We start from the raw sequence: 50,887 nt of genomic DNA on the forward strand, positions 1-50,887 counted from the left end.
TGGTGCCACCCGCGTCTCCGGCTTCCTCCTGGCCGGTCCCGCTGGCGACATGAGAAACATACGGCGGCACGACACCCCCCGGCATGGGCCCCAAGGCCCAACCCCAGGCCCAACCCACACCTTGGGCCCGCCCGCCGAGTGGGCACCGGCAAGTCACGGACCAGTAACAGGCCCCGAAGAATCAGCACATGCGAAAAGCCCGGCAGATCCTGAGATCTGCCGGGCTTCCGGCCAGCACGTTCAACTCTGGTGGGGCTAACAGGATTTGAACCTGTGGCCTCATCCTTATCAGGGATGCGCTCTAACCAACTGAGCTATAGCCCCGCGCTGCCCCTGAAGATTAGCGCACTCCAGGGCCAGTCCCAAAATCGATAAGGGGGCCGCACCCGCCCTCTCGCTCGGCCTCTTACTCGTCCTCGGCGAGCGTCAGCTCGACGCCGCCCACAAAGCCCGCCGACAGGTTGTAGATGAAGGATCCGAGCGTGGCCAGAGCGGTCGCCAGCACCACGTCGATCACGGCGATCACCGACGTGAAGATGAGCACTCGCGGCAGCGAGAGGAACGACTGCAGGTCGAAGCCGTTGCTCTCGTTCGAGCCCGTCGCCTCGCTGATCGTCCCGCCCACCGTCGAGAAGACCCCCATCGCGTCCATGACCATCCACAGCACCGCCGCGGCGATGACCGTGCACACGCCGAGCGCGATGGAGAGCAGGAAGCTGACCTTCATCACCGACCACGGGTCGGCCTTCGCCACCCGCAGCCGCGCCTTACGCGTACGCGGAGTCGTACGCGCCCCCGTGCGCGGCAGGCGTACGCCCGCCGCCGTGGGCTGTCGGCCACCGGCCGTTTGTGTCTGTCCCGGCTGACCCGCCGCCACGCCCTGCCCCTGTCCTTGACCAAGCGTGACGTGCGGCTGGGCCTGCGACGGCTGTGCGGCCGATCGCTGTTGTCCGCCCTGTGTCCCCCCGCCCGACGGCGTCGGATACGCCTGCGGCGGGTGGTACGGCTGCGCCGCCTGCTGCTGCGGCTGCTCGGATCCGTACGTTTCGTAGGGGGGCTGCTGCCCCCGGGTGTCGGTCACCGTAACCCCCTGGGAGTCCGTGGCAGGGCCACGGGCACCGCTCGCTCCGGAAGCGGCCGATCCGGCGCCCGTGGCTCCACTCACGCTGTCTACTCCTCGTGCTCCGCGACCGAGGGCTGGGTGCCCTCAGCGTCCTCGGCAGGCGCGGCTCCATCGGTCACCGGAGCCTCGTCGGCATCCTCGCCGACAACCCCTTCGACCTCTTCAGCCTCACGACCGGCCTCGGCATTACGAGCGATGCCGACCACGGCATCGCGCTTGCCCAGGTTGATCAGTTGGACACCCATCGTGTCACGGCCCGTCTCCCTGACTTCGTTGACTCGCGTGCGAATCACACCGCCGCCCAGGGTGATGGCGAGGATCTCGTCCGTCTCCTCCACCACCAGCGCACCGACCAGCGACCCGCGGTCCTCCACGATCTTCGCGGCCTTGATACCGAGGCCGCCACGTCCTTGGACGCGATACTCGTCGACGTTGGTTCGCTTCGCGTAGCCGCCGTCAGTAGCAGTGAACACGAACGTACCGGGCCGCACCACATTCATCGACAGCAGTTCGTCCCCTTCGCGGAAGCTCATCCCCTTCACACCCGATGTCGCCCGCCCCATCGGGCGCAGCGAGTCGTCCGTCGCGGTGAACCGGATGGACTGCGCCTTCCGACTGATGAGCAGCAGATCGTCGTCCGCCGACACCAGCTCGGCACCGATCAGCTCGTCGTCCGCGCCCGAGTCCGTCTCACGAAGGTTGATCGCGATCACACCACCGGAACGGGGCGAATCGTAATCCTTCAGTGACGTCTTCTTCACCAGACCGGCCTTGGTGGCCAGAACCAGATACGGCGCCGCCTCGTAGTCCCGTACGGCGAGGATCTGCGCGATCTTCTCGTCCGGCTGGAACGCCAGCAGGTTGGCCACGTGCTGACCGCGCGCGTCGCGGCCGGCGTCGGGCAGCTCGTACGCCTTCGCCCGGTACACCCGGCCCTTGTTCGTGAAGAACAGCAGCCAGTGGTGCGTCGTCGACACGAAGAAGTGGTCGACGATGTCGTCCGACTTGAGCTTCGTACCGCGCACGCCCTTGCCGCCGCGCTTCTGCGAGCGGTAGTCGTCGGTCTTCGTACGCTTCACATAGCCGCCACGCGAGATGGTGACGACGATGTCCTCCTCGGCGATCAGGTCCTCGATGGACATGTCACCGTCGAACGGCACCAGCTTGGAACGCCGGTCGTCACCGAACTTGTCGACGATCACCGCCAGTTCCTCGCTGACGATCTGCCGCTGCCGCTCGGGCGAGGCCAGGATCGCGTTGTACTCGTTGATCTTCGTCTGGAGTTCGTCGTGCTCGGCGACGATCTTCTGCCGCTCCAGCGCCGCAAGCCGGCGCAGCTGCATCTCCAGGATCGCGTTCGCCTGGATCTCGTCGATCGACAGCAGCGTCATCAGGCCGCCGCGGGCGATCTCGACGGTGTCGCTGCGCCGGATCAGCGCGATGACCTCGTCGATGGCGTCCAGCGCCTTGAGGAGACCACGCAGGATGTGCGCGCGCTCCTCGGCCTTGCGCAGCCGGAACTTCGTGCGCCGGACGATGACCTCGATCTGGTGCGTCACCCAGTGGCGGATGAACGCGTCGATCGACAGCGTGCGCGGCACGCCGTCCACCAGCGCCAGCATGTTCGCGCCGAAGTTCGTCTGCAGGTCGGTGTGCTTGTAGAGGTTGTTCAGCACGACCTTGGCGACCGCGTCGCGCTTGAGCACGACCACCAGCCGCTGCCCCGTACGCGAGGACGTCTCGTCACGGACGTCGGCGATGCCGCCGACCTTGCCGTCCTTGACCAGGTCGGCGATCTTCTGCGCGAGGTTGTCGGGGTTGGTCTGGTACGGCAGCTCCGTGACGACCAGGCACTGCCGGTTCTGGATCTCCTCGACCGCGACGACCGCGCGCATCGTGATCGAGCCACGGCCCGTGCGGTACGCCTCCTCGATGCCCCGGCGGCCCACGACCAGCGCGCCGGACGGGAAGTCGGGGCCCTTGATCCGCTCGATCAGCGCGTCCAGCAGCTCCTCGTGCGAGGCCTCCGGGTGCTCCAGGGCCCACTGCGCGCCCGCGGCGACTTCCCGCAGGTTGTGCGGCGGGATGTTGGTGGCCATACCGACGGCGATACCGGCCGAGCCGTTGATCAGCAGGTTCGGGAAGCGCGCCGGCAGGACCGTCGGCTCCTGGTTGCGGCCGTCGTAGTTGTCCGTGAAGTCGACGGTCTCCTCGTCGATGTCCCGGAGCATCTCCATCGACAGCGGCATCAGCTTGCACTCGGTGTACCGCATGGCGGCGGCCGGGTCGTTGCCGGGAGAGCCGAAGTTGCCGTTGGAGTCCACCAGCGGCATCCGCATCGACCACGGCTGCGCGAGACGGACCAGCGCGTCGTAGATCGAGGAGTCGCCGTGCGGGTGGTAGGTGCCCATGACGTCACCGACGACGCGGGCGCACTTGTAGAAGCCCTTCTCGGGCCGGTAGCCGCCGTCGTACATCGCGTACAGCACCCGGCGGTGGACAGGCTTCAGACCGTCCCGTACGTCGGGCAGCGCACGCGACACGATGACGGACATCGCGTAGTCGAGGTACGAGCGCTGCATCTCCGTCTCGAGCCCCACGGGCTCGACACGCATGCCGACGCCTTCCACGGCGGGCACCTCTTCGGGCATCACAGGAGTGTTCTCGTCGGCCATTGCTGGTCAAAATCCTTTCGAAGCGGTCAGCGGGGACCGACTCAGATGTCGAGGAAGCGGACGTCCTTGGCATTGCGCTGGATGAACGAGCGCCGGGCCTCGACGTCCTCACCCATCAGCACCGAGAACAGGTCGTCGGCCTGCGCCGCGTCGTCGAGCGTGACCTGGCCGAGCACACGGTGGTCGACGTCCATCGTCGTGATGCGCAGCTCCTCGGCGTTCATCTCACCGAGGCCCTTGAAGCGCTGGATCGAGTCTTCCTTGATCCGCTTGCCGTTCTGCTTGCCCAGCTCCACCAGGGCGTCGCGCTCCCGGTCCGAGTACGCGTACTCGAAGTCGTCCCGGCCCCACTTGATCTTGTACAGCGGCGGACGCGATAGATACACGTGGCCCGCCTCGACCAGCGGGCGCATGAAGCGGAAGAGGAACGTCAGCAGGAGGGTGTTGATGTGCTGGCCGTCGACGTCGGCGTCCGCCATCAGAATGATCTTGTGATAGCGGAGCTTCTCGATGTCGAAGTCCTCGTGCACACCGGTGCCGAACGCCGAGATCAGCGCCTGCACCTCCGTGTTCTGGAGGATCTTGTCGATCCGCGCCTTCTCGACGTTCAGGATCTTTCCGCGGATCGGCAGAATGGCCTGATACTGCGGGTTGCGACCGGACTTCGCGCTGCCGCCGGCCGAGTCGCCCTCGACGATGAAGATCTCGCACTTGGCCGGGTCGTTCGACTGGCAGTCGCTCAGCTTGCCCGGCAGCGACGCCGACTCCAGCAGGCCCTTGCGACGGGTCAGATCCCGCGCCTTACGGGCCGCGACCCGGGCCGTGGCGGCCTGGATCGACTTACGGATGATGTCGGCCGCCTCATTGGGATGCCGGTCGAACCAGTCCGTCAGGTGCTCGTGCACGATCCTCTGTACGAAGGTCTTCGCCTCCGTGTTGCCGAGCTTGGTCTTCGTCTGGCCCTCGAACTGCGGCTCGCCCAGCTTGACCGAGATGATCGCGGTCAGACCCTCGCGGATGTCCTCGCCCGCCAGGTTGTCGTCCTTCTCGCGCAGGAACTTCTTCTCGCGCGCGTAGCGGTTGACCAGGCCGGTCATCGCCGCGCGGAAGCCCTCCTCGTGCGTACCGCCCTCATGCGTGTGGATCGTGTTCGCGAAGGAGTACACCCCCTCGCTGTACTGCGAGTTCCACTGCATCGCGATCTCCACCGAGAGCAGCCGCTCCTTGTCCTCGGCATCGATGTCGATGACCGTGGGGTGGATCAGCTCGCCCTTGCGGGAGTTCAGGTACTTCACGAAGTCGACGATGCCGCCTTCGTAGTAGTACGTGACGGTGCGCACCGGCTCCTCGCCGGCCGCCTCGGCCGAGTCCGCGCCCGCGACATCGGCGCCGACGACGGCCTTCGCCGAATCGCGCTCGTCGGTCAGCTTCAGGGTCAGGCCCTTGTTGAGGAAGGCCATCTCCTGGAAGCGCCGCGACAGGGTCTCGAAGGAGTACTCCGTCGTCTCGAAGACGTCGGGGTCCGCCCAGAAGGTGACCGTCGTGCCCGTCTCGTCCGTCGCCTCGTTCTGCGCCAGCGGCGCCGTCGGCACCCCGAGCTTGTAGTCCTGTGTCCAGCGGTAGCCGTCGGTCTTGACCTCGACGGCGACCTTCGACGACAGCGCGTTCACGACGGAGACACCCACGCCGTGCAGACCGCCGGAGACGGAGTAGCCGCCGCCGCCGAACTTTCCGCCCGCGTGCAGCACCGTCAGCACGACCTCGACGGCCGGCTTGCCCTCGGACGGGACGATGCCCACGGGGATGCCACGGCCGTTGTCGATCACGCGTACGCCGCCGTCGGCGAGGATCGTGACGTCGATGGTGTCCGCGTGGCCGGCCAGGGCCTCGTCGACGGAGTTGTCGACGACCTCGGTCACCAGGTGATGAAGCCCACGTTCACCGGTCGAGCCGATGTACATACCGGGACGTTTACGGACTGCGTCCAGGCCCTCCAGCACCGTGATGGCACTGGCGTTGTACGAGCCCGTCACCTCACCGTTCTCACCGGTGGCTACGGACGGAGTCTTCTCGTTGGGGTTGCCGGAATCGGCCACGAAGCGCCCTTTCTGGCACAGCACAGGCCGTTCTCCGGACAGGCGGGAGCGGCTGCGTCGTTCGGCTTGCGACAGTGTTTGACAGTCTTGGAAGGCGAGTCCCGCCTGCGAGGCGGGATTCTCCATCAGTCTACCGGTAGCGGCGACCCGAATGGGGGTTTGCCGGTACCTGAGTCCGCATGTGCCGCCCTGAACCAGCGGCTGCCGACTCCCCATATTCGGGAAGGGGCTCCAAGAGGCTCACACGGGCTTTGAGCGCTTCGGGCTGTCAACCTCCGGCTACCGTGAGGGACACCTCACACTCCGCAGCCGTACGACGAGGTCACAGGGCTCCCCGGAAGGGCCCGGGGCGGTGCCGGGGAACGCGTGTGAAGTGGGGCCCGTGGAGAGGCTGTTGGGGTCGTATCGGCGCCTCGGAGGGCAGGTCGACGGGGCTCCGGGCGGCGTGGAGGTCAACGGCGGGGCGACCCGGTCAGCCGTACGGGGAGGAGGGGCGAAACCGGAGGAAACGTGTCGGGCCACGGCGGGCGGGGCTCGGGCCCCGGCGTACGCCTCCGGGAGCCGTACGCGACCGGCGCGAGACACCCGCCCGGGGCCGTACGGTCGCGCTCAGCCGTACGTGTCCCCCGGGCCCTTGCTGCCGGGCGCCCGCAGCGCGCCGAAGCGCCGCGGCGGACCGGCCGGGCCGCGCACCTTGATCACCTTCACCGTGCCGTGCCCCAGGTCCTCGTTCAGCCGGGCCACCAGCCGCGGGGCCAGCAGCCGCAGCTGCGTCGCCCAGGCCGTCGAGTCGCAGATCACCGTGAGGATCCGCTCGTCCTCCTCGTACCGCTCGGGTACGCAGTGCCTGGCCAGATCCTCACCGACGATCTGCGGCCAGCGGCCCATCACACCGCCCACAGCGGCGGGCGTCTCCCAGCCGCGCTCGGTGATCAGGCGGTTGATCGCGGCGCCCAGCGACAGCGGATCGCGGCCGTCGGCCCCCGAGCCCGACCGCAGGCCACCGCCCCGTCTGACGTGCTTCTTCTGCTGGGCCGCGGCGCCACGGGCCCGCGCCTGCTCCTTCGCCGCCCGCAGCGCGACCCGCGCCAGGTCGACGCCCGACGACTCGAGGGGCGCCGCCGCGGCCGCGGGGTCGGGCAGCGCGGCGGGCGCGCCGCCGGTCCTCGCGGACCTGTCCCGCTCGTTCTGCCTGTCCGGGCCGCTCATGCCCGCTCCACCGTGCCGTCGGCCACCGTGAACCGCACCCCGGCCAGAATGTCCGGCACGTCGTCGTCCACCGCCGCCGTGACGAGCACCTGCTCGCCCGGCGCCACCAGCTCCGCCAGCCGCTCCCGGCGCCGCGCGTCCAGTTCGGCGAAGACGTCGTCGAGGACCAGCACCGGCTCGTTGCCCTCGGCGCGCAGCAGGTCGTACGAGGCCAGCCGCAGCGCCAGCGCGTACGACCAGGACTCGCCGTGGCTCGCGTACCCCTTGGCCGGCAACTGGCCCAGCTTCAGCAGCAGTTCGTCCCGGTGCGGACCCACCAGCGTGACTCCCCGCTCGATCTCCTGCTTGCGTGTCCCCGCCAGGGCGGCCATCAACCGGGCGTACAACTCCTCGCGCGAACGCGGCGCCTCCGCGCCCGACCCTTCCGGCTCGGCGGAGGAGGAACGGTACTCCAGCGTCACCGGCCCACCGCCGGGCGCCAGTTGCTCGTACGCCTTGTCCGTCAGTGGCTGCAACGTCTCGATCAGGTCCAGGCGCCGCGCCAGCAACTCCGCGCCCACCTGGGCCAGATGCTGGTCCCACACGTCGAGCGTGGAGAGATCCATCCCGCGCCCGCCGTGCCGCCGCGCCATCGCCGCCGACTTCAGCAGGGTGTTGCGCTGCTTGAGCACCCGGTCGTAGTCCGAGCGCACGCCCGCCATGCGGGGGGAGCGCGCCGTGATCAGCTCGTCGAGGAAGCGGCGGCGCTCACCGGGATCGCCCTTCACCAGCGCCAGATCCTCCGGCGCGAACAGCACCGTGCGTACTATTCCCAGTACGTCACGTGGTCTGACCTGCGAAGACCGGTTGATCCTGGCTCTGTTCGCACGGCCCGGATTGAGTTCGAGCTCGATGAGCTGCGAGCGCTCGCCCTGGGTGACGGCGGCCCGGATCACCGCGCGCTCGGCGCCCATCCGCACCAGCGGGGTGTCCGAGGAGACCCGGTGGCTGCCGAGCGAGGCGAGATAGCCGACGGCCTCGACCAGGTTGGTCTTCCCCTGGCCGTTGGCCCCCACGAACGCGGTGACGCCCGGATCGAGCGGCACCTCGATCCGGGCGTACGAACGGAAGTCGGCCAGCGAGAGATGCGTGACATGCATGGACGTGACCGACCTCCCCTGCGCCCCTCCGCGAGTGCGAAGGGCTACTTCTTGTTCTTGGGACCGGCCGGCTTGGTGGGCTTACCGGGCTTGCCCGGCGTGCTCTCGTCCGCCTGCTCGACCGCGTGGCCACCGAACTGGTTGCGCAGCGCGGCGACCATCTTCATCTGCGGCGAGTCGTCCTGCCGGGACGCGAACCGGGCGAACAGCGAGGCGGTGATCGCGGGCAGCGGCACCGCGTGGTCGATGGCCGCCTCGACGGTCCACCGGCCCTCGCCGGAGTCGTCGGCGTAACCCCGCAGGGCGTCGAGGTGCTCGTCGCCGTCCAGCGCGTTGACCGCCAGGTCCAGCAGCCAGGAACGGATGACCGTACCGTCCTGCCAGGAGCGGAACACCTCGCGGACGTCGGTGACCGAGTCGACCTTCTCCAGCAGCTCCCAGCCCTCGGCGTAGGCCTGCATCATGGCGTACTCGATGCCGTTGTGAACCATCTTCGCGAAGTGGCCGGCGCCGACCTTGCCCGCGTGGACCGAACCCTTGTCGCCCTCGGGCTTGAGCGCGTCGAAGATCGGCTTGACCTTCGCGACGTTGTCCGCGTCGCCGCCGTACATCAGCGCGTAGCCGTTCTGGAGGCCCCAGACACCGCCCGAGACACCGCAGTCGACGAAGCCGACGCCCTTGATGCCGAGCTGCACCGCGTGCTTCTCGTCTTCCGTCCAGCGGGAGTTGCCGCCGTCCACGACCACGTCGCCGGGGGACAGCAGCCCCGCCAGCTCGTCGATCGTCGACTGCGTCGCCGCACCCGACGGGACCATCACCCAGACGACCCGGGGGCCCTTGAGCCTGCCCACAAGCTCTTCGAGGCTGTGGACGTCCGCGACGTCCGCGTTCCGGTCGTATCCGATGACGGTGTGGCCTGCGCGGCGGATGCGCTCGCGCATGTTGCCGCCCATCTTGCCGAGGCCGACGAGACCGAGCTCCATCAGTGGTTCCTTAAGCGTTGAGCCGACAATCGTTCAGGCACGGGGCGGGCGGCGACAGTGCCGCACGGCCCCGGCCCGAGCCTACGCCGGGCCTGGTGGGACGGCCCGAAGGCCCGGCGGGGACGCGATCAGCCCGACAGCCGCACCGGCATGATCAGGTACTTGTACGCGTCGTCGGCCTCGGCATCCAGCGCCGGCTTCCCACTGAGGAGCGCGGGCTTGGTGGAGGTGGTGAAGGAGAGCTGCGCGACGGGCGAGTCGATGGCGCTGAGGCCGTCGAGCAGGAACGTCGGGTTGAAGGCGATCGAGATGTCGTCGCCGTCGAGCTTCGCGTCGACCCGCTCCACAGCCTGTGCGTCGTCGCTGGAACCGGCTTCGAGGATGAGCACACCCTGCTCGAAGCTGAGCCGCACCGGGGTGTTGCGCTCGGCGACCAGCGCCACACGCTTGACGGCCTCGACGAACGGCGCGGTCTCGATCACCGCGACCGAGTTGAACTCCGTCGGGAACAGCGTCCGGTACTTCGGGAGGTCGCCCTCGAGGAGCCGCGTGGTCGTCCGGCGGCCGGCACCCTCGAAGCCGATCAGCCCTTCGCCCGCACCTGAGCCCGAGAGCGCCAGGGTGACCGTGTCGCCGCTCGTGAGGGCCTTGGCGGTGTCCAGCAGCGTCTTGGCGGGCACCAGGGCGACCGCGGAGATGTCGGAGACCTCCGGCTTCCACAGGAAGTCGCGGACGGCGAAGCGGTAGCGGTCGGTCGAGGCCAGGGTGACCGTGTCGCCCTCGATCTCGATCCGTACGCCGGTGAGCACCGGGAGCGTGTCGTCACGGCCCGCCGCGATGGCCACCTGGGCGGCGGCGGAGGCGAAGACCTCACCGGGCACGGTGCCGGTGGCGGTCGGCATCTGCGGCAGTGCCGGGTACTCGTCCACAGGCAGTGTGTGCAGTGTGAACCGCGAGGAGCCGCAGACCACCGTCGCCCGTACACCGTCTGTGGAGATCTCCACCGGCCGGTTGGGGAGGGCGCGGCAGATGTCGGCGAGGAGCCGGCCGGAGACGAGGACGGTGCCGTCCTCCTCGACCTCGGCGTCCACCGAGACCCGGGCCGAGACCTCGTAGTCGAAGCTGGAGAAGCTGAGCGCGCCTTCCTCGGCCTTCAGCAGAAGGCCCGCAAGAACGGGCGCCGGCGGACGGGCCGGGAGGCTTCGGGCCACCCAGGCCACCGCCTCCGCCAGTACATCGCGCTCCACCCGGATCTTCACCGGAACCGCCTCCTGCTGTTGCTGACTCGCCGTGCCGGCCTTCTTCGTCGTCGGCATGAGCTCACTCCGCCATGGGCAGGGTGAGGTTGCCGGGGACCAGTCTGACGTACGGCACCGACACTCGGTGCTGCTCGGGGTCAAGTCACGACTGCCGGGCCGGAGTGCTCCGGCACCGAGTTGTGCACAGCACCCACTTCCAAGCAGATTCCCAGGTAACTCCAGGTGTTAGTAGTAGTAGGGCCTGTGGATTCCGTGGATAACGTTGTTTTCGCAGGTCAAGCCCACTTTTTTGTCCACCGGTCCTGTGGGCGCCGACGGTGGACAACCCCGTCGCTCTGTGGACGGCCGAAAGTTCTGCACATGCGGTGCACAGGACACCCCGACTTCTCCCCAGGGTCGTCCCCAGCTTTTGCGACGTTCCCCACAGGGTCCGAGGCGACCTCGGTGTGACGCCTTTCACTCGACACGGTGAACAGTCGTGTTCTGTTGCCGAACAGTGGACAGCGATGTGGAGAAGCGGGTCGAGCCTGTGGGCAACAGGCCGCTGCCTGTGGGCCGCCGGTGGACAACCGGAGCCCGTGCCTGTGGGCGAAAAAACTGTCCACAGGCTGTGGATGAAAGTTGGCCACAAATCCCCAGGGGTCTGACCTGGCATGATCGACTTCCGGTCGGCCCGCCTGTGGACGCAGTCTGGACAACTTATCCATCCCCAGGGTGTGGACGGGAGATCGGGCCGCTTTCTGTGGAGAAGCCGGCCTCGACACCCCTTATTCGAACAGTGGTTGAGCGCGGGCCGGGCCCCGATGACCGGCCGGACGTGAGCCGGACATGACGAAGGGCGCCCCGGGACGGTGTCCCGAAGCGCCCTGAGGCGTTCTGAAGGCGGTCGCGGAGGCGTCCGCGACCCGGTCAGCCGTTCTTGATGCGGTTGGTCAGTTCGGTGACCTGGTTGTAGATGGAGCGCCGCTCGGCCATCAACGCGCGGATCTTCCGGTCCGCGTGCATCACCGTCGTGTGGTCACGGTTGCCGAACTGCGCGCCGATCTTGGGGAGCGACAGATCGGTCAGCTCACGGCAGAGGTACATCGCGATCTGGCGCGCGGTCACCAGCACCCGGCTGCGGGACGAGCCGCAGAGGTCCTCCACGGTCAGCCCGAAGTAGTCGGCCGTCGCCGCCATGATGGCGCCCGCGGTGATCTCGGGAGCCGAGTCCTCGCCCCCCGGGATGAGGTCCTTGAGCACGATCTCGGTCAGCCCGAGGTCCACCGGCTGCCGGTTGAGCGAGGCGAACGCCGTCACCCGGATCAGCGCGCCCTCCAGCTCGCGGATGTTGCGGGAGATCCGCGAGGCGATGAACTCCAGCACCTCGGGGGGTGCGTTCAGCTGCTCCTGCACGGCCTTCTTACGGAGGATCGCGATCCGCGTCTCCAGCTCCGGCGGCTGCACATCGGTGGTGAGGCCCCACTCGAAGCGGTTGCGCAGCCGGTCCTCCAGCGTGATCAGCTGTTTGGGCGGCCGGTCAGAGGACAGCACGATCTGCTTGTTCGCGTTGTGGAGCGTGTTGAAGGTGTGGAAGAACTCCTCCTGCGTCGACTCCTTGCTCGCCAGGAACTGGATGTCGTCGACGAGCAGGATGTCGACGTCCCGGTAGCGCTTGCGGAAGGTGTCGCCCTTGCCGTCACGGATGGAGTTGATGAACTCGTTGGTGAACTCCTCCGAGCTCACGTACCGCACCCGCGTGCCGGGATAGAGGCTGCGCGCGTAATGGCCGATGGCGTGCAGCAGGTGCGTCTTGCCGAGTCCGGACTCGCCGTAGATGAAGAGAGGGTTGTACGCCTTGGCCGGGGCCTCCGCGACGGCGACGGCCGCCGCGTGCGCGAACCGGTTGGACGCACCGATGACGAAGGTGTCGAAGAGGTACTTGGGGTTGAGACGTGCGTGGTGCTCACCGGGTCCCGGCGGCGGCGATGCCTGCGCGCCGAGCGGCCCGGTCGCCCCGCCCCGGCCGCCGTGCCGCGACTGCTGCGGGTCCAGGTCGTGCCGCTCCGGGCGCTGCTGCTCGTACGGCCGGCCGTCCTGAGACTGCGGCGGCCGGTAGTCGTGCTGGGGCTGCTGCGGGCGCGCGGTCGCGTACGGGTCACGGTCCTGGAAGCCGCCGAGCCGCTGCTGCTGCCAGGACAGGTCCTCCTGCGTCCGGGGCCAGGCGCCGGGGTCGGGGCGCTGCTGCTGGTAGTCGGGGTACGCGGGACGGGCCGTCGGCATGCCGTCGTCGTCGGAGGGGCGGCGGCCGTAGGGGTGGTAGCCGCCGTCCGGGCGCATGTCGTCGTGCCGGGAGTCGTCCGACCGAGGGTCGTCGTGACGGGGATCGCGGGGATCGCGCCCGTCGTCGTGCTGCGGGTTCTGGTAGCGATTCTGCTGGTGCGGCAGCGGCACGGGGTCGCCGGCCGAGTCGTCGACGGTGATGGCGATACGGATCGGCCGGCCGCACTCGCGGCTCAGGGTCTCGCTGATGAGCGGGGCGAGGCGGCCTTCGAGCACCCGCTTGCCCCACTCGTTTGGCACGGCGAGCAGCGCGGTGTCGGCCACCAGTGCGAGTGGCTGGCAGCGCTCGATCCACTGTTTGTCCTTGGGCTCCACGCCCTGCTGGCCCTCCCTGAGGAGCTGCTCCAGCACTCGCGGCCACACTGCGGCAAGATCGGCAGGTACGTCAGCCACAGGGCACGCTCTCTCGCTGGTCCCACGAATATGTGGTTCTCGGGACGGGGTGGGAAGACCGGCGGAAAAGAATCCGGAGTTCAGCCACGGTAGTCAGGCCGACCCACGCGGTTCAAGTTGTTGTCCACAGGCTGTGCATAATGGAACGTGGCAGCTAGCTGGTTTGACCGTATGGCGTAGCCGCGCGTACCGTGACCAGGTCGAGTTGTCGATGGCTGCTGCCGCCTGCCTCCGATGGGCAAGGATCACGATCCGTGGTCGTGAAGCGGTGCACTCGGGCGTAATCGCGAGCTTCTCGTGGGCGCACGGTGACAGCCAGGCGATGTCCCGCCCTCCCAATCATCATCTCTGGAGCCCCCGAGTGAGCAAGCGCACCTTCCAGCCGAACAACCGTCGTCGTGCCAAGACCCACGGCTTCCGGCTCCGTATGCGCACCCGCGCCGGTCGCGCGATTCTCGCGAACCGCCGTGGCAAGGGTCGCGCCAACCTGTCCGCCTGATCGCCAACAGGTTATGACGTGCTGCCTACCGAGAATCGGCTGAGGCGGCGCGAGGATTTCGCGACCGCGGTACGCCGGGGACGACGGGCCGGACGCCCGCTTCTTGTCGTACATCTACGTAGCGGTACTACGGACCCGCACGCGCCTGGGGAGAGCGATCCCCCGACGCGGGCGGGTTTCGTCGTAAGCAAAGCCGTGGGCGGGGCCGTCGTACGGACCCGGGTGAAGCGGAAACTCCGTCACCTCATACGCGATCGGCTGTCCCGGTTGGCCCCCGGTAGCCTGGTTGTCGTACGAGCGCTGCCCGGTGCGGGCGACGCCGACCATGCACAGCTGGCCCGAGACCTGGACGCCGCCCTTGAGCGGCTGCTGGGAGGGGGCGCGCGATGAAGTACCCGCTGCTGGCTCTGATCAAGCTGTACCAGTGGACGATCAGCCCGTTGCTCGGGCCCGTCTGCCGGTACTACCCATCGTGTTCCCACTACGGCTACACGGCCATCGACCGGCATGGCGCGGTCAAGGGAATCGGTCTGACGGCCTGGCGCATTCTGCGGTGCAATCCGTGGTCGCCGGGCGGTGTGGACCACGTTCCACCGCGCAAGCGCCCACGGTGGCATGAACTGCTGCGCAACGCGTGGCGCGGCACCAAGGGCGGGCAATCCGCCGCCGGCGTGCCTTCCGGGGGTTCGGCCTCGGCCCCCGAAACCCCGAGTCCGGCCGCAGAGACCTCGTCCAATGCTCAAGGAGCTTGATTAGTGGACACGATTGCCAGTTTCTTCAGTTTCATCACCACGCCAGTCTCGTGGGTCATCGTCCAGTTCCACACGGTGTACGGGGCGATCTTCGGCCCCGATACGGGCTGGGCCTGGGGACTGTCCATCGTGTCCCTGGTGGTACTCATCCGGATCTGTCTGATCCCGCTGTTCGTCAAGCAGATCAAGTCGACCCGGAACATGCAGGTCCTTCAGCCCAAGATGAAGGCCATCCAGGAGCGCTACAAGAACGACAAGCAGCGTCAGTCCGAAGAGATGATGAAGCTGTACAAGGAGACGGGCACCAACCCGCTCTCCTCGTGCCTTCCCATCCTGGCGCAGTCACCGTTCTTCTTCGCCCTCTACCACGTGCTCTCCAGCATCGCCTCGGGCAAGACGATCGGTGTCATCAACCAGTCGCTGCTCGACAGCGCGCGACAGGCGCACATCTTCGGCGCCCCGCTGGCCGCGAAGTTCACCGACAGCGCCGACAAGGTTGCGTCGCTGGACGCCACGCAGCTCTCCGTACGTGTCGTCACCGCGATCATGATCGTCCTGATGTCGGCGTCGCAGTTCTACACGCAGCGCCAGCTGATGACGAAGAACGTCGACCTGACGGTCAAGACGCCGTACATGCAGCAGCAGAAGATGCTGATGTACATCTTCCCGCTGATCTTCATGGTGATGGGCGTCAACTTCCCCGTCGGTGTCCTCGTCTACTGGCTGACCACCAACGTGTGGACCATGGGCCAGCAGATGTACGTGATCAACCAGAACCCGACTCCGGGCAGCAAGGCCCAGGACCAGTACCTCCAGCGGCTGCTCAAGAGCATCTCCACGCACAACGAGGTCCGCTCGAAGCGCAGGCGCAACATCGTCTCGGCGATCGTGGCCAAGGGGCCCGACCGCAACGACAATGAGCGTAAGTTCGTCAACAGCCTCTCCAAGACCGGTCTTGTCGCGCAGCCCGACGGCACGGTGATCAAGGGTGAGGCCCTGCCCGAGGGCGAGTCGCACGCGGCCAAGCGGCAGCAGCCCAAGCGGCAGCCCAAGTCGAAGCGACAGACCGGCGGCGGCCAGCAGCCCGCGCCGAAGACTTCGGGAACGAAGCCTTCCGACGACGCCACCGATGAGGCGCCCAAGACGTCGCTGCAGAAGAACGACGAGCCACAGGACAGCCAGCCCAAGCCGCCGCGCAAGACCGGCAACGGTGCCGCACGGGCCAAGTCCGGGCCGCGCAAGGGCCAGCAGCGGCCCAAGCACCCGACCAAGAAGTAAGCGCAGCGCCCCGAAGCCCGTAGCCAGCCCGTAGTAAGAAGGAGTCCATCCGTGTCGGAAGGCACCATCTCCGCCGCCGCCGAGGGTAGTGACACCCTCACCCGTCTTGAGCAGGAAGGCGAGATCGCGGCCGACTATCTCGAAGGTCTGCTCGACATCGCCGACCTCGACGGTGACATCGACATGGACGTCGAGGCCGACCGGGCCGCGGTTTCGATCATCAGCGATGTGAGTGGCCGTGATCTGCAGAAGCTCGTCGGGCGGGACGGCGAGGTGCTCGAAGCGCTCCAGGAGCTGACGCGGCTCGCGGTGCACCGGGAGACCGGCGACCGCAGCCGGCTGATGCTGGACATCGGGGGCTTCCGGGCGAAGAAGCGCACGGAGCTCGCCGAGCTGGGCGCCAAGACGGCCGACGAGGTGAAGAGCACCGGTGAGCCGGTGAAGCTGAACCCCATGACGCCCTTCGAGCGCAAGGTCGTGCACGACGCCGTCGCGGCGGCCGGACTGCGGAGTGAGTCCGAGGGCGAGGAGCCGCAGCGCTTCGTCGTCGTGCTCCCTGCCTGAGCGGTCTCTCGGTTCTCGGCCCCGTCTGTCCACAGGCGGGGCCGAACTTTGTCAGCCACACAGTGACTGTGAGCCACATCTTGGTGGTTCCGTACGGAAGGACGGTTCCCGTGACGGAGGCAGCAGAGCTTCCCCCTGCGCCGGACGAGGCGAGGACGGTGTTCGGGGACTCCTTCCCGGCGGCCGTCCGGTACGCGGAGCTCCTCGCGGACGCGGGAGTCACCCGCGGTCTCATCGGGCCGCGTGAGGTGCCGCGGCTCTGGGAGCGGCACCTGATGAACTGCGCGGTGCTCTCCGAGGTCGTGCCCGAGGGCGTGAGCGTCTGTGACGTCGGCTCGGGCGCGGGGCTTCCGGGCATCCCGCTGGCGCTGGTGCGGCCGGATCTGCGGATCACGCTGCTGGAGCCGCTGCTCCGGCGCACGAACTTCCTCCAGGAAGTGGTCGAGCTCCTGGGCCTGGACCATGTGACGGTGGTGCGGGGGCGCGCCGAGGAAGTACTCGGGACGCTCCAGCCCGTCCATGTGGTGACGGCACGCGCCGTGGCACCGCTGGACCGGCTGGCCGGCTGGGGCGTGCCGCTGCTGCGCCCGTACGGAGAGATGCTGGCGCTCAAGGGGGACACGGCCGAGGAGGAGCTGAAGGGTGCCCGGTCGGCACTGAGCAAGCTCGGTGTGATCGATTCCTCGGTGCTCCGGGTCGGCGAGGGTCTGGTCGACCCGCCGGCCACCGTGGTGCGCGCGGAGGTCGGGGAGAGTCCCGGCGGGGTGCGGTTCGCCACGAAGCGCGCCAGGGCCGCCCGCGCGGACCGGGTACGCCGACGCCGGTGACGCCCCCGCCGATGGAGTCCGGTGGCCTCTGTCGGCGATCTCTGCCGGTGCTGCTCCCATGGAAAGCAGCCCGGACCATCCACTGCGGAGTGTCGTGACGGTCTAGCCCTGCGGCGAGTGCATCGTGTTTCACGTGAAACGTCGTTCCCTGCTGCAGGGCATTATCGGCCGAGGTCGCGCCGCTTCCACACCGCGGGGCAAGAAACCCCTCGTAAGGGGTACCGGGTTGGCCACAGATATGGATTCATCCACAGAACCACGGGCCTCGCTGGTTCCCGACCCCGAAAGCATGGCAGGCTCTCCTCATTGCGAGCCTGAAGTCGAGGAGAGTGAATCCTTGCGGTCCGACGCCAACATCGCGGGACCGATGACCGATCCGGTCCCCGGTCCCCGTTCCGAGTCGTCGGGCGGCGATGTTTCACGTGAAACATCACCGCCCCCGATGGATGACACCCCCATCGGCCGCGCTGCCCAGCTGGCCGTGGAGGCCCTGGGGCGCGCCGGTGAGGGCTTGCCACGCCCCGAGCGGACGCGGGTCATGGTCATCGCCAACCAGAAGGGCGGCGTCGGCAAGACCACGACCACGGTCAATCTCGCCGCCTCGCTCGCGCTGCACGGCGCGCGCGTCCTCGTCGTCGACCTCGATCCCCAGGGCAACGCCTCCACGGCGCTCGGGATCGATCACCACGCCGAAGTCCCCTCGATCTACGACGTCCTGGTGGAGAGCAAGCCGCTCTCCGACGTGGTCCAGCCCGTGGTGGACGTCGAAGGTCTCTTCTGCGCACCCGCCACCATCGACCTCGCCGGTGCGGAGATCGAGCTGGTGTCGCTGGTCGCGCGGGAGAGCCGGCTTCAGCGGGCGATCGAGGCGTACGAGCAGCCGCTGGACTACATCTTGATCGACTGCCCGCCGTCGCTCGGCCTGTTGACCGTCAACGCGCTGGTCGCCGGCGCCGAGGTACTGATCCCCATCCAGTGCGAGTACTACGCGCTCGAAGGGCTGGGGCAGCTGATCCGGAACGTGGACCTGGTGCGGGCGCATCTGAACCCCACGCTGCACGTGTCCACGATTCTGCTCACCATGTACGACGGCAGGACACGGCTCGCCTCCCAGGTGGCCGACGAGGTCCGCAGCCACTTCGGTGAGGAGGTGCTGCGGACGAGCATCCCTCGATCGGTCAGGATCTCGGAGGCGCCGAGCTACGGGCAGACGGTACTGACCTATGATCCGGGTTCCAGCGGCTCCCTGTCGTACCTCGAAGCCGCTCGTGAAATCGCCCTGCGTGGGGTCGGCATGAGCTACGACGTCAAGCATGCCCACGCGATCGGCAACAGTCAGCAGAGCATTTCGAAGGGGACGCAGTGAGCGACCGACGTAGAGGTTTGGGGCGTGGGCTCAATGCGCTGATCCCCGCGGCTCCGCAGGAGAAGCAGACAGCCTCTTCCGGGGAGGCCAACTCCTCCGGACAGGGACCGGTCCTGACGGCGGAGCGCGGTGTCGCGGCTGCCAAGGTGGCGACGCTGCCGCAGACGCCCGCACCGGCGACGGCGGAGATCCCCGCCCAGGACACGCCGGTCCCGGCCGAGGTGACCGCGCCGGAAGGCGTGTACTTCGCCGAAGTGCCGATGGACTACATCACGCCGAACCCACGGCAGCCCCGTGAGGTGTTCGACGAGGACGCGCTCGCCGAGCTGGTCACCTCCATCAAGGAGGTGGGACTGCTCCAGCCCATCGTCGTACGGCAGTTGGGGCCGGAGCGCTTCGAGCTCATCATGGGCGAGCGGCGCTGGCGGGCCTGCCGGGAAGCCGGTCTGGAGCGCATCCCGGCGATCGTCCGCGCCACCGAGGACGAGAAGCTGCTGCTGGACGCCCTGCTGGAGAACCTCCACCGGGCGCAGCTGAACCCGCTGGAAGAGGCCGCGGCCTACGACCAGTTGCTCAAGGACTTCCACTGCACCCACGACCAGCTGGCCGACCGGATCGGGCGCTCGCGTCCGCAGGTCTCCAACACGCTGCGGCTGCTGCGGCTCTCGCTTCCCGTACAGCGCAGGGTCGCCGCCGGGGTGCTGTCTGCCGGGCACGCCAGGGCGCTGCTCTCGGTGGACGACTCGGACGAGCAGGACCGGCTGGCCCACCGCATCGTCGCCGAGGGGCTGTCCGTGCGCGCCGTCGAGGAGATCGTGACCCTGATGGGTTCACGGCCCAAGAGCACAGCTCGATCGAAGGGCCTGCGGGCCGGAGCCCTGCCGTCGCCCGCGCTGAACGATCTGGCCTCCCGGCTGTCGGACCGCTTCGAGACCCGGGTGAAGGTCGACCTCGGTCAGAAGAAGGGGAAGATCACCGTCGAGTTCGCCTCGCTGGTCGACCTGGAGCGCATCCTCGGCACTCTCGCCCCCGGCGAGGGCCGCGTCCTGGACAGGGGACCCGCCGACGAGGACGGTGACGACGCAGAGGGCGTGGACGGCCCCGACCGGTCGAACGGCCTGGAGCCCGACGAGAGCTGACGCTCCGCACACCGCCATAAGGGCGGGCCTTGTCCGGTACGAACCGGAACACGGCCCGCCCTTTGCCGTCCTCCGGTGTGCGCGGCACCTCTGGGTGGATACGATGCGTTCTGGTATGGCGCATCCACCTTGATCCACCTCAGAGGAAGGGCGGGGCCATGCAATCGGTGAGCCGCAGCCAACTGATGTCAGCTGGACTGGGCCTGGGGGTCGTCGGCGGTTTCGTCGGCAGCCTGCTTCGGGAGCGCAGCGCACTGACCGCGGCTCGTGGCGCGGCAGGCGCAGGAAGTGAGGAACTGCCTCGATGGGGCGACGGCTCGTACCGCTCACGCTGGACAACCTTCCCGACCTCCCCCGACGATGCGGGGAGTGCGTCTTCTGGGAGCTTGATCCGGTCAGGGGAAAAGCGGCGGTAGGAGCCGGCAGGGCCCGGCAGGAGAAGGAAGCCTGGATCTCGGCCGTCCTGCTGGAGTGGGGGTCGTGCGGCCGGCTGGTCTACGTGGACGACGTGCCCGTCGGCTTCGTTCTGTACGCGCCTCCGGCGTACGTGCCCCGCGCCACGGCGTTTCCGACGAGTCCGGTCTCTCCGGACGCCGTACAGCTGATAACCGGCTGGATCATGCCGGGCTATCGGGGGCAGGGGCTCGGCCGGGTGATGGTGCAGACGGTCGCGAAGGATCTGCTGCGGCGTGAGTTCAAGGCGATCGAGGCGTTCGGGGACGCGCGCTGGAAGGAGCCGGCCTGTGTGCTGCCGGCGGACCATCTGCTGGCTGTGGGGTTCAAGACCGTACGCACGCATCCCGCGTACCCGCGGCTGAGGCTCGATCTGCGGACGACGCTCTCCTGGAAGGAAGACGTCGAGCACGCCCTGGACAGGCTGCTGGGCGCGGTGCAGAAGGATCCGGCGCTCAGGCCGCTCTGATGGCGCGGAGTCTTGGCGTTGCGGAGTCGCGGAAGAGACAAGAACGGGCCCGTCCCCCTCTGCCAGGGGGACGGGCCCGTTTCACGTGAAACATCGTGCGTGGTGCGTGGTGCTTAGGTGGTTGCTTCCTTGCTCACCGGTGCACTGTCACCGATGAAGGTCTCCAGGTCGCGCACGATGGCGGCCTTGGGCTTGGCGCCGACGATGGTCTTGGCGACCTCGCCGTTCTGGTAGACGTTCAGCGTCGGGATGGACATGACGCCGTACTTGGCTGCGGTGGCCGGGTTCTCGTCGATGTTGAGCTTGACGACCTTGATCTTGTCGCCGTGCTCGGCCGCGATGGCTTCGAGCGACGGTGCGATCTGGCGGCACGGTCCGCACCAGGCGGCCCAGAAGTCCACCAGTACGGGCTTGTCGCTCTTGAGGACGTCCTCGTCGAACGAGTCGTCGGTCACATGCTTCAGGTCGCCGGCCACGGCGGCCTCCTAACTTCGTGGGGTGTGGATACGCGGTACTGCTGGTCAGACGGAGGCGGTCTTCTCCGGCTCGGCACTCTTCTCCGGCTCGGCGGCGTTCTCGCCGTCGGCCAGCGCGGAGAGGAAGCGCTCGGCGTCGAGGGCCGCGGAGCATCCGGTGCCCGCGGCGGTGATCGCCTGACGGTAGGTGTGGTCGACGACGTCTCCGGCGGCGAAGACACCCGTGAGGTTGGTGCGCGTCGAGGGCGCGTCCACCGTGAGGTAACCCTCGCCGTCGAGGTCGAGCTGGCCCTTGAAGAGCTCGGTACGCGGGTCGTGGCCCACGGCGATGAACAGCCCGGTCACCGGCAGCTCGGACGTCTCACCGGTCTTGGTGTTGCGCAGGGTCAGACCGGAGAGCTTCTGCTCACCATGGATCTCCTCGACCGCGCTGTCCCAGGCGAACCGGATCTTCGGGTCGGCGAAGGCCCGGTCCTGCATGGCCTTGGAGGCCCGCAGGCTGTCACGGCGGTGGACGATCGTGACCGACTTGGCGAACCGGGAGAGGAAGGTCGCCTCCTCCATCGCCGTGTCGCCGCCGCCGACCACCGCGATGTCCTGGTCCTTGAAGAAGAAGCCGTCACATGTGGCACACCAGGAGACGCCGCGTCCGGAGAGGGCGTCCTCGCGGGGCAGTCCGAGCTTCCGGTGCTGCGAGCCGGTCGTGACGATCACGGCCTTCGCCCGGTGCACGATGCCCGCCGTGTCGGTGACCGTCTTGATCTCCCCGGTGAGGTCGACCGAGATGACGTCGTCCGGGACCAGCTCGGCACCGAAGCGCTCCGCCTGCGCCCGCATGTTGTCCATCAGGTCGGGGCCCATGATGCCGTCGCGGAAGCCGGGGAAGTTCTCCACATCGGTGGTGTTCATCAGCGCGCCACCTGCGGTGACGGCACCCTCGAACACGAGGGGACGCAGCGACGCGCGTGCGGTGTAGAGCGCAGCCGTGTAGCCGGCCGGCCCGGAGCCGATGATGATCACATTACGGACGTCGCTCACGGGTTACTTCCTCGTCTCTGCAGACTGCCTGCTACTGCCAACGGGGCGGTTCAGGACTCTCACCCCACCCAACGGATCCTACGGGCCTCGCATTCCCGCGAGGTCCCGGCGGCGCCGGGCAGTCTGTCAGCGGCGGGAATAGGTCTGCGAGAGCAGGAGTTCGCCCTTGACGGGCGGGATGTTGTCGACGCACGCCGCATCGATGACGTACGCCTCCACCAAGCTGCCGTCCGTGGGATCCGACAGGACGAGGAGGAAGGCATCAGTGCCCTCGTATGTGCCCCTCTCGGCGGCGAGCGGCGTGTCCGTACGGCCGGTCCCCTGCTGGATGCAGGGCGGCACCTGCTGCGTCAGCCTGGGGGAGGCGGAGGCGCTGGGCGCGTCCTTGGTGGATTCCTGGCCCTCGCCCACGCGCGGCTTGCCGGTGGCGGTGGCGGTGGCGGTGGCGGGCTTGAGCAGGGAGTGGACCTTCTCCTGCATTCCGGTGCCGGAGAACGCGACACTGGCGCCGTCGGCCTGGTTCGCTCCCGCGTCGGACTTGTAGGAGGACGCGGAGTCTCCCCCGGAGAGCGACGACGTCTGGAACAGCAGAACGCTCACGCCGATCGCCGCCGTTCCGAAGACGGCACCGAGGATCGCACCGCGACGGCGGCGCTGCTGCCGGGTGCGGCCGGGGCCGGTGGCCGCCCGTGGGCGGCCCGCAGGGCGGTCCGACCGGTCTGCCCGAGGAGCGTCGGCGGCGGGGACGGTCTCGGACTCCCGCTCGAACGTGTCCGGTGCGTCGTCGGTGGCCTCGGCGGCGCGCGATGTTTCACGTGAAACATCGGCGGTCGTCTCCACCGCGAGCGGATCCGGTGCGGTCGCGTTCAGCAGGGCCTCGGCGGCCAGGGCGGCGTCGACCCGGGCGGCCACGTCGGCGGGCATACGCGGCGGGCCGGGCAGCGATCCCAGCAGTCCGCGGATCTCCTCCAGCGACTCGTGGACCTCGGCGCACAGCGAGCAGCCGTCGAGGTGTTCGCGCAGCTCGACGCTCCGCGCGGGGGAGAGCAGGCCCTCCGTGAGGTCGGAGATCTCCGAGACGTCCGGGTGCTCGGTCGTGCCGGTCGTGGTTGTCACGCGCGCCCACCTCCTCCCTTCACGGCGGCAGGACCCTGTGGTCCCGCGTCTGGTCCGGTGACTGGCCCTGTGTCCGGTCCTCTGTTCGGTGGTCCCGGCTCCGATGGGACGGATGTCCCCGGCGTCCGGTTCCTTTGTGCTCCCAGACCGCCTCTCTCACCGGTGCCGCCGGTGCTCTCCCGCAGATGGGTGAGCATCGGCAGGAGTCTGGCCCGGCCGCGCGCGCAGCGGCTCTTTATGGTCCCGACGGGTACGTCGAGAACCTGCGCGGCCTCCGCCACGGGGTACCCCTGCATGTCGACCAGGACCAGCGCGGCCCGCTGGTCGGCGGGCAGCTTGGCGAGGGCGACGAGAAGCTGGCGATGGAGGTCCTGGCGCTCGGCGGGAGCCTCGGCCGACTCGTGAGGTTCGAGAAGCTGGTCCAGGCGCTCCGTGTCGTCCACGGGTGACGTCTTGCGGGAGGCGGCCTTCCTCGCGCGGTCGAGACAGGCGTTGACGGTGATGCGGTGCAGCCAGGTCGTGACGGCGGACTGGCCGCGGAAGGTGTGGGCGGCGCGGAAGGCGGACACCAGCGCGTCCTGCACGGCGTCGGCGGCTTCCTCGCGGTCTCCCAGCGTGCGCAGCGCCACGGCCCAGAGGCGGTCGCGGTGGCGTCGTACGAGCTCACCGAAGGCGTCAGGATCCCCCTCGACGTGACGTGCCAGGAGATCCTGGTCGTTCACGCCGGCGAGTGTGGCGTCTTCCAACGGTGAGCCCCCTCCCCCTGGTCCGCAGGGTCAGCCTATGACCTTGATCTCCGAGATTCCGCCCCGGAACTCGTTCGCGGATGTGTCCGGAGCGAGTTCCGTGATGTGGATCAGTACGTACCTGGTTCTGACGGGCTTGTCCAGGGCCGCCTTCACATTGCTGCCGGTCTGCCCCAGTTCGGTGATGCGCTGGGAGAAGTCCGAGAGGCCCGACGGCGACGAGGCGTTCTCGCCGGCGGCGAGAACCTGGACCTTCTGGCCGCCGCGGTACATGGCGACATCGACGCCGTACACATCCTGCACGCTGCCGAGATCGACGACTATCCCGCTGCCGCCCCGGCGGCTGGGCAGATTGCCGTAGTTCGCGTAGCCGGTGTACTTCGGGGTGATCCAGGCGGTGCCGGTGTTGCCGTCCGTGGCCAGGTGGACGTCCTGCTCCTTGACGCCGGAACCGTCGGGCGCGAACACCGCGGTGTCGGCGATCTTCAGATTCTTCGGGGTCCGGGGCGGGGGCTTCTGCTGGTCACCGTCCGCCGACTGGGACTGATTCGTCTCGTCGGTGTTCTTGCGGTTGAGCATGTGGTCGGCGACCTGCCAGCTGGCGAGCCCCAGCACGGCGATGAGGAGCGCGGAGACCGTCCACTTAAGTGCCTTGCCGGTACGGCTCTGAAGGGGCGGTGGCGGGACGGGCGCGGGCCGGGGGACGGGCTGACCGATGGGCCGGGTGGCGGGGCGCGCGTACGAGCCCTGCTGGTAGGTGGTGCGCTGGTACTCGGGCGGCGCGGCGAACGTGGGCTCCGGGGGCCGTACACGAGGCATCTCGGCGACGGCCTTGGCCAGTTCGTCGGGAGTGGTGCAGGGCGGGTCCTGGCGCGAGGCGGTGGCGCCCTCGTTGACCAGGGCGCGCATGGCGAGCTCGGACAGACCGCGGTGGACCCCGGCCCGCACCTGGTCGGGAGCGATCAGACCGACGCCCTTGGGCAGCCCCGCGAGGCCGTAGGCGTCCGTCTCATACGGCCAGCGGTGCGTCAGCGCCGCGTACAGGAGCGCGCCGATCGCCTCGGTGTCGGTGCGCTGGGGGCGTTCCGCGCTGATGCCGCGCAGGGCGGCGTTCACGGCGAGGCCGCGGATCCGGTACTGGCCGGTGGAGCTGCGCAGGACGGCCCCGGGCGTCAGCTTCAGATGGGCCAGGCCTTCGCGGTGCGCGGCGGCCAGCGCCTGCGACACCTGGCTGACGAGCTGGTAGGCGTCGTGGGCCTCCATCGGGCCGGCGGCGAGGATCGCGGTGAGTTCCGTCGCGTCGGGCAGCCACTCGTGGACGACGTAGACGAGGTCGTTCTCCTCGACGGCGTCGAGGACCTGGACGAAGCGCGGGTCCCCGAGGAGGGCGGAGGAACGGGCCGCCGCCAGCACGGAGCGGGCCCGTGGGTGGTCGGCGGGCAGGAGGTGCACGCCGACGGCGCGGCGCAGCTTCTCGTCGACCGCGCGCCAGCTGCTGAACCCGTCCAGACGGGTGACGCACTCTTCGAGGCGGTAGCGTCTGGCGAGCTTGTGGCCGCTGTGGAGTTCGGGTGCCGCCACGGTCGGCCGGGTCTCCTGGCGCTTCTCGCCGCCCGTCTCCGCCGATTCCTCGGCCCCGCCCGTCTCCGGCTTCTCCCCCGTCGACTCCGCCGATTTCTCGGCTCCTGGCTCCCCGGCCTTGTCGTCCTCGGCGTTCTGGGCCTTCGCCACCCCGTCGGTGGTGGCCTTGTCCGCCTGGGCGGCCGGCGGTTCGTCACCGCTGTTGTCGGCCACCTCGACGGCAGCCGTGCTCCGTTCCGCCACCGTCGCTCCTGCCTCCCCATCCGTTGCGCACTGTCCAACAGCCACGCCAATTGTGCCCACAGTTGGACGCTATGCACGACACACGGCGGCCGACGATGGTTGTGCTCGGGCGCCGCGCGCTAGCGCCCGAGACGGCCCCTGACCATTCCGACCAAGGCGTTCATCTCTTCGATACGCAGTTTTCGTGCGACGACGAAGAAGCCGCCCAACAGGACGATCCCGCCGATCGCCAGCGCTGCGAACGAGCCCAGCACTTCACTGCCGAGCTTTTCGAGCACCAGGTAGGCGACGGCGCCGGCGGCGATCGTGCCGGGGACGGACGCCAGGCAGAGCCGGGCGTACGTACGCAGCACGTGAGAGCCGTCCAGATCGCCCCCCAGCCGCTTCTTGAGCCTGCGCCAGGCGATACCCACGCCGACGGCGTAGGCGAGCCCGTACGAGGCGGCCATGCCCACGACGGCCCAGCGCGAGGGAAGGACGACGAAGCAGACGGCGGAGGCGGCGGCGTTCACAACGGCCACGATGACCGTGTTGTAGAAGGGAGTCCGGGTGTCCTCGTACGCGTAGAAGGCACGCAGCACCACGTACTGCACGGAGAACGGGATCAGACCGAGGCCGAAGGCCATCAGCATGTAGCCCATGGAGCGCGCCGACTCGATGCCGGAGGAGCCGAAGATCAGTGTGCACATCGGGATGCCGAGGGCGACGAAGCTGAAGGCGACGGGGACGATCGCGACGGCCGAGTTGCGCAGGCCCTGCGAGATGTCGTCGCGTACGGCTCCGGTGTCGCCGTCGTGCGCCGAGCGGGAGAGCCGGGGCAGCAGGGCCGCCATGACCGAGACGGTGATGATGGCCTGTGGCATGCCCCAGATCAGCTGGGCGTTGGAGTAGGCGATGTAACCCGCGCCCTGGGTGCCCGAGTCGACGCCCGCAGCCGTGGAGAGCTGCGAGACGACCAGCACACCGGCCTGGTTGGCGAGGACGAACAGCACGGTCCACTTGGCGAGCTTGGCGGCCTTGCCGAGGCCGTGGCCGCGCCAGTCGAATCGCAGCCGGATCCGGAAGCCCGTCTCACGGAGGTAGGGGATCATCGCGAGGGCCTGGACGGTGAGGCCGAGCACCACGCCGACACCGAGCAGGCGCTCCGCCTCGGGCGGGATGGACGCGACCGTCATCCCGGAGTCCTCGGCGGCGCCGTACACCCAGATGAACATGACGAGGGTGGCGATGATGATGATGTTGTTGAGGACCGGCGTCCACATCATCGCGCCGAACCGGCCGCGGGCGTTGAGGATCTGCCCCATCACCACGTGCACGCCCATGAAGAAGATGGTGATCAGGCAGTAGCGCACGAAGGTGACCGCGACATCGTTGGCCGCCGGGTTGTCGGCGATGCTCACCGACATGAGGCGCACCAGCAGCGGGGCGGCGAACACCGAGAGCGCGGTCAGTGTGCCGAGGATGACGATGACCAGTGTCAGCAGGCGGTTCGCGTACGCCTCGCCGCCGTCCTCGTCGTCCTTCATCGCGCGGATGAGCTGCGGGACGAAGACGGAGTTGAGGCCGCCGCCGATGGTCAGGATGTAGATCATCGTCGGCAGGGTGATGGCCAGCTGGAAGGTGTCGCCGAGCGTGGCGGCACCGAGCGCGGCCACGATCAGGGCGGAGCGTACGAAGCCGGTGAGCCGGGAGACGAGCGTGCCCGCCGCCATCACCGCGCTGGACTTCAGCAGACTCGAAGCACGTCCGCCGGCCTTCTTCGCGGGCGGCGCGGGGGCCGCCTCGGGTTCGGGGGCGGCCGTCGGCCGGCCCATCCCCTGCTGGTCGCGGAAGAGATGCGCGAAGGCGTCGGGCTCCTGCTCGTCGGTGCGTGCCCGGGTGACGAGCTCGTCGACGCCCATGAACTGCGTGGTCCGCGCGTCGTCCCCGAACGGCAGGTGGCGGGACGGACCGTCGGGCTCCGGCGGCGGGGGCTGGGCCCAGACACGCGGATCGGGGGAGTGCTGCTGCACCGGCGGCTGCTGGTAGAGCGGCATCGTCTCCGGATAGGTGCCGGGAGGCGGCGGCGGATGCGCGGCGCGGTCGTAGAGCGCCTCGGACACCGGGTCCTGCGCCGAGAGGTCCTGCGCGCGGTAGGGATCGTGCCGGTAGGCGTCCTGGACGTACGGATCCTGGGCGTACGCGTCCTGCGCGTACTGGTCCGGGCTGTACGGGGCCTGGGCGTACGGCGCTTGGGTGTAGGGCCCCGGGGCGTACGGCCCCTGGTTGTACGGGTCCCTTGCGGGGTCGGGCACGGGGGCGTTGGGGTCGGCTGCGGGAGGCTGCGGCGGAACATGCCCTGCCGGATCGCCGCCAGCACGCTGCCCGCGGTCACCGTCGTACGGCGCGTTCATGGTTACCCCACCTCATCGTCCCCGGCCGGCCGGCCACGACATCGCTCAACGGTCCACTTTCTCACCCTTGCCCGACGGGTCCCCGCTTTCCGGACGGGTGTCCGGGGTCGGGTCACTCGGCTGCCCGGGTTCGGCGCCGTCGACGTCTCCGGGAATCTCCTCCGCCGAGGGCGGAGCGACGGGCGCCGGGGCCGTCTTCGCGTCGTCGACAGCGGCAGCGTCGTCGGCAGGGCCGCCGTCGTGCGCGTCGCCGTTCTCGGCGACCTCGCCCTCGTCCTCGCCGGCGTCCTCGTCAGTGCCACCGGCCTCTGCGGCGGCGTCCGCGGCGGTCTTGTCCTCGGCCGCCTTCGCCGCCACCGCCCGCTTGCGCTGGCTGTACATCTTGACCCCGGCCAGGACGAGGAGCAGCACACCGCCGGCGATGACGAGCATCACGGTCGGAGTGAGCTCGGAGACCCTGACCTGGAATGTCATGGGGTTGCCGTACGGCCGCCCGTCGGCGGTGTACAGCTGGGCCGTGAGCCCCACGGGCCCGTTGGCGTTGGCCGTGCCGGTGAACTTCACCACCTGGGTGTGCCCGCCGTCGATCTTGATCTCCTGCTGGGTGACGGCGCTGCCGTCGTCCAGCTTCAGACGAGTCTTGTTCGTGGACTGGAGACGCAGGACGAGGTGGTCGACGTCTTGCAGCAGCTGGTTCTGGACCGTCACCGGGATGGTCGCGCTGCGTCCGGACAGGGTCAGTTCCGACTTCTGGATGAGCTGGACCTCGCTGGAGAGGCTCATCAGATAGCGGTTCACCGAGGCGCGGTACTCCCTGGCGCCCTGCACGTCGCCCCGCCAGGACGTCGAGACAGCCCGGTTGACGGCGTTGGCGAAGGGCGTCGCGACCCGGTCGGGAAGGGTCAGGATGGCCTTGAACTTCCCGAGCCGTTCGTCGATCCCCTTGATCTCCTCGAACGCGGACGGGGGGAGCTCCTGGTCATGGAGCTTGTCCGGATACCGCGAGGCGCCGGGCACCTTGGTCGTGGCGTTCGTGTCCGGCTTGGCCGCGGCGGCGGCGACCAGGTCGGACGACTGGGTCCAGCGCTGCCCGTCCAGCCCCTGGAGGGCGCGGGCCATGGACTGCGCCTGCCCGGCCGACGGCGTCCGCTGCGGGGCGACGACGATGTTGCGCTGCTTGGAGGAGTCCTGGAGGGTCACGGCCAGCGACTGGGCGAGGAACTTCTGGACCGCGAGCGTGGAACTGCCCGCCGTGCTCACATCGCTCTCGAACGCCGTGGACAGCCGGGTGTCGCTGACCACGGCCGTCGTACCGCCGCCGATGGGCCGCGCCGCGCTCGCCGTGTACGGCAGGTTGTCCTGGATGCTGTCGCTGCGCGAGATCACCTTGTCGGCGCCCGCGGAGGTCGCGACATCGACGATCGCCGGATCGACGGCGCCGTTCACCGGCCACGCGAAGTCGGTGGCGGGCTGCACATGGAGGGTGGACTCCACGGTCAGCGCGGCCACCTCGCTGGAGCCCTGGAGATGGCCCAGGGTGCCGGAGACGTTCTCACCGCCGTGGGCCAGGGACGCCAGGTCGGGGTCGCCGAAGGGCAGAGCGACGATGTTGGGGTTGTCCTGGACGGCCTTCTCCAGGGAGTTGAGCCACGTCCTGGCGACGAGCTGGTTCTTGCCCGTGACCGTGGAGTTCCCGTCCCGTACGCGGTACGGCTCGGTCATCGCCACGACGGTGGCGAGGAGGTCCGGGTCGACGACCCAGGTGACGGGAAGCTGGCTGCCGAGGGAGACGAGCTGCTCCAGCCGGCCGCCGGGGGCCAGCTCCTCGGCCAGGTCGTCGTTCTCGAAGACCGGGGTCTGCTGATCGTCCGAACCCGTCTCGGCGGAGATGTGGGAGGTGGAGATCAGCGGCCAGAGATAGGTGAACTTGGTCTTGGTGTCCACAGCTTCCGGCTGCCACGGCAGGAACGTCCGCCGGACGCCGAGCGTGTGGTCGTACGGCTCGGCCGCCGTCCGGCCCGTGAGCGTCACGCCGAGTTGGTAGACACCGTCCGCCCCCAGGCCGAGCTTGTTCACCGGCACGGACAGGGCGAAGTCGTAGCTGATGCCCGAGGCGAGCTTGTCGAACTCCACCTTGTATTTGCCGCCCACCGGCAGTGGGTCGTACGTGGTGTCGCTGGAACGCTCGACCGCGTCGTCGATGGCGGTCCTGCCGTTGAGCCGCGGGCCCACCCGGAGATCGACCTGAGCGTCGGTGACCGGCTTCTTGCTCTTGTTGGTCACCGTGCCGGAGATCGTGAGGGTGTCGCCCTTCGTCGGCGCGCTGGGCGCCAGGGTGTCGAGTGCGACAGAGACGGTGCTCGACCCGGACGGCTCGGCGGCGGCGCTCGCCGGGGACGCCGTGGCGGCCTCTGTGGTGGCCGCGGAGACGGTCGGACCGGCCGCGGCCGCCTGCGGCGCCGCGAGGCCCCCCAGCAGCCCGGCCAGGAGCGGCACCCCTGTGGCCACGGCGGCGGTGCGCCCGAGCCGTCGGCGGGCAGGAGAGTGCTTCATCCCCTGGATGTCTGCCGCCTCGGCCACGCGCCCGCCCGTCCCTCGTCGTCGTCAATGGTCGTCGTCGATTGTGCGTCCACGCATGGTAACGATGTGCGCTGTGACGAAGTGCCGGGGACCGACCCCTCATGATCGGAAGAATCTCATGGGTGAGCGGAAACCCGTGCACCGGAAACTCGGGCGCCGGGGTCGGCCGGGGCACGTACCCTTTTCTGTTGTGCCGAACGCCAACGAAGAGACTCCCCTTGCACTGAGTCAGGTGCAGCGCCGCGCGGTCAGCGAACTGCTGCGGGTGTCCCCTGTCGCCGACGATCTCGCCCGCCGATTCCAGGAGGCAGGTTTCACACTCGCCCTGGTCGGGGGCTCGGTGAGGGACGCCCTCCTCGGTCGCCTCGGCAACGACCTCGACTTCACGACCGACGCCAGGCCCGACGACGTACTGAAGATCGTCCGGCCCTGGGCGGACTCGGTCTGGGAGGTCGGGATCGCGTTCGGCACGGTCGGTGTCCAGAAGGAGGGCGGGGTCGGCGACGACCGGCAGGATTTCCAGATCGAGGTCACGACCTACCGCTCCGAGGCCTACGACCGCACGTCGCGCAAGCCCGAGGTGTCGTACGGGGACTCCATCGAGGACGATCTCGTGCGCCGGGACTTCACCGTCAACGCGATGGCCGTCGCGCTGCCGCAGAAGGAGTTCATCGATCCGTACGGCGGTCTGGGGGACCTCGCGGCCGGAGTGCTGCGTACGCCCGGCACCCCCGAGGCGTCCTTCTCCGACGATCCGCTGCGCATGCTCAGGGCCGCGCGCTTCGCCGCGCAGCTCGACTTCGAGGTCGCCCCGGACGTCGTCGCCGCGATGAAGGCCATGGCCGAGCGCATCGAGATCGTCTCGGCGGAGCGCGTGCGGGAGGAGCTGAACAAGCTGATCCTCTCCGCCCACCCGCGCAAGGGTCTGGCGCTGCTCGTCGACACCGGCCTTGCGGAGCGCGTACTGCCCGAGCTCCCGGCGCTGCGGCTGGAGAGCGACGAGCACCACCGGCACAAGGACGTGTACGAGCACTCGCTGACCGTCCTGGAGCAGGCCATCGCCCTGGAGGAGAACGGGCCGGACCTGGTGCTGCGGCTGGCCGCGCTGCTCCATGACATCGGTAAGCCCCGGACACGGCGCTTCGAGAAGGACGGTGGGGTCTCGTTCCATCACCACGAGGTGGTGGGGGCGAAGCTGACCAAGAAGCGGATGACCGCGCTCAAGTACTCGAACGAACTGGTGAGGGACGTCACGCGGCTGGTGGAGCTGCATCTGCGCTTCCACGGTTACGGGACGGGTGAGTGGACCGACTCGGCGGTGCGGCGGTATGTGCGCGACGCCGGTCCGCTGCTGGAGCGGCTCCACAAACTGACCCGCTCGGACTGCACCACCCGCAACAAGCGCAAGGCGACCGCGCTCTCGCGTGCCTACGACGGCCTTGAGGAGCGGATCGCGCAGTTGCAGGAGCAGGAGGAGCTGGACTCCATCCGGCCCGACCTGGACGGCAACCAGATCATGGAGACGCTGGGTGTCGGTCCGGGGCCGGAGATCGGCGCCGCGTACAAGTTCCTGCTGGAGCTGCGGCTGGAGAACGGGCCGATGGAACGTGACGACGCGGTGAGCGCGCTGAAGGAATGGTGGGCCCAGCAGAGCTGAGTCCAGGTCGGACCGTGGCCGCCGGTCGATGTTTCACGTGAAACATCGACCGGCGGTGGCGGAGTGGGGGGCGATGTTTCACGTGAAACATCGCCCCTTCGCGCGTGCTCCGGGCGCTACTCCTACTTCTTCGCGGGCTTCTTCCAGCGGAACAGTCCTGTCGCGACCGTCGCGTAGACCACCGCTACGCCCAGCACGAGGGGCGCCGAGCGACCGTCCGGCGGCAGCACCAGTGCGGCGACTCCCGCGGCGCCGACGAAAGCGACGTTGAACAGCACGTCGTAGAGGGAGAAGATCCGGCCCCGGTACGCGTCGTCCACCGACGTCTGCACCACCGTGTCCGTCGAGATCTTCGCGCCCTGGGTGATGAGGCCGAGGACGAACGCGGCGACGAGCATCGGGACGGGAGCGAACGGCAGTCCCAGCGCCGGTTCCAGTACGGCCGCCGAAGCGGCACACGTCACCATCCAGCCGAACGGGCCGAGGCGCCCGACCGTCGCCGGCGTGATGACGGCGGCGACGAAGAAGCCCGCTCCCGAGACACCGAGCGCCACCCCCAGCAGAGCGAGCCCATCCTCCTCGGAACGCGACCAGGCGTAGCGGCAGAGCATCAGCACCATCACGGTCAGCGCGCCGTAGCAGAAGCGCATCAGTGTCATCGCGATCAGCGCGCCCGCCGCGTCGCGCCGCTCGGCCAAATGGCGCAGCCCGGCGCCGAGACCGCGTGCGGTGGACGCGAGGGCGACCCTCAACCGCGGCTGCACCAGCCCCGGATCCGGGCCGAGGAGATCACGTGCCATGGTGACGGAGGCCAGCGCCGAGCACAGATACAGCGCGGCGCCCAACAGCACGACGGCGGCGTCGGAGTTGGAGAACAGCAGCCGAACCAGGAAGGCGAGGCCGCCGCCCGTGGTCGCGGCGAGCGTGCCGGCCGTCGGGGAGAGGGAGTTGGCGACGACCAGGCGCTCGTTCTCGACGACGCGGGGCAGCGCGGCCGAGAGCCCGGCGAGTACGAACCGGTTGACGGCCGTCACGGCCAGCGCGGAGGCGTAGAAGAGCCAGTCCGGCAGCGAGGTCAGGATCAGCACGGCGGTGCAGGCGGCCAGCAGGGCCCGCAGCAGATTCCCGTACAGGATGATCTGGCGCCGCCGCCAGCGGTCGAGCAGCACCCCGGCGAACGGGCCGATGAGCGAGTAGGGCAGCAGCAGCACGGCCATGGCCGACGCGATGGCGCCGGGGGTGGTCTGCTTCTCGGGGGAGAACACGACGTGCGCGGCCAGCGCGACCTGGAAGACTCCGTCGGCCGCCTGAGACAGCAGACGCACGGTCAGCAGACGGCGGAAGTCGCGCAGACGCAGGAGCACGCGCAGATCGCGTACGACAGACATGTGGATCAGAGTCACACACGACACGTGCGTCACACGCGAAGGGTCCCCGGGCGCTCTGCCCGGGGACCCTTCGGCGATGCGTGTACGGGGGAGAACCGCGCTCCCCCGCGGGATTTAGCGCTCGACGTCGCCGTTGATGAACTTCTCGACGTTCTCGCGGGCCTCGTCGTCGAAGTACTGCACCGGCGGGGACTTCATGAAGTACGAGGACGCGGAGAGGATCGGGCCACCGATGCCACGGTCCTTGGCGATCTTCGCGGCGCGCACGGCGTCGATGATGACACCCGCGGAGTTCGGGGAGTCCCAGACCTCCAGCTTGTACTCCAGGTTCAGCGGAACGTCACCGAAGGCGCGGCCCTCGAGGCGGACGTACGCCCACTTGCGGTCGTCCAGCCACGCCACGTAGTCCGACGGGCCGATGTGGACGTTGTCGGCACCCATGTCACGGTCGCGGATCTGCGAGGTGACCGCCTGCGTCTTGGAGATCTTCTTGGACTCCAGGCGCTCGCGCTCCAGCATGTTCTTGAAGTCCATGTTGCCGCCGACGTTCAGCTGCATCGTGCGGTCCAGGATGACACCGCGGTCCTCGAACAGCTTCGCCATCACGCGGTGCGTGATGGTGGCGCCGACCTGGGACTTGATGTCGTCACCGACGATCGGGACACCGGCCTCGGTGAACTTGTCCGCCCACTCCTTCGTGCCGGCGATGAAGACCGGGAGGGCGTTGACGAAGGCGACCTTGGCGTCGATGGCGCACTGCGCGTAGAACTTCGCGGCGGCCTCGGAACCGACGGGCAGGTAGCAGACCAGGACGTCGACCTGCTTGTCCTTGAGGGTCTGGACGATGTCGGCCGGCGTCTCGTCCGACTCCTCGATCGTCTCGCGGTAGTACTTGCCCAGACCGTCGTAGGTGTGGCCGCGCTGGACGGTCACGCCCGAGTTCGGGACGTCGCAGATCTTGATGGTGTTGTTCTCGCTGGCACCGATGGCGTCCGCGAGGTCGAGACCGACCTTCTTGGCGTCGACATCGAAGGCGGCGACGAACTCCACGTCCCGCACGTGGTACTCGCCGAACTGAACGTGCATCAGGCCGGGCACCTTGCCGGCCGGATCGGCGTCCTTGTAGAACTCGACGCCCTGCACCAGCGAGGCGGCACAGTTGCCCACGCCGACAATGGCTACGCGAACGGAACCCATCCTGGTTGCTCCCTGTGTGTGATCTCAATGTTGCGATGAAGCCCCGCGCTGATGCGGAACCTCATGGGGTGGTGTCCTCGGACGGATCCGGCGGGCCGGGGGCCGGCGGAGGCGAACCTCCGGAAGTCCCCCGGAGCCGGGGCAGGCCGCCCTCGTCTCCCGTTGTGCTGTTGGTCGTACTGCTCGTGTCGCTCGTCGTGCTGTCCGACGTGCTGTTCTGCCGAGGAGCGGGGCTGTCCGGGCCGGATCGTCGCTGATCCCGTCCCGCTCGCTCGCTCTCGATGAGCTCGTTGAGCCAGCGCACTTCGCGCTCCACGGATTCCATGCCGTGGCGCTGAAGTTCGAGCGTGTAGTCGTCGAGGCGTTCCCGGGTACGGGCCAGGGAAGCGCTCATCTTCTCCAGGCGCTCCTCCAGCCGGCTGCGACGGCCTTCCAGCACGCGCATCCGCACCTCGCGCTCCGTCTGTCCGAAGAAGGCGAAGCGAGCGGCGAAGTGCTCGTCCTCCCAGGCGTCCGGGCCCGTCTGCGACAGCAGCTCCTCGAAGTGCTCCTTGCCCTCCGCCGTGAGGCGGTAGACGATTTTGGCGCGGCGGCCCGCGAGTGACGCGGCGAGCGCCTCCTCGGGCGCACTGCCCGGTTCCTCGATCAACCACCCGCTGGCGACCAGCGTCTTGAGGCAGGGATACAGCGTCCCGTAGCTGAAGGCCCGGAAGATCCCCAGCGAGGTGTTGAGCCGCTTCCGCAGCTCGTAGCCGTGCATCGGAGACTCGCGCAGCAGACCCAGGACGGCGAACTCAAGGATGCCCGAGCGTCTGCTCACTGGTCGCCTCCTCCGTCGTCCCGGCCACTTATGCCGCCCCGATGTATCGACTCGATACATCGGGACGATAGAACACGGAGGCTCATGGGACAAGAGGGGCCATCGTGAACGGCGTCACATCACAATTCACAGCATGTAACTTGCCTGGTTTGGGATGAAGTTCAGTTCTGGGAGGGGTTTGACCCTGCGTAGTCTGTGCGGCATGCAGACCACCGGGAACCGCGTGACGTGTGAGAGCGTCGTCGTTCTGGATGCATGGCGGATGAGCCCTACGGCGGGTACATCCGTATTCATTTCGGGGGGACCGGAACTCAACTGCCGCTTCCAGGCGTACGCGCCTGCCCGAGGAGTAGTCGTTCGATGAGCGAGCACCGTCGCAAACAGCCACAGCCGCAGGGTGGTCAGGGGGGCGGACGAGCTGCGGCCAGGCGTGCCGCACAGCGGCCTGCCGGCCGCAGCGCGGACCCCTCCCGTGGAGCCCCCACGGCCTCCCACTCCGAATCCCAGGATCCGGAGCCTTCTTACGGAGGCCGGGCCGAAGCACGTAAAGCCTCACAGCGGGGCCGTCGACGTGCCGCCGAGGGCGGCGGCGCCGGCGCCGGATCGGGAGGCCGTGGCGGGGGACGCCGTGGCGGTCCCGGTGGACCCGGAGGTCCCGGCCCCGGTCGAGGGCGTGGAGGGCGGCCGAGCAGGAAGCGGATCATCGACTACCCGCGCTACGACAAGTACGGGTGGCAGCGCTGGATGCCGTCCTGGAAGCTCGTGACCGGCCTCTGTATCGCCTTCTTCGGCAGTCTGATGGCCGCTGCCACCGTCGCGTACGCCCTCGTCGGCATCCCCGACCAGAATCAGGCGTCCACGGCCCAGAACAACGTCTACCTCTGGGACGACGGAACGCCGATGGTCTCCACCGGCGGTGAGGTCAACCGCCAGATCGTCAAGATCGAGCAGATCCCCAAGGCGATGCAGAACGCCGTGATCTCGGCGGAGAACAAGACGTTCAGGGATGACAGCGGCGTCGACCCCATGGGCATCGGCCGGGCCGTGTTCAACATGGCCAAGGGCGGCCAGACGCAGGGTGGCTCGACCATCACCCAGCAGTTCGTCAAGAACGCCATGCTCAACCAGGAGCAGACTTACTCGCGTAAGGTCAAGGAGCTGTTCATCTCCATCCGTGTCGGCGCGGAGATGGACAAGAGCGACATCATGGAGGGGTACCTCAACACCTCCTACTACGGACGCGGCGCCTACGGCATCCAGGCGGCAGCCCGTACGTACTACGGCGTGGACGCCAAGAAACTCAACGCGAGTCAGTGCGCCTTCCTGGCGACGCTCCTGAAGGGTGCGACGTACTACGACCCGAACGGCGCCGAGTCCATCGACAAGAACGCCAGCCCCGAGGCCAACCTCCAGCGGGCACAGAAGCGCTGGGCCTGGATTCTCAACGAGATGGTGAAGGACGGCCATCTCAGCGCGGCTGAGCAGGCGAAGTTCAAGGAATTCCCGATGCCCGACCTGCCGAAGAAGAACGCGCAGCTCGGCGGCCAGGTCGGCTATCTCGTGGACCTGGCCAAGGCCTACTTCATCAACAACAACAAAGACGGCATCACGGCCGACGAGCTGGCCAAGGGCGGCTTCGAGATCAAGACGACCTTCAACAGGACGAAGGTCAACGCGCTCAACAAGGCCGTCACGGACATCTACGAAGAGAACATCGACCCCGAGAAGCGGCCGGACAAGGACACCCATGTCCAGTTCGGCGGCGCCTCGGTGGAGCCGGAGACCGGCAAGATCGTCGCCATCTACGGCGGGGCGGACGCCACCAAGCACTTCACCAACAACGCGGACCAGACGGGTGCCCAGGTCGGATCGACCTTCAAGCCGTACGTCCTGGCGGCGGCGATGCGTGACGGCGTACGCGACCCCGACCTCGGGCCGGAGCAGGACGAGGACACACGGACGAAGGTCTCGCCGGACAAGAGTCAGTACAACGGCGAGAACGAGCTGAAGATCAAGGAATACGACGGCAAGGTCTGGTCGAACGAGGAAGGCAAGGAGTGGCTCCAGCGCAACGACGGTGACGAGAGCTACGACGACATCAATCTGCGTGAGGCCATGAAGGTCTCGGCCAACTCCCCCTTCGTCCAGCTCGGCATGGACGTCGGCATTCCGCAGGTCAGGCAGGCCGCCGTCGACGCGGGACTGCTGGAGGACAGCCTTCCGGGCGGCGACAACCCGTCGTTCTCCATCGGTATCTCCGACCCCAGCGCGATCCGCATGGCGGGTTCGTACGCCACCTTCGCCGACAACGGCACCCAGCGCGAGCCCTACTCCGTCCAGGAGGTCAAGCGAGAGGGCGTCAAGGTCTTCGAGTACGACAAGAAGGCCGAGGCCAAGTTCGACGCCGACATCGCGCACAACGTGACGGACGTCCTGAAGTCCGTGGTCATGGAGAAGGGCGGCACGGGCACCTCGGCGCAGCTGCCGGACGGCCGCGAGGTGGCCGGCAAGACGGGCACCACCGACGGCAACAAGTCGGCCTGGTTCGTGGGCTACACCCCGCAGCTCTCGACCGCCATCGACATGTACCGGCTGGACGACAACGCGGAGAACAAGAACCGCAAGTTCCTGGAGATGTTCGGCACCGGCGGCCAGAAAGAGATCCACGGTGCGTCGTTCCCGGCCGACATCTGGCGGGAGTACATGACGGTGGCGATGAAGGGCAAGCCGGCCCTGAAGTTCCCCGATCCCGAGCCGATCGGCGAGGCCGTCTACGGCGGCGGCCTGAAGAGCGAGGAGCCGTCCCCGTCCGATTCTCCTTCGGAGTCCCCGTCCGAGTCTCCGTCCGAGTCTCCTTCGGAGTCCCCGTCGGAGTCTCCGTCCGAGTCTCCGTCCGAGTCCTGTGACCGGCGGAACGGCTGTGAGGACGGCGGTGGTACCGGTGATCCGGGTGGTCCGGGCGGTGAGGACCCCGGCGGCGTCATCGGAGGCCCGGGCACGACGTCCAGTCCGCCGCCGGAGACCGGAGATCCGGAGGGTGGCGACGGTGGTGGCATCTTCGGTGGTCCGGGAGGCTGAGGAGAGCCGGGGCCGGCGAGCAGCCTGAGAGCGACGCGAAGGCCGTCGCACCAGGGCCGTACACACAGCGTGTACGGCCCGGTGCGGCGGCCTTCGCCGTGCCCGCGGTGACGTACGGCAGGATGGGCGGCATGCCGAGCACAGAAGACTCCACGGTGCCCAGGGACCGGCCGGTCGTACCGCCCACCCGGCGGGACAGGATCGCCGCGTCCGGCAGCGAGCTGATCGGCGGTCCCATCGGCCGCTGGGCCTGGTACGGCACCAGCAGGCTCACCCCGGTACGGGTGATCGCGCTGGTGGCGATCGGGATGTTCGCGCTCGGCATGGTGCAGAAGATGCCCTGCTACGAGTGGGCGTGGTTCCGGGGCGCCAGCTCCCAGTACACGCACGCCTGCTACTCCGACATCCCGCACCTCTTCCTCGGGCGTGGATTCGCCGACGACCTCGTGCCGTACTTCGACCGGCTCAGCGGCGACATGCAGTACCTGGAGTACCCCGTCCTGACGGGTCTGTTCATGGAGGTCGCCTCCTGGCTCACCCCCGGTGGCGGCTCCATCCAGTACCGCGAACAGATGTACTGGATGGTCAACGCGGGGATGCTGATGATCTGCGCGGCGGTCATCGCCGTCTGCGTCGCCCGCACCCACCGCCACCGCCCCTGGGACGCCCTGCTCCTCGCCCTGGCGCCCGCTTTCGCCCTCACCGCCACCATCAACTGGGATCTGCTGGCCGTCGCGCTCCTGGCGGCCGGGATGCTGATGTGGTCACGCGGCCGGCCGCTGGCCTTCGGCATCCTCATCGGCCTCGCGACGGCGGCCAAGCTCTATCCCGTACTGCTGCTGGGGCCCCTGCTGCTGCTGTGCTGGCGCGCCGGGCGGCTGCGGGAATTCGGGGTCGCGCTGGGCAGTACGGCCTCCTCGTGGCTGCTGGTGAACCTGCCGGTGATGCTGCTCGCGCCGGAGGGGTGGAAGAAGTTCTACACCTTCAGCCAGGAGCGGCAGGTCGACTTCGGATCGTTCTGGCTGATCATCACGCAGCGCACCGGGCAGTCCCTGGACGTCGAGACCGTCAACACGTGGTCGATGGTGCTGATGGTGCTGGCGTGCGCGGGCATCGCGGCGCTCGCCCTGACGGCGCCGAGACGGCCCCGGTTCGCGCAGCTGGCCTTCCTGGTCGTGGCCGCCTTCATCCTGACCAACAAGGTCTACTCGCCGCAGTACGTGCTCTGGCTGATCCCGCTCGCCGCGCTGGCCCGGCCGCGGTGGCGCGACTTCCTGATCTGGCAGGCCTGCGAGGTCATGTACTTCCTGGGCATCTGGATGTATCTCGCGTACACGACGAGCGGGGACGCCCACAAGGGACTGCCGACCGAGGGCTACCAACTGGCCATCGCGCTGCACCTGCTGGGGACGCTGTACCTGTGCGCCGTCATCGTGCGGGACATCCTGCTGCCGGAGCGCGACGGCGTACGGCGTGACGGTTCGGACGATCCGTCGGGCGGGGTGCTGGACGGGGCGCGGGACGTGTTCGTGCTGGGCCGGGCCGCCCGGCCGAGGGAGCACACGGCGCACACGGTGGAGGCGTCGCAGCGCGTGTCGTGGGGGATGAGGCCGCCCGGGGCCGCGTGAGGCGCCGACCGGGGTCCGGAAACGCGTGAAGGGCCGGACGGGCCGACGGCCCGTCCGGCCCTCTGCGTGATGATTCGGCGGTTGCCGGCGGATCTCCCTGGGCCTGGGTCGTGTCTGACAAATGGCGCCGTCCGCCCGCGGGCCAGGCGAGACTTTGAAGACCCGACCTAGCGGTCCACCAGCCGGTCGAACTGGGTCGTCGTGTGGCGCAGGTGGGCCACCAGCTCGTCGCCCACCTTGGGCTCCTGCGCGTCGGCCGGTACGAACAGGATCGACACCTGCATGTGCGGCGGCTCGGCGAACCAGCGCTGCTTGCCCGACCACACGAACGGCGAGAGGTTGCGGTTGACCGTGGCCAGGCCCGCACGCGCCACGCCCTTGGCGCGCGGCATCACGCCGTGCAGCGCCTTGGGGGCTTCGAGCCCGACTCCGTGCGACGTGCCGCCCGCGACGACCACCAGCCAGCCCTCGGAGGCGGTCTTCTGCTGGCGGTAGCCGAACCGGTCGCCCTTGACGACGCGCGTCACATCCAGCACGGCGCCCCGGTACTCGGTCGCGTCGTGGTCGCCGAGCCACAGTCGCGTGCCGATGCGGGCGCGGAACCGGGTCTGCGGGAACTGCCGCTGGAGGCTGGCCAGTTCCTCGGCGCGCAGGTGGCTGACGAACATGGTGTGCAGCGGGAGCCGGGCCGCGCGCAGCCGGTCCATCCAGCCGATGACCTCCTCGACCGCGTCGGACCCGTCCGTACGGTCGAGCGGCAGGTGCAGGGCGAAGCCTTCGAGGCGTACGTCCTCGATGGCCGCGTGCAGCTGGCCGAGCTCCTCCTCGCGGACGCCGTGGCGCTTCATGGAGCTCATGCACTCGATGACGACACGGGCGCCGACCAGGGCGAAGACACCGTCGACCGAGGAGACGGAGCGGATGACGCGGTCGGGCAGCGGTACGGGCTCCTCGCCGCGGCGGAAGGGCGTCAGGACCAGCAGGTCGCCGCTGAACCAGTCCTTGATACGCGCGGCTTCGTAGATCGTGCCGACGGCGAGGATGTCGGACTCGAAGCGGGAGGTCTCCTCGGAGAGCCGCTCGTGGCCGAAGCCGTAGCCATTGCCCTTGCAGACCGGGACGAGGCCCGGGAACTGGTCAATGACCGACTTCTGGTGCGCCCGCCAGCGCGCGGTGTCGACGTAGAGGGAGAGCGCCATGCCGGTCCGGAACCTTTCTCGTGGCTGCGGTGTATGAAGGATATGAACGTTCTTGAGGGTCTTGGGGGCCTTACACAATTATTGGGTGCGCCGGCGGGGTTTTCCGATGTCTCGCACCGCAGCCTGCTGACCACCGGCACTCCGCTGTCCACAGGTTCGGGGTCAGCGGCGAGACATGTACATGTCGAGAGCCTTGTGGAGGAGCTTGTTGAGCGGGAAGTCCCACTCACCCACGTACTCGACGGCCTCGCCACCCGTGCCGACCTTGAACTGGATGAGACCGAACAGGTGGTCCGTCTCGTCGAGCGAGTCGGAGATGCCGCGCAGGTCGTAGACGGTCGCGCCCATCGCATACGCGTCACGGAGCATCCGCCACTGCATCGCGTTCGACGGCCGGACCTCCCGCTTGTGGTTGGCCGACGCCCCGTACGAGTACCAGACGTGGCCGCCCACGATGAGCATCGTCGCGGCGGCGACGTTCTCCCCCTCGTGCCGGGCGAAGTACAGCCGCATGCGGTTGGGGTCCTCGGAGTTGAGGACGGTCCACATCCGCTGGAAGTACGAGAGCGGGCGCGGCCGGAAGTGGTCGCGCTCGGCGGTGATCTCGTACAGCCGCTGCCACTCCTCCAGGTCGTTGTAGCCGGCCTGGACGACCTCGACGCCCGCCTTCTCCGCCTTCTTGATGTTGCGCCGCCACAGCTGGTTGAAGCCCTTGAGGACGTCGTCCAGGGACCGGTTGGCCAGCGGCACCTGGAAGACGTAGCGCGGCTGTACGTCTCCGAAGCCGGCCCCGCCGTCCTCGCCCTGCTGCCAGCCCATCTTCCGCAGCCGGTCGGCCACTTCGAAGGCACGCGGCTCGATGTGGGTGGCCTCGACGTCGCGCAGGCGCTTGACGTCCTGGTCCTGGATCCCCGACTTGATGGCCGTCGAGTCCCAGCGGCGGATCACCACGGGCGGGCCCATCTTCACGGAGAACGCGCCCTGGTTCTTCAGATGCGCCAGCATCGGCTGGAGCCAGTCGCTCAGGTTCGGGGCGTACCAGTTGATGACCGGGCCCTCGGGCAGATACGCCAGATACCGCTTGATCTTGGGCAGTTGGCGGTAGAGCACCAGCCCGGCGCCGACCAACTGGCCGTCCCTGTCGAACCAGCCCAGGCTCTCCGAGCGCCACTCCGTCTTCACGTCCGCCCACGCGGGGACCTGGCAGTGGCTGGCCGCGGGCAGGCTCTGGATGTACGCCAGATGCTGCTCGCGACTGATGGTGCTCAGCGTCAGGGTCATGCGGGGCGCTCCTCGCAGATGTGTCCCCATGGAGTAGGGGGGCTCCGGCTCTCGCGCCGAAGCCTACTTGCCGATGGAGCGCCCCGGCTGGCCACGGGGCGGAGCGGGCCGTGCGGCCCGTGTCAGCCCAGCACACCGCCGAACAGTCCGCCGTGCGCCATCCCGAGGTAGAAGCCCACCGCGGAGGAGCCGAGGCCCAGGATCAATGCGAACCGCTCGTGGGTCGTCACCGAGACGAACTGGCCGTACAGACCGGTGAGAATGCCGATGAGCCCCGTCCAGGAGCTGAGCAGATGCAGGTTGTAGAACATCGAGGAGATGAAGGCGGTGACACCCAGCACCGCCGTCGCCCAGAGCAGGATGTGCTGGAGCGGATGGGGCCGGTGGTCGGTGGCGAAGAGAGAACCGGTCGTCTTCGGTTGCATTGCCTGTGCCATGGGGCACCTCCTGGCGCCTTGCCGGAAGGCGGCGCACCGTAGCGCCGCCCACACCCGATGTGTCCAGAGTGCGTCCGTACCCGGCCGGATTTCAACCGGAAGCCGGTCAAGAGGTAGTCTGTACGGTCTGCACCGGTGTCTGCCCAGGCCAGAAGGCGATCATCGCTCGTCGAGCGGGATTGTCGGTGGTGGCCGATACCGTTGCTCACGCATCACGACCCTCCTGCCACGGAACGACCGTGGCCGCTGAGTCCAAAGGAGGTGGGTTCCACATGCGTCACTACGAGGTGATGGTCATCCTCGACCCCGATCTCGAGGAGCGAGCAGTCTCCCCGCTGATCGAGAACTTCCTCTCCGTCGTCCGTGAGGGCGACGGAAAGGTGGAGAAGGTCGACACCTGGGGCCGTCGTCGTCTCTCTTACGAGATCAAGAAGAAGCCCGAGGGCATCTACTCGGTCATCGATCTGCAGGCTGAGCCCGCGATCGTCAAGGAGCTCGACCGACAGATGAACCTGAACGAGTCGGTCCTCCGGACCAAGGTCCTCCGTCCCGAGACCCACTGAGCTTCTAGCTCAGCGGTCATCGGGTCCGAGTAGCAGCCAGCAGCAGAAGCAATCCCCGCCGAGAGGTTCACCCAATGGCAGGCGAGACCGTCATCACGGTCGTCGGCAATCTCGTCGACGACCCCGAGCTGCGCTTCACCCCGTCCGGTGCGGCGGTCGCGAAGTTCCGTGTCGCGTCCACTCCCCGCATCTTCGACAAGCAGACCAATGAGTGGAAGGACGGCGATGGCCTGTTCCTCACCTGCTCGGTCTGGCGTCAGGCGGCGGAGAATGTCGCCGAGTCGCTTCAGCGGGGCATGCGCGTCGTCGTGCAGGGCCGCCTGAAGCAGCGGTCGTACGAGGACCGCGAGGGCGTCAAGCGCACGGTCTACGAGCTGGACGTCGAGGAAGTCGGCCCCAGCCTGAAGACCGCCACGGCCAAGGTCACCAAGACCACCGGTCGCGGTGCTCAGGGCGGTTACGGCGGCGGCGGTGGCGGCGGTCAGCAGCAGGGCGGCGGCAACTGGGGCGGCGGTCCCGGTGGTGGTCAGCAGGGCGGCGGCGGAGCATCCTCCGACGATCCCTGGGCGACCAGCGCGCCGGCCGGCGGTGCCCCGCAGCAGCCGCAGGGCGGCGGGGGTAACGGAGGCGGCTGGGGCGGAAGCTCCGGCGGTTCCGGCGGCTCCGGCGGCGGCTACTCGGACGAGCCGCCCTTCTAGGGCAGCTCGCTCCCACTTTCTTGATCACACAGGAGAAACACCATGGCGAAGCCGCCTGTGCGCAAGCCTAAGAAGAAGGTCTGCGCATTCTGCAAGGACAAGACCCAGTACGTGGACTACAAGGACACGAACATGCTGCGGAAGTTCATTTCCGACCGTGGCAAGATCCGTGCCCGCCGCGTCACCGGCAACTGCACTCAGCACCAGCGTGATGTCGCCACGGCAGTCAAGAACAGCCGTGAGATGGCGCTGCTGCCCTACACGTCCACCGCGCGATAAGGGGAGGGTGACTTAATCATGAAGATCATCCTCACTCACGAGGTCACCGGCCTCGGCACCGCCGGCGACGTCGTCGACGTCAAGGACGGGTACGCCCGTAACTACCTGGTCCCGCGTGGTTTCGCGATCCGCTGGACCAAGGGTGGCGAGAAGGACGTCGAGCAGATTCGTCGCGCTCGCAAGATCCACGAGATCGCCACCATCGAGCAGGCCAACGAGATCAAGGCCCGCCTCGAAGGTGTGAAGGTGCGTCTGGCCGTTCGCTCCGGCGACGCCGGCCGTCTCTTCGGCTCCGTCACCCCGGCAGACCTCGCTTCGGCGATCAAGTCCGCCGGTGGTCCGGAGGTCGACAAGCGTCGTATCGAGCTCGGTTCGCCGATCAAGACCCTGGGCTCGCACCAGGTGTCCGTGCGTCTGCACCCCGAGGTCGCCGCGAAGTTCGGCGTCGAGGTCGTGCCCGCCTAGGGTTCTGACCGCATTGGTCCACCGGGTCCGCCCGGTGGCCGGCAGACAGTGAGAGGGCCGCACCCCAGCCGGGGGTGCGGCCCTCCTGTTTCACGTGAAACGTGAAGTGTCCCCCGCCCGCACTCTCCCCGCCCGGCCCCGGCCTCGGTCAGCGGGTGGCGCCCGTGACCAGCCAGTGGCCGGACCGGGTACGGAGCCACAGCGTCACCATACGGACCGCCATCATCAGCGTCATGGCCCACCACAGCGCGGTGAGCCCGCCCCCGAACACCGGCACCAGCAGGGCGACCGGGGCGAAGACGGCCAGCGTGACAACCATCGCCTTTGCCAGATAGGGGCCGTCGCCCGCGCCCATCAGCACACCGTCGAGGACGAAGACGATGCCCGCGATCGGCTGGGTCACCGCCACCACCAGTAGCGCCGGCAGCAAGGTGTCCTGGACCACCTGATCGCCGGTGAACAGCGGGATGAACAAGGGGCGCGCCAGCACGATGAGCACTCCGAGTCCGACGCCGGAGACCACGCCCCACTGGACCATGCGACGGCAGACGTCCTGGGCGCCCCGGGGATCGTTCGCCCCCAGATACCGGCCGATGATCGCCTGTCCGGCGATGGCGATGGCGTCGAGCGCGAAGGCCATCAGACTCCACAGCGACAGGATGATCTGGTGTGCGGCGACGTCGGCGTCACCGAGGCGGGCGGCGACGGCGGTGGCGATCATCAGGACGGCGCGCAGGGAGAGCGTACGGACGAGAAGGGGGACGCCCGCGTGGGCGCTCGCCCGTATGCCGGCGGCGTCGGGCCGCAGCGAGGCGCCGTGGCGGCGGGCTCCTCGTACGACCACTACCAGATAGGCGGCGGCCATCCCGAACTGGGCGATGACGGTGCCCCAGGCGGAACCGGCGATGCCGAGTCCGGCGCCGTAGACGAGCACCACGTTGAGGACGGCGTTGGCGCCGAAGCCGCCGATGGCGACGTACAGCGGGGTCCGGGTGTCCTGGAGACCGCGCAGGACACCGGTCGCCGCCAGGACGACCAGCATGGCCGGGATGCCGAGGCTGGAGATCCGCAGATAGGTGATCGCGTACGGGGCGGCGGTGTCCGAGGCGCCGAAGACGCCGACGAGCCAGGGCGCCAGGGGGAGGGTGACGGCGATGACGACGGCGCCCAGCAGCAGGGCGAGCCAGATCCCGTCCATGCCCTGCCGGATGGCCGCCTGAAGATCACCCGCGCCGACGCGGCGGGCGACCGCCGCCGTGGTGGCGTAGGCGAGGAAGACGAAGATGCTCACGGCCGTGGTCAGGAGAGCCGCCGCGATCGCGAGACCGGCGAGCTGCGGAGTACCGAGATGGCCGACGATCGCGCTGTCGACCATCAGGAAAAGGGGCTCGGCGACGAGGGCGCCGAAAGCGGGTACGGCGAGCGCCACGATCTCGCGATCGTGACGCCGGCGGCCGGCCTTGGACCGGCTGTCGACTCCGTCGCCGGGTCCGGACCCGGCAGCCGTGGGGGCCTGTGTCATGCGCTCAATCTAATCTTCCACAGGTAAGAGATGCAATGCAGCAGCGATCCTTACCGACCGGCAAGATTCGGGCGCTGCTGTGCGCCGTTTGCTCGGATCTTGGACCAGCTTGAAAAGTTTTTCTCCCCCACAGCCGGTGGACGGGGAAAGGCCAGGTCAGGGTGGGTGTGGCGGGATGGGCGCGAGGTTGTCCACAGTGCTGTCCCCCGGTCCGTGCACAGGTACGCCGGAGTTCTCCACAGCATATGGCCCTTCGTCCACATGGCCTGTGGATAACCAGATTGGCGGACGGTCCCCGCGGGCCTACCGTGGACCGACGTCCGACGCGCCGGAACCGGAGTCAGGCCACTCGATTTGTCAGTGTCGTGCCGTAGAAAGAGCGGCACGGCGAGGGTCCGCTTGGCGGACGGGAGGAGGTGGCCGGATGAGCATTCCCGAGCCATTGGACGACCCCTGGACCGAGGCCGGTCCGAGCGATCGTCTGCCGGTCTCCCGCCAGCGCCGGGGTGAGGGAAGAGGCCGCGAGGAGCAGCACGAGCGCGGCAGGGACAACGCCTCGTGGGACGGCGGATCACCCGGTTTCGAGCGGGTGCCCCCGCAGGATCTGGACGCCGAACAGTCCGTGCTCGGCGGCATGCTGCTCTCCAAGGACGCCATCGCCGACGTCGTGGAGATCATCAAGGGCCACGACTTCTACCGCCCCGCGCACGAGACGGTCTTCCAGGCGATCCTCGACCTGTACGCGAAGGGCGAGCCGGCCGACCCCATCACGGTGGCCGCCGAGCTGACCAAGCGCGGTGAGATCACCCGGGTCGGCGGGGCGTCGTATCTGCACACGCTGGTCCAGTCGGTGCCGACGGCGGCGAACGCCTCGTACTACGCGGAGATCGTGCACGAGCGCGCCGTGCTGCGCCGTCTCGTCGAGGCCGGCACCAAGATCACGCAGATGGGATACGCGGCGGACGGCGACGTCGACGAGATCGTCAACTCCGCCCAGGCCGAGATCTACGCGGTCACCGAGCAGCGCACCAGCGAGGACTATCTGCCCCTCGGCGACATCATGGAGGGCGCGCTCGACGAGATCGAGGCGATCGGGTCCCGCAGCGGTGAGATGACGGGCGTGCCGACGGGGTTCACGGACTTCGACTCGCTCACGAACGGGCTGCACCCCGGCCAGATGATCGTCATCGCGGCCCGTCCCGCCATGGGTAAGGCCCTCGCCCTGGACACGCCGCTGCCCACCCCCACCGGCTGGACCACCATGGGAGAAGTGCGGCCGGGCGACCTCCTCCTCGACGCGACGGGCCGGCCGACACGGGTGGTGGCCGCGACCGACATCATGCGTGACCGCCCCTGTTACGAGGTCACCTTCGATGACGGTTCGAGCGTCGTCGCCGATGCCGAGCACCAGTGGCTCACGGACACCCGCGAGCAGCGGACGTCCGCCTCGGTCAAGACCACCAAGGAGATCGCCGAAACGGTCCGGTGTGTCACGTCCGACCGTCGCGCGAACCACTCCGTACGGACCACCGCGCCGCTCGACCTGCCCGCGCGCGATCTTCCGGTCCCTCCGTACACGCTGGGCGCCTGGCTCGGCGACGGAGCCAGCGACGCGGCGAGTCTCACCACGGCGGACCCCGAGCTGTCCGGGTATCTCGAAGAGGACGCGAGCGAAATCCGCCCGGCCGGGAACGGCGACACGGACACGAGGCGGCACGACAGCCTCCTCGTCGGCCTGCGCGACCTGGGAGTCCTGGGGGACAAGCACATCCCCCAGGAGTACCTGCGGGCCTCCCTCTCGCAGCGCCGGGCGCTTCTGGCCGGTCTTCTCGACACCGACGGCACCGTGCACAGCACCGGGTCGGTGCGGTTCGCCGTCACGAGTCGCGCCCTCGCCGAGGGCTTCCGTGAGCTGGTGCTGAGCCTCGGGTACCGGTGCGGGGTGTCGACCGAGCGCGTCGAGGGACGGTCGGAAGGGAACTCCACGCGCTACACGATCAGTTTCACGACCGCCGACGAGGTGTTCCGGCTGAGCCGGAAGCAGCGGGCGCGGCGGGACCGGAGCCGTCCGGAGACTCCGGAGCCGGAGCAGCGTTTCATCACGGACGTCCAGGAGGTCGACAGCGTCCCGGTCCGCTGCGTCCAGGTGGACAACCCCGCGCACCTGTATCTCGCGACCCGTTCCATGATCCCCACCCACAACAGCACCCTCGCGCTGGACTTCGCGCGTGCGGCCTCCATCAAGAACAACCTGCCCAGTGTCATCTTCTCCCTGGAGATGGGGCGCAACGAGATCGCGATGCGCCTGCTCTCGGCGGAGGCGCGGGTGGCGCTGCACCACATGCGTTCCGGCACGATGACGGACGAGGACTGGACGCGGCTGGCCCGCCGGATGCCGGACGTCTCACAGGCACCGCTGTACATCGACGACTCGCCGAACCTGTCGATGATGGAGATCCGCGCCAAGTGCCGTCGGCTCAAGCAGCGCAACGGACTGAAGCTGGTGGTCATCGACTACCTCCAGCTGATGCAGTCCGGTGGCTCCAAGCGCGCGGAGAGCCGCCAGCAGGAGGTCTCGGACATGTCGCGAAACCTCAAGCTGCTGGCGAAGGAGCTGGAGCTGCCGGTGATCGCGCTCTCCCAGCTGAACCGTGGCCCCGAGCAGCGCACGGACAAGAAACCGATGGTCTCCGACCTGCGTGAGTCGGGCTCCATCGAGCAGGACGCGGACATGGTGGTGCTGCTGCACCGTGAGGACGCGTACGAGAAGGAGTCACCACGCGCGGGCGAGGCGGACCTGATCGTGGCGAAGCACCGTAACGGCCCGACGGCGACGATCACGGTGGCCTTCCAGGGCCACTACTCGCGCTTCGTGGACATGGCGCAGACCTGAGCCGTCGCGGTGCCGGGTCTCAGCCTCTGTCGAGCCACTCCCGGAAGGTGGGGCCGGCGAGCTTGGCATGAGGGCCGGGCAGGAGACCGCCGCCGGCCGCGACAGCCGCGTCGGGGTCGTCGGAGTGGGAAACCGCCGTGAGCCGCTGAGGCCGGGAGGTGCCGGCCGAAGGTGTCGCCGCCGCCCCGCCCCGTCGCGTCTGGAAAGGGAACTCAGCGCACCATGAAGAAGATCGAAGTCACCGGCCGATCGGCCGACGGCCCCCGGAGCGGGCGCTAGTAGCTGCCGCCTCCGCCTCCGCCGCTTCCGCAGCTGAAGCCGCCGGATTCCGAGGACGAGTACGTGTCGGATCCCGCGCCCGAGTCCGAGTCCGAACCGTAGTCGGAGGCGTGGTCGTGGTCCGGGTCGGTGGCCTTGCCCATGCGTATCAGTGAGCGTCCCAGGCCGGCGGGGATCGACGTACCCGCGACGATGCGGCGCAGCCGTCGGTCCTGGTGGGCGGGTGGGCCGTCGAAGACGTACGCGGGGAACCCGGCCTCCTGCCTCGCCGCGTCCAGACTGCTCACACCCGCCCGAGTGAGCCGGTGACGTGCGCGGGTGAGCAGGCCGAGGGTGACCAGTTCGCGCCTGATCTCCGCGACCTCCGGGCCGCCGCGTACGGCCGTCGCGACGACCGCCAGGCTCCTCCCCCGTGGGCAGCTCGCGAGGACCGCCCGTTCGACCGGGTGTTCCGCGAGCCCGTCGCCGTCGCCGTCCTCGACCGCGCGCACGCGGGGGCCGGCTATCGTGACGGCCCCCCGGTCCCGCAGCGCGAAGAGCGCGGCTTCCAGGACGCGTTGAGGTCCACCGGCCAGATAGGCCACTTCGTACGCTTCGAGTCGTCGTTCGGCCGCTGAAGCGCGCCGCCAGATCATGGTCCGCACAGGAGCCCCCGTCCCTGATGTCGCCTTTCGCCAGTATGGCTGCGATGCCCGGAACGGGCCCTGGGGCGACGTCAGTTCAGAGCAAGACTTGAGGTACGGGGAGAACGTGACGTCGGACCGCTCAGGGCCCGCGCGTTCCA

General features: G+C 68.7%; 40 protein-coding genes and 1 tRNA gene. 17 read left to right on the forward strand and 24 right to left on the reverse strand.

What is annotated here, in order from left to right; genetic code table 11:
• Window positions 1–247: 247 nt before the first annotated feature.
• The 9 genes from P3L51_RS11320 to dnaA form a co-directional block, all read right to left on the reverse strand.
• Window positions 248–324: transfer RNA gene (locus P3L51_RS11320), tRNA-Ile, on the reverse strand.
• Window positions 325–406: 82 nt separating this feature from the next.
• On the reverse strand, window positions 407–1,081 hold the full coding sequence (locus P3L51_RS11325) for a DUF3566 domain-containing protein (protein WP_354605003.1): 675 nt from the start codon (window positions 1,079–1,081) through the stop codon (window positions 407–409).
• An 89-nt stretch (window positions 1,082–1,170) separates the two neighbouring features.
• Window positions 1,171–3,798 (reverse strand): DNA gyrase subunit A, encoded by a 2,628-nt coding sequence (gene gyrA, locus P3L51_RS11330; RefSeq protein WP_354605004.1) that lies wholly within the window; start codon window positions 3,796–3,798, stop codon window positions 1,171–1,173.
• Between the two features lie 41 nt (window positions 3,799–3,839).
• Window positions 3,840–5,918 (reverse strand): DNA topoisomerase (ATP-hydrolyzing) subunit B, encoded by a 2,079-nt coding sequence (gene gyrB / locus P3L51_RS11335; protein ID WP_354605005.1) that lies wholly within the window; start codon window positions 5,916–5,918, stop codon window positions 3,840–3,842.
• Between the two features lie 585 nt (window positions 5,919–6,503).
• Complete coding sequence (locus P3L51_RS11340) at window positions 6,504–7,103, reverse strand: DciA family protein (RefSeq protein ID WP_354605006.1); 600 nt, start codon at window positions 7,101–7,103, stop codon at window positions 6,504–6,506.
• Complete coding sequence (gene recF, locus P3L51_RS11345; protein ID WP_354605007.1) at window positions 7,100–8,242, reverse strand: DNA replication/repair protein RecF; 1,143 nt, start codon at window positions 8,240–8,242, stop codon at window positions 7,100–7,102. Before recF ends, P3L51_RS11340 begins: the two co-directional genes overlap by 4 nt.
• 44 nt (window positions 8,243–8,286) lie before the next feature.
• On the reverse strand, window positions 8,287–9,225 hold the full coding sequence (gnd, locus tag P3L51_RS11350) for a phosphogluconate dehydrogenase (NAD(+)-dependent, decarboxylating) (protein ID WP_354605008.1): 939 nt from the start codon (window positions 9,223–9,225) through the stop codon (window positions 8,287–8,289).
• Between the two features lie 128 nt (window positions 9,226–9,353).
• Entirely contained in the window at window positions 9,354–10,484 is a 1,131-nt protein-coding gene (dnaN, locus tag P3L51_RS11355) for a DNA polymerase III subunit beta (RefSeq protein WP_078079617.1), read from the reverse strand.
• 909 nt (window positions 10,485–11,393) lie between these two features.
• A complete protein-coding gene (dnaA, locus tag P3L51_RS11360) occupies window positions 11,394–13,199 on the reverse strand; it encodes a chromosomal replication initiator protein DnaA (protein ID WP_354605009.1) in 1,806 nt (601 codons plus the stop codon).
• A gap of 361 nt (window positions 13,200–13,560) precedes the next feature.
• Here dnaA and rpmH point away from each other — a divergent pair, with 361 nt between their 5' ends.
• From rpmH to P3L51_RS11405, 9 genes are all read left to right on the forward strand, one after another.
• Window positions 13,561–13,698 (forward strand): 50S ribosomal protein L34, encoded by a 138-nt coding sequence (gene rpmH / locus P3L51_RS11365; RefSeq protein ID WP_014047156.1) that lies wholly within the window; start codon window positions 13,561–13,563, stop codon window positions 13,696–13,698.
• Between the two features lie 18 nt (window positions 13,699–13,716).
• Entirely contained in the window at window positions 13,717–14,088 is a 372-nt protein-coding gene (gene rnpA, locus P3L51_RS11370; protein WP_354605010.1) for a ribonuclease P protein component, read from the forward strand.
• Window positions 14,085–14,450, forward strand: coding sequence for a membrane protein insertion efficiency factor YidD (gene yidD, locus P3L51_RS11375; protein ID WP_354605011.1), 366 nt, complete (start codon window positions 14,085–14,087; stop codon window positions 14,448–14,450). Before rnpA ends, yidD begins: the two co-directional genes overlap by 4 nt.
• A gap of 3 nt (window positions 14,451–14,453) precedes the next feature.
• Window positions 14,454–15,728, forward strand: a complete 1,275-nt coding sequence (gene yidC / locus P3L51_RS11380) for a membrane protein insertase YidC (RefSeq protein ID WP_354605012.1) — start codon at window positions 14,454–14,456, stop codon at window positions 15,726–15,728.
• 51 nt (window positions 15,729–15,779) lie between these two features.
• On the forward strand, window positions 15,780–16,292 hold the full coding sequence (locus tag P3L51_RS11385; RefSeq protein WP_023540257.1) for a Jag family protein: 513 nt from the start codon (window positions 15,780–15,782) through the stop codon (window positions 16,290–16,292).
• Between the two features lie 110 nt (window positions 16,293–16,402).
• On the forward strand, window positions 16,403–17,119 hold the full coding sequence (gene rsmG, locus P3L51_RS11390; RefSeq protein ID WP_354605013.1) for a 16S rRNA (guanine(527)-N(7))-methyltransferase RsmG: 717 nt from the start codon (window positions 16,403–16,405) through the stop codon (window positions 17,117–17,119).
• Between the two features lie 289 nt (window positions 17,120–17,408).
• A complete protein-coding gene (locus tag P3L51_RS11395) occupies window positions 17,409–18,485 on the forward strand; it encodes a ParA family protein (protein WP_354605014.1) in 1,077 nt (358 codons plus the stop codon).
• Window positions 18,482–19,624 (forward strand): ParB/RepB/Spo0J family partition protein, encoded by a 1,143-nt coding sequence (locus P3L51_RS11400; RefSeq protein ID WP_354605015.1) that lies wholly within the window; start codon window positions 18,482–18,484, stop codon window positions 19,622–19,624. The genes P3L51_RS11395 and P3L51_RS11400 overlap by 4 nt, the downstream gene beginning before the upstream one ends.
• A gap of 304 nt (window positions 19,625–19,928) precedes the next feature.
• Window positions 19,929–20,546, forward strand: a complete 618-nt coding sequence (locus P3L51_RS11405; protein WP_354605016.1) for a GNAT family N-acetyltransferase — start codon at window positions 19,929–19,931, stop codon at window positions 20,544–20,546.
• Window positions 20,547–20,659: 113 nt separating this feature from the next.
• On the opposite strand, the gene trxA is transcribed toward P3L51_RS11405, so the two are convergent.
• The 7 genes from trxA to P3L51_RS11440 all read right to left on the reverse strand — a co-directional run bounded on the left by trxA (window position 20,660) and on the right by P3L51_RS11440 (window position 30,719).
• Complete coding sequence (gene trxA, locus P3L51_RS11410) at window positions 20,660–21,022, reverse strand: thioredoxin (protein ID WP_354605017.1); 363 nt, start codon at window positions 21,020–21,022, stop codon at window positions 20,660–20,662.
• 45 nt (window positions 21,023–21,067) lie between these two features.
• Window positions 21,068–22,060: a thioredoxin-disulfide reductase gene (gene trxB / locus P3L51_RS11415; protein WP_354605018.1), complete on the reverse strand. Its 993-nt coding sequence runs from the start codon at window positions 22,058–22,060 to the stop codon at window positions 21,068–21,070.
• Window positions 22,061–22,186: 126 nt separating this feature from the next.
• On the reverse strand, window positions 22,187–23,176 hold the full coding sequence (locus P3L51_RS11420; protein ID WP_354605019.1) for an RsmA family anti-sigma factor: 990 nt from the start codon (window positions 23,174–23,176) through the stop codon (window positions 22,187–22,189).
• On the reverse strand, window positions 23,173–23,922 hold the full coding sequence (gene sigM / locus P3L51_RS11425; RefSeq protein WP_354605020.1) for an RNA polymerase sigma factor SigM: 750 nt from the start codon (window positions 23,920–23,922) through the stop codon (window positions 23,173–23,175). The genes P3L51_RS11420 and sigM overlap by 4 nt, the downstream gene beginning before the upstream one ends.
• 30 nt (window positions 23,923–23,952) lie before the next feature.
• Entirely contained in the window at window positions 23,953–25,746 is a 1,794-nt protein-coding gene (locus tag P3L51_RS11430; RefSeq protein ID WP_354605021.1) for a protein kinase family protein, read from the reverse strand.
• A gap of 119 nt (window positions 25,747–25,865) precedes the next feature.
• On the reverse strand, window positions 25,866–28,139 hold the full coding sequence (murJ, locus tag P3L51_RS11435) for a murein biosynthesis integral membrane protein MurJ (RefSeq protein WP_354605022.1): 2,274 nt from the start codon (window positions 28,137–28,139) through the stop codon (window positions 25,866–25,868).
• Between the two features lie 45 nt (window positions 28,140–28,184).
• On the reverse strand, window positions 28,185–30,719 hold the full coding sequence (locus P3L51_RS11440) for a DUF6049 family protein (protein ID WP_354605023.1): 2,535 nt from the start codon (window positions 30,717–30,719) through the stop codon (window positions 28,185–28,187).
• A gap of 190 nt (window positions 30,720–30,909) precedes the next feature.
• Between P3L51_RS11440 and P3L51_RS11445 the strand changes: the two genes are divergently transcribed.
• On the forward strand, window positions 30,910–32,376 hold the full coding sequence (locus tag P3L51_RS11445; RefSeq protein WP_354605024.1) for a CCA tRNA nucleotidyltransferase: 1,467 nt from the start codon (window positions 30,910–30,912) through the stop codon (window positions 32,374–32,376).
• A gap of 122 nt (window positions 32,377–32,498) precedes the next feature.
• Here the strand turns inward: P3L51_RS11445 and P3L51_RS11450 are convergent, their stop codons facing one another.
• The 3 genes from P3L51_RS11450 to P3L51_RS11460 all read right to left on the reverse strand — a co-directional run bounded on the left by P3L51_RS11450 (window position 32,499) and on the right by P3L51_RS11460 (window position 35,781).
• On the reverse strand, window positions 32,499–33,764 hold the full coding sequence (locus P3L51_RS11450) for an MFS transporter (protein WP_354605025.1): 1,266 nt from the start codon (window positions 33,762–33,764) through the stop codon (window positions 32,499–32,501).
• Between the two features lie 114 nt (window positions 33,765–33,878).
• Window positions 33,879–34,961, reverse strand: a complete 1,083-nt coding sequence (locus P3L51_RS11455) for an inositol-3-phosphate synthase (RefSeq protein WP_354605026.1) — start codon at window positions 34,959–34,961, stop codon at window positions 33,879–33,881.
• 61 nt (window positions 34,962–35,022) lie between these two features.
• Complete coding sequence (locus tag P3L51_RS11460) at window positions 35,023–35,781, reverse strand: PadR family transcriptional regulator (protein ID WP_354605027.1); 759 nt, start codon at window positions 35,779–35,781, stop codon at window positions 35,023–35,025.
• A gap of 360 nt (window positions 35,782–36,141) precedes the next feature.
• Between P3L51_RS11460 and P3L51_RS11465 the strand changes: the two genes are divergently transcribed.
• Together P3L51_RS11465 and P3L51_RS11470 are read left to right on the forward strand one after the other, a co-directional pair.
• The gene (locus tag P3L51_RS11465) at window positions 36,142–38,859 is read left to right on the forward strand and encodes a transglycosylase domain-containing protein (protein ID WP_354605028.1); all 2,718 of its coding nucleotides are present in this window, start codon (window positions 36,142–36,144) and stop codon (window positions 38,857–38,859) included.
• A gap of 131 nt (window positions 38,860–38,990) precedes the next feature.
• Window positions 38,991–40,487, forward strand: coding sequence for a glycosyltransferase family 87 protein (locus P3L51_RS11470; RefSeq protein ID WP_354605029.1), 1,497 nt, complete (start codon window positions 38,991–38,993; stop codon window positions 40,485–40,487).
• Between the two features lie 167 nt (window positions 40,488–40,654).
• On the opposite strand, the gene P3L51_RS11475 is transcribed toward P3L51_RS11470, so the two are convergent.
• From P3L51_RS11475 to P3L51_RS11485, 3 genes are all read right to left on the reverse strand, one after another.
• Window positions 40,655–41,686: an alanine racemase gene (locus tag P3L51_RS11475; RefSeq protein WP_354605030.1), complete on the reverse strand. Its 1,032-nt coding sequence runs from the start codon at window positions 41,684–41,686 to the stop codon at window positions 40,655–40,657.
• Between the two features lie 162 nt (window positions 41,687–41,848).
• Complete coding sequence (locus P3L51_RS11480) at window positions 41,849–42,967, reverse strand: lipid II:glycine glycyltransferase FemX (protein ID WP_354605031.1); 1,119 nt, start codon at window positions 42,965–42,967, stop codon at window positions 41,849–41,851.
• A gap of 122 nt (window positions 42,968–43,089) precedes the next feature.
• Window positions 43,090–43,404 (reverse strand): hypothetical protein, encoded by a 315-nt coding sequence (locus P3L51_RS11485; protein ID WP_354605032.1) that lies wholly within the window; start codon window positions 43,402–43,404, stop codon window positions 43,090–43,092.
• 272 nt (window positions 43,405–43,676) lie between these two features.
• On the opposite strand from P3L51_RS11485, the gene rpsF reads away from it, so the two are divergent.
• The 4 genes from rpsF (at window position 43,677) to rplI (ending at window position 45,409) form a co-directional block, all read left to right on the forward strand.
• The gene (gene rpsF, locus P3L51_RS11490; protein ID WP_023540278.1) at window positions 43,677–43,967 is read left to right on the forward strand and encodes a 30S ribosomal protein S6; all 291 of its coding nucleotides are present in this window, start codon (window positions 43,677–43,679) and stop codon (window positions 43,965–43,967) included.
• Window positions 43,968–44,041: 74 nt separating this feature from the next.
• Window positions 44,042–44,665: a single-stranded DNA-binding protein gene (locus P3L51_RS11495; protein WP_354605033.1), complete on the forward strand. Its 624-nt coding sequence runs from the start codon at window positions 44,042–44,044 to the stop codon at window positions 44,663–44,665.
• Between the two features lie 42 nt (window positions 44,666–44,707).
• Window positions 44,708–44,944: a 30S ribosomal protein S18 gene (gene rpsR / locus P3L51_RS11500; protein ID WP_003967857.1), complete on the forward strand. Its 237-nt coding sequence runs from the start codon at window positions 44,708–44,710 to the stop codon at window positions 44,942–44,944.
• A gap of 18 nt (window positions 44,945–44,962) precedes the next feature.
• The gene (rplI, locus tag P3L51_RS11505; RefSeq protein WP_023540280.1) at window positions 44,963–45,409 is read left to right on the forward strand and encodes a 50S ribosomal protein L9; all 447 of its coding nucleotides are present in this window, start codon (window positions 44,963–44,965) and stop codon (window positions 45,407–45,409) included.
• A gap of 148 nt (window positions 45,410–45,557) precedes the next feature.
• On the opposite strand, the gene P3L51_RS11510 is transcribed toward rplI, so the two are convergent.
• The gene (locus tag P3L51_RS11510) at window positions 45,558–46,931 is read right to left on the reverse strand and encodes an MATE family efflux transporter (protein WP_354605034.1); all 1,374 of its coding nucleotides are present in this window, start codon (window positions 46,929–46,931) and stop codon (window positions 45,558–45,560) included.
• Window positions 46,932–47,355: 424 nt separating this feature from the next.
• Here P3L51_RS11510 and dnaB point away from each other — a divergent pair, with 424 nt between their 5' ends.
• Entirely contained in the window at window positions 47,356–49,824 is a 2,469-nt protein-coding gene (gene dnaB, locus P3L51_RS11515) for a replicative DNA helicase (protein ID WP_354605035.1), read from the forward strand.
• 275 nt (window positions 49,825–50,099) lie between these two features.
• On the opposite strand, the gene P3L51_RS11520 is transcribed toward dnaB, so the two are convergent.
• Entirely contained in the window at window positions 50,100–50,738 is a 639-nt protein-coding gene (locus P3L51_RS11520) for a TIGR04222 domain-containing membrane protein (RefSeq protein ID WP_354605036.1), read from the reverse strand.
• Between the last annotated feature and the right edge of the window lie 149 nt (window positions 50,739–50,887).

The sequence above is a fragment of the Streptomyces panacea genome (assembly GCF_040560175.1).
In the GTDB taxonomy this organism is placed as follows: Bacteria; Actinomycetota; Actinomycetes; order Streptomycetales; family Streptomycetaceae; genus Streptomyces; species Streptomyces panacea.

Bases quoted from the DNA above. Each gene is read 5' to 3' on its own strand.
- gyrA (WP_354605004.1), bottom strand. From the start codon at position 3,798: ATGGCCGACGAGAACACTCCTGTGATGCCCGAAGAGGTGCCCGCCGTG.
- P3L51_RS11340 (WP_354605006.1), bottom strand. From the start codon at position 7,103: ATGAGCGGCCCGGACAGGCAGAACGAGCGGGACAGGTCCGCGAGGACC.
- recF (WP_354605007.1), bottom strand. From the start codon at position 8,242: ATGCATGTCACGCATCTCTCGCTGGCCGACTTCCGTTCGTACGCCCGG.
- gnd (WP_354605008.1), bottom strand. From the start codon at position 9,225: ATGGAGCTCGGTCTCGTCGGCCTCGGCAAGATGGGCGGCAACATGCGC.
- yidD (WP_354605011.1), top strand. From the start codon at position 14,085: ATGAAGTACCCGCTGCTGGCTCTGATCAAGCTGTACCAGTGGACGATC.
- P3L51_RS11395 (WP_354605014.1), top strand. From the start codon at position 17,409: ATGGCAGGCTCTCCTCATTGCGAGCCTGAAGTCGAGGAGAGTGAATCC.
- P3L51_RS11405 (WP_354605016.1), top strand. From the start codon at position 19,929: ATGGGGCGACGGCTCGTACCGCTCACGCTGGACAACCTTCCCGACCTC.
- murJ (WP_354605022.1), bottom strand. From the start codon at position 28,139: ATGAACGCGCCGTACGACGGTGACCGCGGGCAGCGTGCTGGCGGCGAT.
- P3L51_RS11450 (WP_354605025.1), bottom strand. From the start codon at position 33,764: ATGTCTGTCGTACGCGATCTGCGCGTGCTCCTGCGTCTGCGCGACTTC.
- P3L51_RS11455 (WP_354605026.1), bottom strand. From the start codon at position 34,961: ATGGGTTCCGTTCGCGTAGCCATTGTCGGCGTGGGCAACTGTGCCGCC.
- P3L51_RS11465 (WP_354605028.1), top strand. From the start codon at position 36,142: ATGAGCGAGCACCGTCGCAAACAGCCACAGCCGCAGGGTGGTCAGGGG.
- P3L51_RS11470 (WP_354605029.1), top strand. From the start codon at position 38,991: ATGCCGAGCACAGAAGACTCCACGGTGCCCAGGGACCGGCCGGTCGTA.
- P3L51_RS11475 (WP_354605030.1), bottom strand. From the start codon at position 41,686: ATGGCGCTCTCCCTCTACGTCGACACCGCGCGCTGGCGGGCGCACCAG.
- P3L51_RS11480 (WP_354605031.1), bottom strand. From the start codon at position 42,967: ATGACCCTGACGCTGAGCACCATCAGTCGCGAGCAGCATCTGGCGTAC.
- P3L51_RS11485 (WP_354605032.1), bottom strand. From the start codon at position 43,404: ATGGCACAGGCAATGCAACCGAAGACGACCGGTTCTCTCTTCGCCACC.
- rpsF (WP_023540278.1), top strand. From the start codon at position 43,677: ATGCGTCACTACGAGGTGATGGTCATCCTCGACCCCGATCTCGAGGAG.
- P3L51_RS11495 (WP_354605033.1), top strand. From the start codon at position 44,042: ATGGCAGGCGAGACCGTCATCACGGTCGTCGGCAATCTCGTCGACGAC.
- rpsR (WP_003967857.1), top strand. From the start codon at position 44,708: ATGGCGAAGCCGCCTGTGCGCAAGCCTAAGAAGAAGGTCTGCGCATTC.
- rplI (WP_023540280.1), top strand. From the start codon at position 44,963: ATGAAGATCATCCTCACTCACGAGGTCACCGGCCTCGGCACCGCCGGC.
- P3L51_RS11510 (WP_354605034.1), bottom strand. From the start codon at position 46,931: ATGACACAGGCCCCCACGGCTGCCGGGTCCGGACCCGGCGACGGAGTC.
- dnaB (WP_354605035.1), top strand. From the start codon at position 47,356: ATGAGCATTCCCGAGCCATTGGACGACCCCTGGACCGAGGCCGGTCCG.
- P3L51_RS11520 (WP_354605036.1), bottom strand. From the start codon at position 50,738: ATGATCTGGCGGCGCGCTTCAGCGGCCGAACGACGACTCGAAGCGTAC.